The following is a 57,671-nucleotide window of genomic DNA, read 5'->3' as shown; positions in this document are numbered from 1 at the left end:
TAGCTCGATCACCCGCCGATAAAACAACCACTCCTGCTCCAGCGCATGGGCCTGATTCCCGGCCTTGCGAAAGCCATGACGTTCGTCCGCGTAGTAATGCGCGTCAACCAGAATGCCGTTGTCCTGTAGCGCCTTGACCATGTCGCGAGTCTGTTGCGGCACCACCACGGCATCCAGCTCGCCCTGAAAGAAAATCACCGGAACGCTAATGTTGCTCGCATGCAGCAACGGTGTGCGCGCGGCGTAGCGATCGGCGTCCTGTAGCGGATCGCCAATCAGCCAATCCAGATAATCGCCTTCGAACTTATGGGTCGCCCGGCCCAGTGCAACGGGATCGCTGACACCGTAAAGGCTGGCGCCGGCGCGGAAGACTTGGTGAAAGGCCAACGCACAAAGGGTGGTGTAACCACCGGCACTGCCGCCGCGAATAAACGCCTTGTCGCCGTCGATCAAGCCTCGTTCTGTGAGATGCGCGACTACGGCGCAGGCGTCCTCCACGTCGAACTCGCCCCAACTTAAATGCAGCGCCTGGCGATAAGCCCGGCCATAACCACTGCTGCCGCGGTAGTTGAGATCGGCCACGGCGAAGCCGCGTTGCGCCCAGTACTGAATACGCGGATCAAGCATCGGGTAGCAGGCGGAGGTCGGGCCGCCGTGGATGAACACCACCAGCGGTGGTTTCGCATTGCCGGTCATAGCCGGATAGAAGAAGCCATGGGCCTCGGCCGTACCACTGGGATAACGCAGGGTTTGCGGAACGCTGATCTGCCCGGCGGGTAACGGTGCAATCCCGCCAGCCAATACCTTGACCTGCCGGGTATCGCGGTCGATGGCAATGACCGCCGAAGAACTGACCGGCGATGCCGCGATGCAGTAAATGTATTGTTCATCAAGCGCGAGATGGCGAAAGCGGCTGTAATCGCCGGTGAAATCTTCAGCGTCGTCACCGCAAAGTGCCAATTTGCCAAACCCGCCTTCGGTCCAACTGGCCAGGTAGCTGCCTTTACCAAGCGGCAACCACGTGCAGCCACCCAACTGCCACGGCGCTGGCCCATGATCAGCGGCGGCACTCGTCAATGGGCTCAGGCCCTCTGCGGATTCCACCCAAGGCTGCCAGTAGCCGCCGCGATCCGTCAGGCAAAACAGTTGGCCGCCGCCATCGAAACGAGGTTGCTGCAGCGACTCCTGAATCCCCTCGCCAGCCACACAACGCGGCCGAGCAAAGCCTCCACCGTTCTGGTGTTCGGCAACCATCAGGCGAGTCGCGGTCCATGGCTGATCCGGGCGGCTCCATTCGATCCACGCCAGTCGTTGCGAGTCAGGACTCAACGTCGGCGCGGCATAGAAATCGGCGCCTTCAGCCAGCAGATGACGCCTGCCATCAGCCACATCGATCGCGACCAGACGATGCCGGTCACGGTTCTCTTCAACGGCGAGTACCTGGCCATTGGAAAACTGCAGATCGCCGTAGCGGCATTCCCCTGAAGTCATCACCTCAGGCGTCTCGCCCGCCAGCGATTGCCGATAGAGTTGTTGATCTGCTTCGTTGACGAAAACAATCCCGTCATCGGTCAGACAAAACGCGCCACCGCCATATTCGTACACTCGACTGCGCACGCTGAAGCCTGTTGGCGTCAGACAGCGGGTCTGGCCGTCGCGCCAATGCCAGATCCTGCAGGCAGCATCCTCGGGTCGGTATTCGTTCCAGAACAGGCCATGCTTGCCGACCAGCAATTCGGCGAAGTCGATACCGGCCGCGACGGCCCGGGAGGCGCTGAAGGGTTCAGCTTTTAGCGATGAGTCGTGAATTTCGTTCATTGCGAAAGGCCAGTTGTTCGATGGTCTGGGTCGCGTGCTCGGCTTCTTCGCGGGCCTTGAGAATCACGCCGTGATGTTCCGACTTGCTGCACACCGGGTCGGCATTGCTCGCGTCACCCGTGAGCATGAACGCCTGGCAACGGCAGCCGCCGAAGTCTTTTTCTTTCTCATCGCAGGAACGGCACGGCTCGGGCATCCAGTCGTAACCGCGAAAACGGTTGAAGCCAAACGAGTCGTACCAGATGTGCTGCATGCTGTGGTCGCGCACGTTGGGAAACTGCACCGGCATCTGTCGTGCACCGTGACACGGCAGGGCGGTTCCGTCCGGCGTCACTGTCAGAAAGATGCTGCCCCAGCCGTTCATACAGGCTTTCGGGCGTTCTTCGTAATAGTCCGGGGTGACGAAAATCAGTTTGCACGGGTGCCCTTCGGCTTCGAGTTTGGCGCGGTATTCGTTGGTGATGCGTTCGGCGCGGACCAGTTGTTCCTGGGTCGGCAACAGACCGACCCGATTGAGCTGCGCCCAACCGTAAAACTGGCAAGTGGCGAGTTCCACAAAGTCCGCCTCAAGGGCGATGCACAGCTCGATGATCCGGTCGATCTTGTCGATGTTGTGCCGATGGGTCACGAAATTCAGCACCATCGGATAGCCGTGGGCTTTCACTGCACGAGCCATTTCCAGCTTCTGCGCGAAGGCTTTTTTCGAGCCGGCCAGCAAGTTATTCACTTGCTCGTCGCTGGCCTGAAAACTGATTTGGATGTGGTCCAGGCCGGCCTTCTTGAAGTCGCTGATTTTCTGCTCGGTCAGGCCGATGCCCGAGGTGATCAGGTTGGTGTAGAAACCCAGCTTGCGCGCCTCGGCGATCAGCTCGGCGAGGTCCTGGCGCACCAGCGGTTCACCACCGGAAAAGCCCAGCTGGGCGGCGCCCATCTCCCGCGCTTCGCGGAACACCTTGATCCACTGTTCGGTGCTCAGTTCTTTACCTTGCTCGGCAAAGTCCAGCGGGTTGGAGCAGTACGGGCATTGCAGCGGGCAGCGATACGTCAGCTCGGCCAGCAGCCACAAGGGCAGGCCGATTTCCGGTTTTGGCGGTAACTTGTCTGACGCGAAATCAGGCAAGTTCGATCCAGTGCTGAGCACGGGCGACCTCCATGAATTGCTCGATGTCTTCACCGAGCTCGGGCACGCCGGGGAACTGCGCGTCCAGTTCGGCGATGATCGCCGCGACATCGCGTTCTCCGTCGATCAAACCGCCGATCAGCGCGGCGCTTTCATTGAGTTTGATCATGCCTTCCGGGTAGAGCAGCACATGGCCTTTCTGCGCCGGTTCGTACTGGTAGCGGTAGCCCTGACGCCAGGTCGGGGTCTTGCTGCGATCAAAACTCATAAGGTGATTCCTTTATGCCAGACCCGCTGCTCGGTCACGCTGTGATAGGGCGGGCGTTTCAGTTCGTAGGCCATGCTCATGGCATCGAGCATGCTCCAAAGGATGTCCAGTTTGAACTGGAGAATTTCCAGCATGCGCTCCTGGCCTTCACGCGTCGTGTAATGCTGCAACGTGATCGCCAGACCGTGCTCCACATCCCGGCGTGCCTGGCCGAGGCGCGTGCGGAAATACTCGTAACCGGTGGGGTCGATCCACGGGTAATGCTGCGGCCAGCTGTCCAGGCGCGATTGGTGGATCTGCGGCGCGAACAACTCGGTCAGCGAGCTGCTGGCGGCTTCCTGCCAACTGGCCCGACGGGCGAAGTTGACGTAGGCGTCCACGGCAAAACGCACGCCGGGCAGTACCAATTCCTGCGAGCGCAGCTGATCCGGGTCGAGGCCGACGGCCTGGCCCAGACGTAGCCAGGCTTCAATGCCGCCGTCTTCGCCGGGGGCGCCGTCATGGTCGAGCAAGCGCTGAATCCACTCGCGACGGATTTCTCGATCAGGGCAGTTCGCTAGAATCGCGGCGTCTTTCAGGGGAATGTTCACCTGATAATAGAAACGGTTGGCGACCCAGCCCTGGATCTGTTCGCGCGTCGCCCGGCCTTCATACATCGCCACGTGATACGGGTGATGGATATGGTAGTAGGCGCCCTTGGCGCGCAGGGCGGCTTCGAATTCGGCGGGGGACATTGCTGTGTCAGTCATTTCGGTTCTCCGGGAACAACCGGTTGATTCTGAGGTGTCAGTTCGGACGCCTTCGCGGGTAAGCCTTGCTCCTACATTTGGAAGGCATTCCCCTGTAGGAGCGAGGCTTGCCCGCGAAGGGGCCATCCGCTACAGCACAAGACTCATGCCGTCATAAGCCACTTCAACATTGCGCCGAGCCAACTCAGCACGCTCCGGCGAATCCTCATCAAGAATCGGGTTGGTGTTGTTGATGTGGATAAGCACCTTGCGCTGCTTGGGCAACTGTTCCAGCACTTCGAGCATGCCGCCGGGGCCGTTTTGCGCCAGATGGCCCATTTCCCGTCCGGTACGCGTGCCGACGCCTCGGCGCTGCATTTCGTCGTCATCCCACATCGTGCCGTCCACCAGCAGGCAATCGCTGCCGGCCATGATGTCCAGCAGCGGCGCATCGACTTTGCCCAAGCCCGGCGCATAGAACAGTTTGCCGCCCGTGTTCAGGTCTTCGACGATCAGGCCGATGTTGTCGCCCGGGTGCGGGTCGAAGCGGTGCGGCGAGTATGGTGGCGCGGCGCTGCGCAGGGGCAGCGGGGTGAAGCGCAGACTCGGGCAGGCCGGGATGGTGAAGCTGCGGTCGAGTTCAATGCGGTTCCAGGTCAGCCCGCCGTTCCAGTGGGTCAGCATTTTGAACAGCGGAAAACCGGTGCTCAGGTCTTCGTGGACCATGTCGGTGCACCAGACCTGATGCGGGCAACCTTCGCGCAGGCTGAGCAGGCCAGTGGTGTGATCGATCTGGCTGTCCATCAGGATGATCGCGCTGATGCCGGTATCGCGCAGGGCGCGGCCCGGTTGCATCGGGGTGTAGCTCTGGAGTTGGGCTCGGATGTCCGGCGACGCGTTGCACAGAATCCAGTTCACGCCGTCATCGGAAATTGCGATGGACGACTGGGTCCGCGCCTTGGCGTTCAGGCTGCCGTTGCGAAAACCTGCGCAGTTCACGCAGTTGCAGTTCCACTGGGGGAAACCGCCGCCGGCGGCGGAACCTAGAATCTGGACAAACATGGGCGCTCCATCATTTCAACGCTGAAAATAAAAACGCCCCGGTAAACCGAGGCGTTGCACATCATTACAACGGCAGACCTTAGCGGCTTGCGAAGTACATGGTGACTTCAAAGCCGATACGCAGGTCGGTGTAAGCAGGTTTGGACCAGGACATGGGAGCGCTCCTTCAGGTGATGAGACAGTAGAGATCTATACATATAGTCCACCTCCAGCCGGAGATGTTCAGATAGTTAGGTGGCTATGTTACTCAAAATTTCCGAGCGATTGGCCGCGAATCTTTGAGAAAGCTAATTGCAGCGTCGGTAATGATCATTTTGCCACTTGCCAAGGCGCCTTTGTGCAAGCACTGCTGGCCAGACAGCGCCAGCCACCTTCGGCTTGATTCAGTCTGTGGGCGGCGGCAAGCAAGGCTTTGCGGTCGATCATCAGAATCGCTGGCGGCAGACGCTCCAGATAATCCGACAAGTGGCCGGCCATTTTGCCCTGCCAAAGCAGTTCCGCTGCCTGTGCGTGGGGCAGAGCGTTGCTGTGGAATTGATCGGCCAGGGCCTCGCGCTGGGCGATGAAGGTCGCGTCATCGATGCCTTCAATCATTGCAGGCATTTCGCTCAAGAAGCGTTCTATGTGTTCCAGCAGATCCTGCGGGGCGACGCTCGGTGATTGAACGCCGAACAGCAGCCCGGTCTGCCCATGGATCTGCCGCAGGCCGCTGAACACGGCATAACCCAATTGCAACTCAACCCGCAGGCGCTGATAAAACGGCGTCTGGCCCAGGTGGGCGAGCAAGCGCCAGGCGGCGTCGTCCGTGATGTCCCGCGTGGCCGTCGGACAAAACAGCAACAGCGCGTGTTCGCTTGAGCCGGTGTCGAGAGCGCTCCACAGATGCAGCGAGTTTATCGAGGTGGGCGGCGGCGGCTGATCGTCCGCAACTCCGGGCACGCGGCTCAGTGCCAGGCCCATCGCTGCTTGAGTCTGCGCCGACAAGCCCGTCGCCAGACCTTGCCAGCGCGCGCTCGCCCACAACTGCTGCACGTCATCGGTGTCAGCGGTGCGCTCGAGACATTGCTCGGGCAGCGTCTTCAGCAGCTGTTTTATCGGCATCAACGGCAAGCTGGTCGTTTCTTCCTGTGGGAAACCTGCATCAGGTTTTGTCAGTTCTTTCAGCGCATGTTCGAGGACGGTCGGCATCGGCTCCTGCAGTCCAGTCATCTTCAGCAGCCACTCATTGCCTGATGCGCTGAAGGAAAAGTCGACGCCCGCCTGACGGGCGTCTTCACGCAGAAGCTGCAGGCGATTTTCCAGGCTCGACTGAAGACGGCGGTGAGGTTTGGATAACAGTCGCCAGCGCAGATAAATCGCACCTTCATCCGTGTTGTCCGGCAACGCCTGGCTGAACTGCATCGGGGAGTTTTCGCGACGGCTGCGCGAGCGATCCTGGGCAAACGTCCGCAGGCCCCGGTGTTTGCTGGTCTGGCCGCGAATCAGCCCGGCATTGGCCGCAGGTGTTTCAGCACGTAAAAACGGGTTGGGCGTCGGCAATTGCCATTCACCGGTGAAGTTATCCACAGCACCGATTTTCTTGAGGATGTCCATGAGCGCTACGACGCCCTGTTCGGATAAGCCGGCTTCAAGCTGCTCGCTGTCCTGGCGGGCCCGTTGCAGGGCGCCGCTGACTTGTTCCTGACGGTCGAGCAGGGCGGCGTATTCTTTGCGCAACTCGGTCCAGTTTTGGTGAGAAGCAAAAAAGCCCAGCCAATCCACCAGTCGCTCGCGGATCGCGTGCGCCGGTTGGGCCGTGGTGAATTCAATGTGTAGCAAGGCTTGCCCGGCGAACTGATACAACGGTGCAGCTTTCAGGCTTTCTGCCAGCCCGCGTGTGCGCAATTCAGCCAGCAGACCGCCAGGTTTCGCGGCGTTCAGCCAATGGCACAGAAACGCTAATGCTTCGCGCGATGAGTCGGGTAACGCTTCGAACGCGAATAGAAGATCGAGCCGACGCTCGCCAACCTGTTGATAACTTTTGTCGGAAGAATCCATCAGCGGTGCAGGCGCTTCTTGCTGGACCTTTTCCCCGACGCTAATAGCAGCGTCGAAACGCTGGGCCATTGCCCTCAACTCATCGAGACTTTGCGGGCCGGCCAGGCTCAACGTCATCTGCCCGGTCTGATAAAACTGCTGATGGAAATCCTGCAACGCTTGCTGAAACTCCGGCTGTGGCACCGGCAGGCTGTACCGGTTGCCAGCATGAAACGCCCGAAGCGGGTGAGCGGCCGAAAGCCCATCGAACAACGCGAACTGCTGCTGGGCCTTGGCATCCCGGGACCAAGTGACAAATTCAGCGTGTAGCACTTCCCGTTCCCGCCGCTGATCGTTCGGATTCATACGTGGATGAGCGAGCATGTCTGACAGACGCGCCAACCCATCGGTGAATGCTTGGGGCGGCAGTTCAAAAAAGAAGTCGGTCGTGCGTTCACTGGTGCGCGCATTGACCTGGCCGCCGTGACCTTGCACGTAGGCCATCAGCCCTTGCCCTGCGGGAAAGCGCTCCGTGTCCAGGAACAGCAAATGCTCAAGAAAATGCGCGAGGCCGGGCCACGCCAGCGGCACGTCGTGACTGCCCGCGAAAACCCGCAACGCAGCAGCGCAGCGCTTCAAACCGGGAGCATGACGCAGCGTCACCCGCAAGCCGTTGGCCAGGGTTTCAGTGTGGGGGCGAGGGTGATTCAGCGCAGGCATGAGCACTTCCAGAACAGAGAAGCGCCAATGCTAGCGGATAACGGTGGATCAGCGCTTGTTAAGGTCGCCGTAAAGCTCCGGGCGGCGATCAATCAAGTAGCGGTTGGCGGCGCGGGAATCGACCATCAACTGGCGATCCAGCTCGCCGACAATCAGCGCTTCATCCAGGCCCGCCTGGGCGATGCGGCTGCCATCCGGTGCGGCGATGCTGCTCTGGCCGCAGTAATTGATCTCGCCTTCATGCCCGCAGTAGTTGGCATAAGCCACGTAACACTGGTTTTCGAAGGCCCGGGCGCGGACGGTGACGTCGGCGACGAAGTCGAAGGGAATCATGTTCGCCGTCGGCACCAGGATCAACTCGGCACCGGCCAGGGCCAGGCGCCGGGCGTTTTCCGGGAACTCCAAGTCGTAGCAGATCAAAAAGCCGAGTTTCCAGCCATTGAGTTCCACCAACGGAAACTCACCCTGCCCGGCGCTGAACATCGAGTGATCGAGGTCGCCGAACAGGTGAGTCTTGCGGTAGTTGCACAGGCGCTCACCGTTGGCGTCGATCAATTGCACGGCGTTGTAGATCTGCCCGTCCTCGGTACGCTCGGGGTAGCCATACAAAATGGCGATCCCCGCCGTCTTGGCAATGCGTGCGATCTGCTGCGCCGATTCACCGTTGTGCACCTCTGCCAGCACGCTGACGGCATCGATGCCGATGTTGTAGCCGGTCAGGAACATCTCAGGCAGCACCAGCAAGTCTGCGCCCTTGGCCTCCAGCGCCAATTGATGCAGGCGTTGCAGGTTACCTGCGACGTCCAGGGGCAGCGGCGGACATTGGTAAAGGGCTACGCGCATTTGGGATTCCTCTTACTCGGGCAGGGCGATCGGACCGATCTCGTTGAACACATCACCTGGACCCGGGTTCTCGGCGTGAGTTTCACCGCCGAAGTGTTTCATGATGCCCCACACCGCGTTGAGCGAGGTCTGTACCGCGCCTTCAACCCACGCCGGCGTCCACGAAACGTCGTCGCCGGCGATGAAGATCCCTCGTTGCTCGGCCGGCATGTCGTCCTGCATGAAGTGCGCATACATGCGCTGGTTGTAGCGATAGTGACCGGGCAGGGCGCCTTTGAAAGCACCGAGGAAATGCGGGTCGGCTTCCCACGATACGGTGATCGGATCGCCGATGATCCGCGCGGCGATGTCGACTTTCGGGTAGATCTTTTTCAACGCGTTCAACGCTAGTTCTACGCGTTTTTCCACAGGGTGCGGAAGCATTTTCAACGCATCGCTCATCCACGAGTACGACAGGCAAATCACGCCCGGCTTGTCGTCGCCGTTGTCGAACAGATAGGTGCCACGGGTCAGGCGATCGGTGAGGGTCATGCTCATCAGGTCGCGGCCGGTTTCCGGGTCCTTGTCCTTCCAGAATGGCCGGTCGACCATCACGAAGGTTTTCGATGATTGCATGTAGCGGGTGCGGTCCAGGGCCATCCACATCTTTTGCGAGAACAGGGTTTCGTCGCATTCGATCTGGGTAGTAAGCAGCCAGCTCTGGCAGGTGGTCAGTACTGCTGCGTACTCGCGGGTATCGCCATTGTTATCGGTGACCGCAAAACGGCCGTCCGGGGCGTGAGCGATTTTTTTAACCCCAGAGCGTGGCGCGCCTCTGTGCAGCGACTTGAGGCTGGTGCCTTCGGGCCAGTGCACGCAACGTTCCGGCACATGGCGCCAGATGCCTTGCGGCACTTGTTCGACGCCGCCGACGACCAGATGTTGGTGATCGTCGCAGTTGGTCATCACGACGCGGAAGATTTCCAGCATCGAGTTCGGGAAGTCCGAGTCCCAGCCGCCCGTGCCGAAACCGACCTGGCCGAACACTTCGCGGTGATGGAACGAGAGCTTGGCGAATGCTTTGGAGGTGGCGACAAAGTCGTAGAAGGTGCGGTCGTCCCACAGCGGAACCAGAGTGTTCCAGAGCTCTTTGAGACGCGGCACGTCACGGTCGCGGATCGCTTGCTGGATATCGGAGAACTGCGAGCCTGCCTCCAGCGCATCCGCCCACGCGTCAGCCACTTCCTGGAACAGTGCAGGAAGATCCGCCAGTTTTTGTGCGTAGTGGGTTTTGCCTTCCAGGTCGATCACGGTGCTGCCAGAGGCCGGCGTCAGCGGATTGGGAAAAGGTTTGGTCTCGAGACCGAGCTTGTCGACATAGTGGTAAAACGCTGTGGACGACACCGGGAAGCGCATGCCGCCCAGCTCGGCGACGATGCCATCGGTCCCGTTGAACGCCTGGGAGCGCAGACGGCCACCCATTTTCGAGGCTTCATAGACGACGGGTTTGAGGCCCAGTTTCATCAACTCGTAAGCCGCCACCAGACCGGCGATACCCGCGCCGACAATCGCCACTTCAGCACCATGATTGTGCGCAGGAATGCTGCCCAGGCCGGCCGGGTGCTCGATCCAGTCGTCAAAGCCGAAAGGAAAGTCCGGGCCGAAAATGGTGACTGGTTTTTTACCGTCTGCAGGGTGGCGATTATTCTTGTTCATGGCTGACCTTACTGGCGACCCGACGCGGAATGCGCATCTGAGTATAGGAAAAGATGGCAGCCATTCTAGAGAGCGTAGAACACGTTAATAAGACGCAATGTGTCGTCGTTTTGCCAATTAACCAATCAATATGACGAGCTAGCGCTACATACCGTCAGTGTAGGAGCGAGGCTTGCCCGCGAAGAGGCCCTCAAGAACACTGCCAATCAAACCGGCTGCCCCCGATCAATCTTGCTACTCAAGATGATCGACGTCGTGGTCTTCTCCACCCCATCCACACTGCCAATCTGATCCAGCAACTGATCCAGCTGCTCCGGCGATTCCGTACGCAACCACGCCACATAATCAAATTCGCCACTCACCGCACACAACTGCTGCACCTGGGCCATGGCGCTGAGCCGACGCAGCACTTCCTTGCCCGATCGTGGTTGCACCGTGATCCCGACATACGCCTGCAATCCACCGTCCACCACCCGTTGACCCAAACGCACGCCGTAACCAGTGATGACTTTTGCTTTTTCCAGTCGCGCCAGACGTGAAGTCACCGTGGTCCGTGCGATCCCCAATTGCCGAGCAAGCATGGCCACGCTTTCACGGGCGTTGATCTGCAAGGCCGCGATCAATTGGCGGTCGATTTCGTCAAGAACGGGTGGGCGGGTGTCAGGCAAGGGTCGTCTCCAGCAGCACAAATCAGTGGCTTGGCATGTTACAGCACGGCTGGCACCGCGGATGTCTGATCTGTTTTCAGAACGTCAGATGGCGCGCGGAAGACAGGATGGACACCAGCAGTCAGTCGTAGTCGAATGAGAAATCGAGGGATGCGAGGTGATAAAAATGACGCAGAAGATGCCGCCCGCTGTACGGGATCACGCAGTGCAGATTGCCAATCACGAAATGGGGCACTACGTCGTTGCCCGAGCCCTGGGGTTTGAAACGGGTGATGTGAGCCTGACAGTGACCATGGACTTGAGGCATCAAGCGGGCGCTTCCATTACCTTGGCGCGTTCAATTACGACGATTGAGGCAATGAAGGAGCATCTGCAAGCCCGAATGATGGTCCTCTTTGCGGGCGCCATGGCGCAGTCATTGGCTTCAAAGCGTTCGTCCGGCAAACGCGTCGATAAGCCGAAAGCGGCTGCCATCCTGAGGGGAGAGCTTGGGGCGGAACAGGACTACGCAAAAATAAGGGAATTACGGCACTTGCTGCGCAACATCACCTACCCCGATACGGATCCGGCTTCGCCTGATCGCATAACGGCCGAGCTGAAAGCGATTACGGATTGCCTGTGGGGCCGGACTCAAACAATCGTGGAGGCATTGGCCGATACGATTACCGGATTGAGTGAGGCGTTGGTAGATGGCATGGTCATCGTGGAGCAATGGGGCAGGGCGGCGGATACGTATGAGGGGGTGTTGACGGGGGAGGTGCTGGAGCGGATGGGGTTAGTGCGGGCGATTCCGGCGTTGTGCGTCTGGGCTGGCAGCTGTAGTGATGCCGATCCATTTGGGAAATAACGACATTGCGGGCGCGCATTGCACGCCCGATCACGATTTAGAAGCCCCGAATAATCGGGGCGTCTTTCAAGGGGATAAGCCGCGCTATTACTCGGACTCCGTTGCTGTCCGGGGAGGCCTTGGTGTCAGCACTTTAACCACATCATCAATCACCGCCTTACCCATCGCCGTCAGATAGTGCGCGGCCCAGGCGTGTCGGTCGGTGTCTCTTGCGTAGGCTGCGTCCTCGGCAAATGATTTGGCGAGGAACAGCAGATCGGAGGCTTGTGACAATGCATCAACGATGGGAACGCCGGCACGGACGTTGAACAACGCCTGATCCGAGCAGTAGATGAGTGGGGTGAAACCGATGGTTTTCAGGTCTGAGAATGCGGATGGATTTGTTTTGTTCAAGATAAAACTCCTGGGTTCGAGGAGCTGCCACTTTCGTTACCACACGAAAGGGTGGCAGCTGTACGCAGGGTGGTAAACCGGGAACCAAGGAAACCGGCACGCCCGAAGGCGTCCCACGCACAGCCGCCATATCGAGATTACAGGCATAAAAAACTGCCTATCTTCGGAATGAGTGCACTGTTGCGCTGGTTTCACCGGGTTACCACACCCGATCGCTGCATTTGCAGCGACGTCCGGAGAGTATCCCGTCGAAGAGAACGCCAACAAGGCGGCAAAGTGCCCAAACGCACCCATTACGTAATTCTCGGAGTTTGCCTACAACCTTGACGGACGTCATCCGATAACCGGACGTCAGCGCAAAATATAACTTAGACAGCAGACAGGAAAAAAACGCATGTCCCGCCGCGGAGCAGCGCACAGGACGCGCCCCGAGCCCCGACAGGATGACTAATGCTGCAAAATGACCGCGATAATCTGGAACTCGACAAGCTTCAAGTCGAAATCCGGAGATTCATTGCCGAAACCCGCAAGTTTATGGCCGAAGAAAGCAAGCTTAGACAGGAGGCTTTTTGGTATCCGTTTGCGGTGGGCGCCGGTCTGGTGACTGCTGTTGTCGCCGCCGTCGGACTGTGGTCCAAGCTTTAAAATCCCTAACACACGGAAGCGACCAATGATCGGAGGTGCTTGAGTTTTACCGCATAGCAGCCCACCTTATCTAACAAGGGTTAGCGCATTAGGCGTGACCCGTGATCCCAGCAGGAAGACGCAGTATGTCGACACCTCCTACGATTCAAGCCAGCATTGAACAGTTACACCGTGACATGGCCGCCTTGGCCGAAGACATGCGTAGCCCATCCCCCATCGCGACCCGAGCAATCCTACTGCCGTTTGGACTCGGTGCCGCGCTGGCGCTCGTGACTATTGTTGCTGTTGCCTTGGTGGTTCGGCTGGTCTGATCTCTTAGGCCAAACGTTAGTCGCAGAAAAAAAGCCGCGCATTTGCGCGGCTTTCGTGTTTGGTGGGTCCACACGGAGGAATCGTGGACCAAAGGATTATGAGCAGGGCTGTATTGCTAGGCCAGAAAGGAAAAAAGACGCCATAGGCGTCTTCTTCGATTTGGTAAAGCAGATCCGGACACCACTTGCGAACCGCCTTGCGCGGTTACGGCTTTCGCCCCTGGGAAGCGCTCAATCTCATCCGGTCAGTCGCTTCGATAGCACTATTTACGTGATTCGTTAAATCAAAAGAAAGTCGCGCATCAGCGCGGCTTTCTTGTTTGGTGGGCCCACACGGATTTGAACCGTGGACCAAAGGATTATGAGTCCTCTGCTCTAACCAACTGAGCTATAGGCCCTCAGTAGGCCGCGGATTATAGCGATGGTTTCTCGGCTGTGCTATCCGAAAAATCCGATACGGCTATACGAAGAAACGTCGCAGCGAATTCGTCGGGGGGAAGAGGCAGGCTGACGATGTAGCCCTGGATCTGTTCGCAGCCTTCTTCGGCAAGGAATTGTTGCTGCGCCAGGGTCTCGACGCCCTCCGCAATAATGGTGAATTGCATGCTGCTTCCCAACGCGATGATGGCGCGAACAATGGCCACATCGTGGGGATCGTCAGGCAGGCCGCGGACGAAAGACTGATCGATCTTGAGGATATCCAGCGGCAGACGCTTGAGGTAACTCAGGGACGAGTAGCCGGTACCGAAGTCGTCAATCGCCAATTGCACGCCCAGGTGTTTGAGTTGGTGCAGCACCGCCAACGCTTCTTCCGCCTGGCTCATGATGAAGTTTTCGGTAATTTCCAGTTGCAGAAAACCGGGTTCCAGGCCGTTGTCCTTGAGCAGTTGTTCGATCCGCCCGAGCAGGTTCGGCTGCCGCAGTTGAGCGCCCGCGAGGTTGACCGACAGTGGGCCGAGGCACTCGTAGACCTGATTCCACTCGTACATCTGCCGGCAGGCGGTCTCGAGCACCCAGTCGCCGATTTGCAGGATCATGCCGTTTTCTTCTGCCAGGGGAATGAAGTGTTCCGGCGGTACCGCACCGAAGGTCGGGTGATGCCAGCGAATGAGCGCTTCGGCGCCGACCAGTCGGTGGTCGGCGAGGCTGATTTTCGGTTGGTAGTAGAGAAACAACTCATTGCGCTCGATGGCGCGCCGCAATTCATGTTCCAGCGCAACCCGCTCGCTGGCCTGAGCGGTGAGGTCGCGGGTGTAGCTTTCCACCCGGTTGCGGCCCTTGGCCTTGGAGCGATACATCGCGGCATCGGCGTTCTTGACCAGCGTGGCGACGTCGCAGCCGTCCTTGGGATACAGGCTGGTGCCGATGCTGGCGCTGATGAAAAACTCGTGCTCGCCGGCCTGGAAGGGTGCGGCGAAGCAATTGAGCAGCTTGGTGGCAATGTTGTCCGCGTCGCTGGATTGTTGCAGGCCGGGCAGCAGGATGATGAATTCGTCGCCGCCCAGGCGCGCAACGGTATCGATATCGCGCAACTGCTCCTTGAGGCGCACGGCGATGCCTTTGAGCAGCAGGTCGCCCACCGGGTGGCCAAGGCTGTCATTGATGTGTTTGAAGCGGTCCAGGTCGAGGAACAGCACCGCGCCCTGGCCACCGTTTTCCTGTTGCGTGTTGAGCGCGGTCTGCAGTCGGCTCTCGAACAGCGTGCGGTTTGGCAGGCCGGTCAGCGGATCGTGGTGCGCCTGGTAGTCAAGTTTGGCCTGCGCGTGCTTGAGGCTGGAAATGTCCGCGAACACCGCCACGAAGTGTGTGATGAACTTCTCCCGGTTACGCACGGCGCTGATGGTCAGCCAACTCGGGTAGAGCTCGCCATTCTTGCGTCGGTTGGAAATCTCGCCTTGCCAGTGACCTTCGTCCGTCAGCTGATGCCACATCGCCGCATAGAACGCGCTGTCGTGGAGGCCCGAGGCGAGTAGGCGAGGGGTGTGGCCCAGTGCTTCGCTCTCGCTGTAGCCGGTGATCTCGGTGAACGCACGGTTGACCGCGCTGATGTGCTGTTGGGTGTCGGTGATCAACACCCCCTCGGCGGTACTCTCGAACACCGTGGCGGCCTGTTGCAGTTTCTCCTGCATCAGGTGCCGCTCAGTAATGTCCCGGGCAATGGTCAGCATGCAGTCCTCATCGCCGATGGGCAGCGGACGGCTTGAAACCTCGCAGAGACGGATCTGCCCGTCACTGCGGCGGATGTGGCAGCTGAAGTCGCGAACGAACCCGTCACGGCGCAGCAAATCGAGCATTTGCTTACGTTCGTTGAGATTGACCCATATCCCCAGTTCCAGGGCTGAACGGTCCACGGACATCGCGCTGTTGAAGCCCGTGATTCGGCTGAAACCCTCGTTGACCTCCAGCAGCAACCCGTCGCTCTGCCGCGACAGCAACAAGCCGTCCGGGGAGGCGTGAAAGGCCTTGGCGAATTTTTCTTCGGAGGTTTGCAGTTGTTGCTGGGTTTCCTTGAGCTGGCTGATATCGCGCACGACGACGACCAGGGCAGGGGTCTTATCGAGGTCGAAGGGCTCGGCGGAAATCAGGCCGGTAAACACTTGGCCATTGTTGCGGCGAAAGGGCATCTCCAGGTTGCGGATGCTGCCGGCCTGCAGGCGCTGCAGCAAACCCGGCCCCACGCCCGGGATACCCCAGATGTTCAGGTCGGTGGCGGTCTGGCCAATGACGTCTTCGGCCTTGAGACCAATTTGTTCTTCGAACGCCTTGTTGACTTCCATCAGGCAGCCGTCGGAAAGCCGCGCGATCACCAGGATGTCCGGGCATTGCTGAAACACGGAGGCGAATTTCTGCTCGGAGAGGCTCAGCGCCTCTTCAGTACGCTTGGCATCGCTGATGTCGATCATCAATCCGCGCATCACCGGCTCATGACCATGCTCAATCAGGCTGACGATATCGCGCACCCACAGACAGCGGCCATCGGCGGTGATCACCCGGTAATCGACGCTGTGATCGCGCCCGGCCAGTACTTCGTGGTCGCAGAAAGTCTGTGCCCGGGTCAGGTCCGCAGGGTGGATGATGTTGCGCCAGAAGCCCGGAATCAGCCAGTGGGACAGGGGATAGCCAAGGAGCTCTTCGGCATGCGGTGACACATAGCTGTAGGTGAAATCGCTGATCCGCGCTTCCCAGGCAATCGCGGAAAGGCTCTCCACCAGCCCGCGGTAATGGTATTCGCTGCTGCGTAGCTCTTGTTCCAGATCGACTCGCCGGGCAATTTCCGAACTCAAACGGCGGTTAATCCGGATGACCACCGCCAGCATGATCATCAGAAACAGCAGACCGGGCAGACCGTAAAACAGCAAATCCGACCAGAAGGTTCGATGATCCAGGACATTACCGACCCAGTGTTCCTGAATGGCGTTGATCTCACTTGTGGTCATGTCCGCCAGGACTTTGTCCAGGATACCGACCAGCATCTTATTGTTGGGGGGCACTGCCATCGCCAATTGATAGCGGTAGGGCGTTTCACCGCTGACATACAGGCCGTCGAGCTTGAGCTGGCGCAGGCTCCAGACGCTGGAGGCGAGATCGCCCACGACCGCGTCCACTTCATCGGTGGCCAGTGCCTGCAAGGCCGAGCTGACATTGGGCATCGCCACCAGATTCAGATCAGGGTGGTGCGTGCGCAGCAGTTCGTGGGGCGCATAGTTTTCCACCACGGCGATCTTCAGCCCGTAGAGGTCTTCGATTTTGTGCGGCTGGGGGCCTCCGACATGGGCGAGGATGACAATCGGAAAGTCCAGGTAGGGACGAGTGAACGACAGGTACGACTGGCGCTCCGGGGTCGACATGATGCCCGGCAGGATGTCCAGTTTGCCTTGCTTGGCCTGCTGCAGGACTTCGGTCCAACTGACCGGTTCGATAGGCGTCAGCTTGGTGCCCAGTCGTTGACGGATCACGTTGATATAGTCCGCCGCCAGGCCCTGATAACGACCCTGATCATCACGAAATTCAAACGGCGGCCAGGAAGCGTCGACACCCAGACGCAAGTCCGGGTGAGTCGCCAGCCAGCTACGTTCTTCGTCGGTCAGAGTCAGCGCGCCAGCCGTTGCGGTCCAGGTCATCAGCGACAGCAAAAAAAGCACGGTCGGCAGTCTGGGCATAACGGTCTCGTTATGGCTCGGGGAATGTTTCGAGTGTAGACGGGCAATTCGGCGGGAGCGAAGTGCGGGGGGGATATTATCTGCATAAAGCAAAACCCCCGGCCTGGGCCGGGGGTTTAGTTGTTACTCGTCGAGGAAGGAGCGCAAATGCTCGCTTCTCGTCGGGTGGCGCAGCTTGCGCAACGCCTTGGCTTCGATCTGACGAATCCGTTCACGGGTCACGTCGAACTGCTTACCAACCTCCTCGAGGGTGTGGTCGGTATTCATGTCGATACCGAAGCGCATGCGCAGAACCTTGGCTTCACGGGCAGTGAGGCCGGACAGAACTTCGCGAGTCGCTTCTTTAAGGCTCTCAACGGTAGCGACATCGATTGGCGACTGCATGGTCGAGTCTTCGATGAAGTCACCCAGGTGGGAGTCTTCGTCATCACCGATCGGGGTTTCCATGGAGATCGGCTCTTTAGCGATCTTCAATACCTTGCGGATTTTGTCCTCAGGCATTTCCATGCGTTCGCCCAGCTCTTCCGGGGTCGGTTCGCGACCCATTTCCTGCAGCATCTGGCGGGAAATGCGGTTGAGCTTGTTGATCGTCTCGATCATGTGCACCGGAATACGGATGGTGCGGGCCTGGTCGGCGATCGAGCGAGTGATCGCCTGACGGATCCACCAGGTGGCATAAGTCGAGAATTTGTAGCCGCGGCGGTATTCGAACTTGTCTACCGCTTTCATCAAACCGATGTTGCCTTCCTGGATCAGATCGAGGAATTGCAGACCACGGTTGGTGTACTTCTTGGCGATGGAGATCACCAGACGCAAGTTCGCTTCTACCATCTCTTTCTTCGCGCGGCGGGCCTTGGCCTCACCGATCGACATGCGACGGTTGATGTCCTTGATCTCGGCGATCGTCAAACCGGTTTCGGTTTGCAGTGCGGTCAGCTTCTGCTGGCAACGAACGATGTCCGGTTGCAGGCGACCAATGGCTTCAGCGTATTTGCTTTTGCCTTTGGCCAGTGCATCGGTCCAGCTTTCGTCGACTTCATGGCCCGGGAACTGGCGCAGGAAGTCGGCACGCGGCATACGCGCATCACGAACGCACAGTTGCATGATCGCGCGCTCTTGCTGACGCAGACGATCCAAGGCACTTCGAACACGCTCGACCAGACCTTCGAATTGCTTCGGAACCAGTTTGATCGGCATGAACAGCTCAGCCAGAAGCACCAGCTCGGCAATTGCCAGCTTGTTGCCACGACCGTGCTTTTTCAGCGCCTTGCGGGTGATTTCCATCTGATCGGAGACAGCGCCAAAGCGCTGAGCTGCGATGACCGGATCCGGACCGCTTTCGGCTTCTTCTTCGTCATCAGTCGTCGCTTCGGCGTCATCGTCGTCGGTATCGTCGTCCGCTTTCACGGCTTTCGGATCGACAGGCGGTGGCACTTCTGCAGCAGGCGGCGCAATGCCGTCGTCCGGGTCGATATAACCGCTCAGGACGTCGGACAGGCGGCCACCTTCGGTGGTGACGCGAGTGTACTCGGACAGAATGTGGTCAACCGTGCCAGGGAAGTGCGCGATTGCGCCCATCACTTCACGGATACCCTCTTCAATACGTTTGGCGATTTCGATTTCGCCTTCACGCGTGAGGAGCTCTACCGTACCCATTTCACGCATGTACATGCGCACTGGGTCGGTGGTGCGACCAATGTCGGTCTCGACCGCTGCCAACGCTGCTGCTGCCTCTTCGGCCGCGGCTTCGTCGGTATCGGCGTCGGCCAGCATAAGGGAATCCTTATCTGGCGCAACCTCGAATACGTTGATCCCCATGTCATTGATCATGCGGATGATGTCTTCCACCTGTTCCGGATCTGAAATATCCTCCGGCAGGTGGTCGTTGACCTCCGCGTAAGTCAGGTAACCCTGCTCACGACCAAGTGTGATCAACTCTTTGATACGAGACTGCTGTTGCGCTTTTCCGGACATAACACCCTATCCACTGAAGGTCTTGGCGGGCAAAAAACAAGCCGAGGATTATACCTGAGCTATGACCTCACGCGCCAGTTGAGGTCGGGGTTGATACAGCCATATTGCGTTTTAATAGGTCGCGCATCTGATTTGCGATCTGATTTGCTTCCTCCGCAGTCAATCCTGGCTGCCTTGCTTTCCTGATAAGTACTTCCAGGCTATCCGTGTGTTGACTTGCCGATAACCTAGTAATGGTGTCTAAAAACTGTTGTTCAAGGTTGTCGCCGTCAATCAGCCATTCCTTTTCCGCCAAAGCCCTGAGCAATCGGCCCTGTTCAGTCCCGTGCCAGCGTGCCATCAACTGAATAGAGTTTAGCTTAGGATTTTTCTGCACTGCCCCGATGAGGGCTACCAGCAGTTGCGCGTACGTGTTGCTCTCATTCGCGAAGTGATCGGCGGTTTCTACCTTGCCCGCCAGTTCCGGGTGATGAATGAGAGTGCGCAGTGCTATCAGCGTTGGCGCTTCGACAGCGATCGGTGTGCGTGGTGCGCTATGTTGGTCGCGATCACCACCGCGTTTGCCGTTCTTGTCCCACGGCTTCTTGTCCCATTTCTTGCCGCCGGCCCCGGGTTTCTTCGGCGTCCATTCCTGCTGCGGCACATACATCTCTTGTGCCTGCGGCTGATGGTAGTCGCTGTAATCCGGCATGGCGTCGTAATCGATGCCCGGGTCGTAGGCGGGTGGCGCATCCTGAGGAGCGCTTTGCACCAGATGGCTCACGGCTTCGCCGCTAAGCCCGGTAATTTCGGTCAGGCGTTGGCGCATCAGGATGCGCAGGTTCGCGCCCGGGACCTTGTCGATCAGCGGCGCGGCGAGGGTGGCCATGTGGGCCTTGCCTTCGAGAGAGCGCGGGTCCGATTCCTCGGTCAACTGCTGGAAGAAATAATCCGCCAATGGCTGGGCGTGCTGGTTGATTCGCGCGCGGAACGCGTCAGTGCCTTCGGAGCGGACCAGCGTGTCCGGGTCTTCGCCTTCGGGCAGGAACAGAAAGCGCGCGCGCCGTCCGTCCTGCAGGCATGGCAGCGCCGCTTCCAGTGCGCGCCACGCCGCGTTGCGGCCGGCCTGGTCGCCGTCGAAGCAGAACAGCACGTTGGGCACGACGCGAAACAGCCGCTTCAAATGCTCTTCGCTGGTGGCGGTGCCCAGGGTCGCGACGGCATTGCGCAAGCCTTGCTGGGCAAGGGCGATGACGTCCATGTAGCCTTCAACGACAATGATTTCGTCGAGGTTGCGGTTATTCTTGCGTGCTTCATAAAGGCCGTAGAGTTCCTGGCCTTTATGGAATACCGGGGTTTCCGGTGAGTTCAGATATTTCGGTTTGTCATCGCCCAGTACCCGGCCGCCAAAAGCAATGATTCGCCCGCGACTGTCACGGATCGGGAACATCACGCGATCGCGAAAGCGGTCATAGCGCTTGCCGGTTTCGGCGTTCTCGATCAGCAGGCCGGCATCAACCATGGCTTTCTGTTGCAGGGTGTCGCTGCTCAAGTGCTTGAACAGATTATCCCAGCCGGGTGGGGCGAAGCCGAGGCCGAAATCCCGGGCAATTTCGCCGGTCAGCCCGCGACCTTTCAAGTAATCCACAGCCGCTTTGCGTGATGGATGACTTTTCAGGGCTTGTCGGTAAAAGTCGGCGGCCGCAGTCAGTAGCGGGTACAGCGGTGAATCGGTCGGCTGCCGCGGTTTGTGCGGTCGGCCGCTTTCTTCGCGGGGGATTTCCATGCCGGCGGCTTTGGCCAGTTCTTCGACAGCCTGGACGAAATCCAGGTTGTCGTGGTCCATCATGAAGCCGAGGGCGTTGCCGCCAGCGCCGCAGCCGAAGCAGTAATAGAACTGCTTGTCGGGGCTGACGCTGAAGGACGGGGTTTTCTCTTTATGAAAAGGGCAGCAGGCGGTGTAGTTCTTGCCAGCCTTTTTCATTTGCAGGCGCGAGCTGACCACATCGACGATGTCGGTGCGGTTCAGAAGGTCGTCAATGAAGCTCTGGGGAATTAGCCCGGCCATGGCGTTCTCGTCATCTGCGCTTAAATGGACCCAAAACGAAGAGCGGCCGAACGCGGGTCGTTGTTTGAGGCGCGCAAAATGTGCGGCTCGACCGGTGTCGTCTGCGTAATCGCTGTCGGGAAGTGTATCTGCCGAAAATCCACTGACGTTAGTACCAATCAGTATTCGACTATATGAAAGTGTTTCGCTGAATCCGGCTGCGGCCAGTCGAGGGCCTCGGATAGCTCATAAGCGGGCACGCAAGAAGGTGCCTTGGGCTGATCGTCGTGAGAGGAATCAGTGGGTGTGCTCGTCAGTAGCCTTGGAAGGCTCGTCAGAAAAGACGTGCACCGCTGGCAAAAGAGCCAGGTCTGACGCTGTGAAGCAGGTTTGTCTCTGTCGCGTCTGCGGCTTTGACGGTGAAGCATCAAGCGTTTTCTGCAAATGCCATTAGCCCGGCTGAGGGCCGGGCTTGGCAGAAGCTTGCTACGAACGTCTGTGTATTAGTACAGACGAACGGCGCGGCGCTGTTCGCGCTGTACTTTCTTGGCGTGACGCTTAACAGCGGCTGCTGCTTTACGCTTACGCTCAGAAGTAGGCTTCTCGTAGAATTCGCGGCTACGAACTTCAGCCAGTACACCGGCTTTTTCGCAGGAGCGCTTGAAACGACGCAGAGCTACGTCGAAGGGTTCGTTCTCTTTTACTTTGACGGCTGGCATCCAGAGCTACCTTCATTCATTACCGGGGTCAACATCCTCGTGGCAAAAGAGCACTTGAAGACGTCGGTTTTTAAGGGTTGCGGATGTTAACCCCTCATCGACCGGAATGCAAAGCCTCTGATCGAAAACCGCTAGTCGGGGCATCCCATGGCGACTATTATGCGCGCCTTCGAATTCAGCCTAAACAAGGCGCAAACCCATGCTAGTACTGGGATTAGAAACCTCCTGCGACGAAACCGGTGTCGCATTATATGACAGTGAACGCGGCCTGCTCGCCGACGCGCTGTTCAGCCAGATCGACCTGCATCGCGCCTATGGCGGCGTGGTGCCGGAGCTGGCCTCACGCGACCACGTCAAACGCATGCTGCCCTTGATCCGTCAGGTGTTGGCCGAAGCTGACTGTGTGCCGACCGAGATCGACGCCATCGCTTTTACCGCGGGTCCTGGCCTGGTCGGTGCCTTGCTGGTGGGCGCCTCCTGCGCTCAGGCCCTGGCCTTCGCCTGGGGCATTCCGGCGCTGGGTGTGCACCACATGGAAGGTCACTTGCTGGCGCCAATGTTGGAGTCGCAACCACCGGAATTCCCGTTCGTCGCTTTGTTGGTGTCGGGCGGTCATACGCAGCTGGTTCAGGTCGACGGGATCGGTCATTACACGCTCTTGGGCGAGACCCTCGACGATGCCGCCGGTGAAGCGTTCGACAAGACGGCGAAGATGATGGGGCTGAATTATCCGGGTGGTCCGGAAATCGCGAAACTCGCAGAGCGGGGCGTTGCAGGACGTTTCACCTTTCCGCGTCCGATGTGCGACCGCCCGGGCCTGGCCTTCAGCTTCAGTGGCTTGAAAACCTTCGCCCTGAACACCTGGCAACAGAGCGTCAGCACCGGGGACGACAGCGAGCAAGCCCGTTGCGACATCTCGCTGGCGTTCCAGCAGGCCGTGGTGGAGACTTTAACCATCAAGTGCAAGCGAGCCCTGAACCAGGCGGGCATGAAGCGTCTGGTGATCGCTGGAGGCGTCAGCGCCAACAAGGCGCTGCGCACTTCTCTGGAAAAAATGCTCGGCGACATGAAAGGCGATGTGTTTTATGCCCGTCCTGAGTTCTGCACCGATAATGGCGCGATGATTGCATTTGCCGGTTGCCAGCGCTTGCAAGCCGGTCAGCACGAAAGCCTGGCAATCAGCGTGCAGGCGCGTTGGCCAATGGAGCAACTGTCGGCGCTGTGATGAGCGGTGCTCATGTCCGGTATTTAAAAATGCCGTTCGCGCCCGGCAAACAGGTCGCGTAGATTGCCGCGATGACGCCAGACGATCAGCCCCGTGAGTGCGCTCATGGGCAGCAGTGCCGCCGGTTCTTGCCAGGCCAGCAGCGGCAGGGTCAGCGGCGTGGCGATAAGCGCGGCGAGAGAGCTGGTGCGGGTCAGGTAGAACGTCAGCAGCCAGGCGCAGACCGCCAATAGTGCGGCGGGCGGGTACAGGCCCAAGAGCATGCCGGCTGCGGTGGCGACACCCTTGCCGCCGCGAAAACGGAAGTACAGCGGGAACAGGTGGCCGATGACGGCACAGACGCCGATCCAGGCCTGTTCTTGCAGCGAAAGCCCCGCAAGGCCTGCGATCAGCACCGGCAGCAGGCCTTTGCAGAGGTCGCCGATCAAGGTCAGGATGGCGAGTTTCTTGCCGGCCAGGCGCAACATGTTGGTGGCACCGGCATTGCCCGAGCCACTCATTCGCGGATCGGGGTTACCGGTCAGACGGCTGAGCAAAATGGCGAAGGACAGCGAGCCGAGCAGGTAGGCGATAGTCGCCAGTAACCAAAACATGCTAACTATTCCGGGCGAGGACGCCCTGATTCTAACGGCGCATTGCGCCCTTGTCGTGCAGCGGAGAAAAGTGCTTGGACAGAGTGTTTATCGAGGGCCTGGAAGTCGACACCGTGATTGGTGCCTACGACTGGGAGCGAGGCATCCGACAGTGCCTGCGACTTGATCTGAGCTTCGCCTGGGACAACCGCCCGGCCGCTGCCGGGGATGACCTGACACTGGCGCTCGACTACGCGAGCGTTTCGTCACGCATCCAGGCGTTTGCCGAGCATTCCCAGTACAAGCTGGTCGAGACGTTCGCCGAGCGTCTGGTCGAAGTGTTGATGAGCGAATTCAAGATCACTTGGGTGCGCCTCAAGCTGACCAAGCCTGGTGCCGTCCCGGCGGCCACCGGTGGTGTGGGCGTGGAGATCGAGCGCGGATGTCGCTGACTCAGGTGTATCTCGGACTCGGTAGTAATATCGAGCGCGAAACCCATTTGCAGGCTGGCCTCGAAGCCCTGGCGGGTTTCTTGGTGGATATTCATTGCTCGGCGGTGTTCGAAAGCCAGCCAGTGGGGATCAAGAGCGGCCCGTTCTTCAATTTCGTGGTCTCGGCTTACACCGATCTGACGCTGATGGAGCTGGACCGCCGATTGAAATTCATTGAGGCGGACAACGGCCGCTATGCGCCCGACCGCAAGGGCTTGCCGCTGGATATCGACGTGCTGCTGTTTGGCGACCTGGTGGGCAATTTCGACGGATTGATCCTGCCTCGGGCAGAAATTCTGAAAAATGCCTTTGTGCTGTGGCCGCTGTCGCTGATTGCGCCGGACAGAGTGCATCCGGGCGTAGGCAAAAGCTTTGCGACGTTGTGGGATGAAGCAAAGATTGATCAGGTGTTGGCGCCAGTGGCGTTCGAGTGGCGTGGAGAGCAGCTGACACCTTCGAATTTGCTGTGATCTTGCTGACGTCTCCGCGGGCAAGTCGGATCGCCGCCCGCTCGCTCCTACAAGGTCCAAGTCGTTTGCCGACCGGGAGAATGACGCAAAACTTGTAGGAGCGAGCGGGCGGCGATCCGACTTGCCCGCGAAGCTTTTCAGCTAGACGCCGCCTCTTTGTAAGCCTTCAGCGCCTTGAGCCGCTCACGCTTGATCGCCTCGCCCAGCTCCGGCCCCTTGAATCCCTTCTCCAGCAACGGCTGTACCGCCACGCTTTGGGCCGCAGTCGCCGCCCCGCGCAAATATTCCGCCTGTGGATAACTTCTCTGCTCCAGACCTTTGCGTCCGCGGGCGTCCATTTCACACGCCGCAATGAACTCTTCAAATCGCTGAGGCCGACGGTAAACGTCAAAACTCTGCAACAACTCCAGCAACGTCGAGGGTTTCAGCTCAAGGGCGCGGTGGCCATGGGTGTGATATTGGCCCGCCAGCAATGCCAGTTCCTGACAATCCTTCGGAGCCTTGAAGCGTTCGTTGACCGCTTTGATCAGCTTCAAACCCTTGTGTTCATGAGCAATGTGGCGTGGCCACTCTTCTTTGGGCGTCAATCCTTTGCCCAGATCATGCAGCAGGCACGCCCAGCGCACGGTCAGCGGTTGTTTGTGCAGCGCTGCTTGTTCGAGCACGCTCAGGGTGTGCACGCCAGTGTCGATCTCCGGATGATGGGCTTCGGGTTGGGGCACGCCAAACAGGGCGTCGACTTCCGGCATCAACACCTTGAGCGCGCCGCATTCACGCAGCACCTCGATGAACACCTGTGGCTGATCTTCCATGAGAGCACGGGAAATCTCTTTCCAGCTGCGCTCGGCAGTCAACGCCTCCAGTTCGCCTGACTCGCTGAGTTGACGCATGAGCTCCAATGTTTCAGGCGCGACGATGAAACCCAGCCCGGCATAACGGGCGGCAAAGCGGGCAACGCGTAACACACGGAGCGGATCTTCGGCGAACGCGGGGGAAACGTGGCGAAGTACACGAGCTTCGAGATCTCGCTGGCCGTGATAAGGATCGGTCAGGTTCTGCTGATCGTCTTCGGCCATGGCGTTGATTGTCAGGTCACGACGGATCAGGTCTTCTTCGAGGGTGACGTCGGGGCTGGCGTGAAAGGTGAAGCCGCCGTAACCACGTCCGCTTTTGCGTTCGGTACGGGCAAGGGCGTACTCCTCACCGCTCTTGGGGTGAAGGAATACCGGGAAGTCAGCGCCAACCGGGCGATAGCCCTGGGCGAGCATTTCTTCGGTGGTGGAGCCGACCACGACCCAGTCGATATCGGTGACAGGCCTGCCCAGCAAGCGATCGCGTACCGCGCCGCCGACTTTATAAATCCGCATAAAAAACCTCCGTTAGCCCGACAGAATAACCGTTGCGTCGAACTTCCGGAGGCAGAAACAGGATCAAAGATGAATGACGGCCAGATCCAGTCTTCCGTAATCCCCCTCAGCGTGTTCACTTCTGGGTGGAACGTGCTGAACTTTCATGACCTGGTCGCCTTGCAGGGTTTCCAGGTGAATGTCGAAGCCCCAGAGGCGATGCAGGTGTTTGAGCACTTCCTCGGTGGACTCACCCAGCGGTTTGCGGTCGTGCTGCTGGTGACGCAAGGTCAGGGAGCGGTCGCCGCGGCGGTCGATGCTGTAGATCTGTACGTTGGGTTCGCGATTGCCGAGGTTGTACTGGGCCGCCAGGGTTTCACGGATGATCCGGTAGCCCGGCTCATCGTGAATGGCTGGCACCAGCAGATCGTCCTTCTGGTCGTCATCGAGAATGCTGAACAGTTTCAGGTCGCGGATCACTTGGGGTGACAGGTATTGGAGGATGAAACTCTCATCCTTGAAACTGCTCATGGCGAACTTGATGCTAGACAACCAGTCAGTGCCAGCAATTTCCGGGAACCAGCGGTAGTCCTCTTCGGTTGGGTGTTCACACATGCGCCGGATGTCCCGGTACATGGCAAAACCCAGAGTGTAGGGGTTGATGCCGTTGTAGTAGGGGCTGTCGAAGCCGGGTTGATAGACCACGCTGGTGTGGGACGTCAGAAACTCCATCATGAAGCCGTCGGTGACCAGTCCTTCGTCGTACAAATCGTTCATCAGCGTGTAGTGCCAGAACGTGGCCCAGCCTTCGTTCATCACCTGGGTCTGGCGTTGCGGGTAGAAATACTGGGCGATCTTGCGCACGATCCGCACGATTTCCCGCTGCCAGGGCTCCAGTAGCGGGGCGTGTTTTTCGATGAAGTACAGGATATTTTCCTGAGGTTCGGCGGGGAAGCGTGCGTTGTCCTTGTCGCTGTACTTGTCCGCACCTTTTGGAATGGTCCGCCACAGATCGTTGATCTGCTTCTGCAAATGCTCTTCCCGATCCTTCTGCCGACGGCGTTCTTCTTCAGCCGATATCGGATACGGGCGTTTGTAGCGATCGACCCCGTAGTTCATCAGCGCGTGACAGGAATCCAGCAGGTCCTCGACCGCGTCGATGCCGTGGCGTTCTTCGCATTGCATGATGTACTGCTTGGCGAAGACCAGGTAATCGATGATCGAACTGGCGTCGGTCCAGGTGCGGAAAAGGTAATTGCCCTTGAAAAAGCTGTTGTGGCCATAGCAGGCGTGAGCAACCACCAGGGCCTGCATGCAGATGGTGTTTTCTTCCATCAGGTACGCGATGCACGGGTCGGAGTTGATCACGATCTCGTAGGCTAGCCCCATCTGCCCACGGCTGTAGGACTTCTCGGTGCTGAGGAAGTGTTTGCCGTAGGACCAATGGTGATAACCCAGCGGCATGCCGACGGAGGCGTAGGCATCCATCATCTGCTCGGCGGTGATCACTTCAATCTGGTTGGGGTAGGTATCCAGGGCATAACGAGCCGCCAGACGACTGATTTCTTTGTCGTAGGCCTGGATCAGCTCGAACGTCCATTCGGAGCCGGTGGAAATGGGTTGGCGCTTCTGCTCTTTGGCGGTCATGTCACTAACCTGCGCTGGAAGAGTTCACGGAAGACCGGATAGATATCCCCGGCCGAGACCAGTTGCTGCTGGGCAAAATTGTCAGAGAAGGCTTCAGCAATACGTTCGTACTCAAACCACAAAGCCTGATGTTCGCGCGGGGTAATCTCAACGTAAGTGTAGTACTGCACGAACGGCATGATCTGGTTGATCAGAATGTCGCGGCAAATCGGCGAGTCGTCGTTCCAGTTATCGCCGTCGGAGGCCTGGGCGGCATAGATGTTCCACTCGTTACTCGGATAGCGTTCGGCCATGATCTCCTGCATCAGTTTCAAGGCGCTGGAGACGATGGTGCCGCCGGTTTCCCGGGAGTAGAAGAACTCTTCCTCATCCACTTCGCGGGCGCTGGTGTGGTGGCGGATGAACACAACGTCGATCTTGTCGTAGTTACGCTTGAGAAATAGGTACAGCAGGATGAAGAACCGCTTGGCGATGTCCTTGGTCGCCTGGGTCATAGAGCCGGACACGTCCATCAGGCAGAACATCACCGCTTTGGAGCTTGGGTTCGGCTGCTTGATGAGCAGGTTGTACTTGAGGTCAAAGGTGTCGAGAAACGGCACGCGGTGGATGCGCGCACTAAGTTTTTCGATTTCTGCTTCGATTTCCTGAATATCGCCGAAGTTGTCCGGTTCATCCCGCTTGAGTCGCAGCAGTTCGTCTTTGGCTTCGCGCAATTTTGCCCGACTGCTGCCAGACAGGGCGATTCGCCGGGCATGGGCCGAGCGCAAGGTTCGGATGATGTTGATTCGCGACGGGTTACCTTCGTTGCTGATACCTGCGCGCACGGTCTTGAAGGTGTCGGTGCCGGTCAGGTTGCGCTTGACCAGATTCGGCAGCTCAAGGTCCTCGAACATGAATTCGAGGAATTCCTCCTGGGTGATCTGGAAGACGAATTCGTCCATCCCTTCGCCCGAGTTACCGGCCCTGCCGGGGCCTCTGCCACCGCCACCTCCAGGCGGGCGGGCAATGTGCTCGCCGCTGGTGAACTCCTTGTTGCCCGGATGCACGACGGTCTGCTTGCCACCCCGACCGTGGTGAAGCACCGGCTCGTCAATGTCGCGGCCGGGGATGCTGATCTGTTCGCCGTGTTCCATATCGGTAATGGAGCGCCGGCTGACCGCCTCTTCGACAGCCTTTTTGATGTGATCACGGTAACGCCGCAGAAACCGCTGACGGTTCACCGTGCTCTTGTTCTTGCCATTGAGACGTCGGTCGATCACATAGCTCATGACTGCTCCTTAGAAGCTGTCCTGAAAGGGGCGAGCGGTTATGCAGCATCGTGCCGAGTGCCAAGGGATGTTCACGCTCCCCCAAGCGCTTTGGATGCTGCCTGAACTTCGCTTCCAACTTTCGAACACCTTCCAGAGGTCTGTGTAACAGAAAAAGCGCACACAGGTCTCTGGCTGACGACAACCGGTCTGACCGGCAGCGGATTACTGTGATTTTCTGACCCGCAGGTACCACTCGGACAGCAGTCGTACCTGTTTGTCGGTGTAGCCCCGCTCGACCATCCGTGTGACGAAGTCGTTGTGCTTCTGCTGGTCCTCTTTGCTGGCCTTGGCATTGAAGCTGATGACTGGCAGGAGGTCCTCGGTGTTGGAGAACATTTTCTTCTCGATGACCACCCGCAGTTTTTCGTAGCTGAGCCAGGTCGGGTTCTTGCCGTTGTTATTGGCCCGGGCGCGCAGTACGAAGTTGACGATTTCGTTGCGGAAATCCTTCGGATTGCTGATGCCGGCCGGTTTTTCAATTTTCTCAAGCTCTTCGTTCAGCGCGACGCGGTTGAGGATTTCGCCGGTCTCCGGATCGCGGTACTCCTGATCCTGAATCCAGAAGTCGGCGTACAGCACGTAGCGATCGAAGATGTTCTGGCCGTATTCGCTGTAAGACTCGAGGTACGCAGTCTGGATCTCCTTGCCGATGAATTCGATATAACGCGGTGCCAGGTACTCCTTGAGGAAGCGCAGGTACCGTTCGCGGGTCTCGGCCTGGAATTGTTCCTGTTCGATCTGTTGTTCCAGCACATACAGCAAGTGCACCGGGTTGGCGGCGATTTCGTGCGGATCAAAGTTGAAGACCTTGGACAGGATCTTGAACGCAAACCGGGTCGACAGACCGTTCATGCCTTCGTCTACACCGGCGTTGTCGCGGTATTCCTGGATCGACTTGGCTTTCGGGTCGGTATCCTTGAGGTTCTCGCCGTCATACACACGCATCTTGGAGTAGATGTTGGAGTTTTCCGGCTCCTTGAGGCGTGAGAGCACGGTGAACTGGGCGAGCATTTTCAGGGTGTCGGGCGCGCAATGGGCCTTGGCCAGGGAACTGTTGAACAGAAGCTTGTCGTAGATCTTCACTTCGTCGCTGACCCGCAGGCAGTACGGCACTTTGACGATGTAGATCCGGTCGATGAAGGCTTCGTTGTTCTTGTTGTTGCGGAAGGTGTGCCATTCCGATTCGTTGGAGTGAGCCAGCAGGATCCCGGTAAACGGAATCGCACCGAGGCCTTCGGTACTGTTGTAGTTACCTTCCTGTGTGGCGGTCAGCAATGGGTGCAGGACCTTGATCGGCGCCTTGAACATTTCGACGAATTCCATCAGGCCCTGGTTGGCCCGGCACAGAGCGCCCGAGTAGCTGTAGGCATCGGCGTCGTTCTGTGGGTATTCCTCCAGTTTGCGGATATCGACCTTGCCCACCAGCGCCGAGATGTCCTGGTTGTTTTCATCGCCCGGTTCGGTCTTGGCCACCGCGATCTGATTGAGGATCGACGGATACAGTTTCACCACACGGAACTGGCTGATGTCGCCGCCGAATTCGGCCAGGCGCTTGGTAGCCCATGGCGACATGATGGTATTGAGGTAGCGCCGCGGAATGCCGAAGTCTTCTTCGAGGATCGCGCCATCTTCAGTGGCGTTGAACAGACCCAGCGGCGACTCGAATACCGGCGAGCCCTTGATGGCGTAGAAGGGCACTTTCTCGATCAGCTGTTTCAGCTTCTCGGCCAGGGACGATTTACCACCACCGACGGGGCCGAGCAGATAGAGGATTTGTTTCTTCTCTTCCAGGCCCTGAGCGGCATGGCGGAAATACGACACGATCTGGTCAATGCATTCTTCCATCCCGTGGAAGTCTTCAAAGGCCGGATAGCGGCGGATCACCTTGTTGGAGAAGATTCGCGACAGTCTCGAGTTGGTCGAGGTGTCGAGCAGCTCCGGTTCTCCGATGGCCAGCAACAGACGCTCGGCGGCGGAGGCGTAGGCGCTGCGGTCCTGTTTGCACAGCTCAAGATACTCTTGCAGCGAGAGTTCTTCCTGGCGTGTGGACTCGAAGCGTTGTTGGAAGTGGCTAAAGATACTCATGACGTCACCTCGCTCGATACGTGGAGCCGACGCCGGATCATTCAGTCGATGCTGGCAGCAACCGGATATGCAGTTGCTGTTTACCCCCCAGAACTCTTTCGGAGCTGACTACCCCGAAAGCTACTCCCGATGACCCGCGCGCCGGTGTACCGGCTCTCCCCTGTTTTGGATGGCCTGCGCTTAAGGATAGTTGGGAATTCGGGAGGTAAAGGCGAGATACGTAATTAGTTGTGGCAGACCGTTCGTCTGCCACCGCGCGAGCCCGCAGGGGCCGGGGCTTGCACGTTACAAAAAAATTATTCGGACGTGCCTTGCGCCGTTTCCGCAGGATAAGTCGTACGCCACAGCTCAAAACCGCCATCCATGCTGTACACGTCGGAGAAGCCCTGGCTGATCAGGTAAGCGGCGGCACTCTGGCTGGAGTTGCCGTGATAGCAGACCACTACCGTAGGGGCATCAAGATCGGCGGCGCGGATGAAGTCGGAAATGGAAACATTGTCCAGATGCTTTGAGCCGGCGATGTGCAGCGCGGCATAAGTAGCAGGATCACGGACATCGACCACCACTGCGCCTTGTTCGCGCAGGGCTTGTGCCTGTTCTGGGGGGATGCGTTTGAATTCGCTCATGGCGGGCTCCTGTGGCTCGGCTGAAAGCGCAGTCTAGCGCTAGGCGCTGGCTGACGTTTGTTCGGGGGTAGGGGGTGCGACTGGCGGTAAGGTGTGGCCATGTTCGTCGCATTTGCACAGCAGGCGTTCACCGGTGTCGACGTTCATCAGGGTCATGGAGCCGCCCCAGACACACCCGGTGTCGAGTGCGAAGACGTCTGGCTCGTCACACTGGCCTTCGAGCGCCGCCCAGTGGCCGAAGATGATCTTCAGGCCCTTGGTTTTGCGATCCTTGTGCTTGAACCACGGCGCATAACCCGGCGGCGCGGTATCGATGCCTTCCTTGCCCTTGAGGTCGAGTTTGCCCTCGCTGGTACAGAAGCGCATGCGGGTGAAATAGTTGGTGATCACGCGCAGGCGGGTTACGCCTTTGAGGTCGTTGTCCCATCTCACTGGTTCGTTGCCGTACATGCCGTCAAGGTAGGCCGGGAAGCGGTTGTCGTCGCGCAGGGCTTCTTCGACTTCAGCGGCGCATTTCAAGGCTTTGCGCAGCGACCACTGTGGCGGGATGCCGGCATGGACCAGGGCAATGTTGCGCTGCTCGTCGTAGTGCATGAACTTTTGCTGACGCATCCACTCCAGCAGTTCCGCAGCATCTGGCGCCTGGAGGATCTCGCGCAGGGTGTCGGCTTTCTTCAGGCGTTCAATGTTCTGCCCGGCCGCCAGCAAGTGCAGGTCATGGTTGCCGAGCACGCACACCAGCGATTCGCGAATGCTATAGAGGAAGCGCAAGGTTGCCAGCGACTGCGGGCCACGGTTGACCAGATCGCCCACCAGCCACAGACGATCCTTTACAGGGTCGAAAGCGACTTGTTTGAGCAGGCATTGCAGCGGCTCAAGGCAGCCTTGAAGGTCTCCGACGGCATACGTCGTCATCAGTGCAGGGCTCCGGGTACCGCCAGGCGGAAGGGAACGATGATGGCGTCAAAATGTTTGCCGTCGTCGGCAACCATCTCATAAGTGCCTTGCATCGTGCCGACCTTGGTGGTCATGACGGTGCCGCTGCTGTAGGTGTGGTTTTCACCGGCCTGGATTAAAGGCTGCAAACCCACGACACCCGCACCCTTGACCTCCTCCACATGCCCGTCGCCATCGGTGATCACCCAGTGCCGCGACAGCAGTTTGGCCGGTAGCTCGCCATTGTTGTGCACGGTAATGGTGTAGGCGAAGGCAAAGCGGTTTTGCTCGGGTTGCGATTGTTCTGCCAGATAGCGGGTGACGACGCTGACGTCGACCTGATAACGAGGATCGGACATGCAAGAGGCCTTAAAAACGAAGCGAGACGCGGGGCTTAGATGATTGAACTCAGTCTAGGCCAAGTATCGGGTAGTAAACCAGACATGGGCGCTGGTGTCCTACCCGATCACACTCGTCGCCTGTCAGTCGACGGTGGGTGTGTGTGGGGCTTGTTCGCTGAGCTTGTCGGCCAGGCGCACGAAGGCGGCGAGGTCGAGCTGCTCTGGACGAAGGCTCCCGTCGACACCGGCGGCGGTGATTTCGTCATTGCTTAGCAGCAATTTGAGGGTGTTGCGCAGGGTCTTGCGGCGCTGGTTGAAGGCTTCGCGCACCACGCGCTCCAGCAGCTTGTGATCCTTGGCCGGGTGCGGCAGCACTGTATGAGGCACCAGGCGCACAATGGCCGAATCGACTTTTGGAGGCGGGTTGAACGCGCCCGGACCAACGTTGAACAGATGCTCGACGCGGCAGTGGTACTGAACCATGATCGACAGGCGACCCCAGTCACCGCCGCCAGGACCTGCCGCCATGCGCTCGACCACTTCCTTTTGCAGCATGAAGTGCATGTCGCGAATCAGGCTGGCGTTATGCAGCAAGTGAAAAATAAGCGGCGTAGAGATGTTGTACGGCAAGTTGCCTACAACCCGAAGGCTGCCGGGAGCTGCGTTCAGGCTGTTGAAGTCGAACTTCAGCGCGTCACCCTGATGCAGGTTGAAGTTGCTCTTCCCGGCGAACTGCTGATTGAGGATCGGGATCAGGTCTTTGTCCAGCTCCACCACGTCCAGTTGCGCGCCACTGCCCAGCAGGCCTTGGGTCAATGCACCTTGGCCCGGGCCGATTTCCAGCAGGCGGTCTTCGGGTTTGGCGTGGATGGAGCGCAGGATGCGGTCGATAACACCGGCATCGTGCAGGAAGTTCTGGCCGAAACGCTTGCGCGCCCGGTGTTGGTAATGTTCGGTCATAAACGGGTCTCGGCCATCTGGTAGGCGGTTTCCAGGGCGACTTGCAGGCTGCCGGTGTCGATTTTGCCGCTGCCGGCCAGATCCAGGGCAGTGCCGTGGTCGACCGACGTGCGGATGATCGGCAAGCCCAGGGTCACGTTGACTGCCGCGCCGAAGCCTTTGTACTTCAGTACCGGCAGGCCCTGGTCGTGGTACATCGCCAGCACTGCATCGCAGTGCTCCAGATATTTGGGGGTAAACAGAGTGTCGGCGGGCAGGGGGCCGCGAAGGTCCATGCCCTCGCCGCGCAGGCGCTCTAATGTAGGTTCGATGATGTCGATTTCTTCATGGCCCAGGTGTCCGCCTTCACCGGCGTGCGGGTTTAGCCCGCAGACCAGGATACGTGGCTGGGCGATGCCGAATTTTTGTTGCAGGTCTGTGTGCAGAATGCGCGTGACCCGTTCCAGACGCTCCGGCGTGATTGCGTCGGCAATCTCTCGAAGGGGCAGGTGTGTAGTGACCAGCGCCACGCGCAAGCCGCGGGTGGCAAGCATCATCACCACTTGCGCGGTATGGGTCAGGTCAGCGAGAAATTCGGTGTGCCCGGAGAAGGCAATTCCGGATTCATTGATCACGCCCTTGTGCACAGGGGCCGTGATCATGCCGGCAAAATGCCCGTCCAGGCAGCCTTGGCCAGCTCGGGTCAGGGTTTCCAGGACGAAAGCCGCGTTGGCCTTGTCCAGTTGCCCGGCGGTGACCTTGGCGTTGAGCGGTGTATCCCAGACATACAGGCTGTTGGCTGGCGCGGGTACATCCGGCCAGCTGTCCGGGGTTACCGGCAGCAAATCGACAACCACGCCCAGTTGCGCGGCCCGCTCAAGGAGCAGGTCGCGGCTGGTAATGGCAATCAGGGGGTGTGGCTGGGCTTGCGAGGCGAGCAGCAGGCACAGGTCAGGACCTATGCCGGCCGGCTCGCCGGGTGTCAGCGCGAAACGTTTGGGTTTCACTGCGTTGCCTGGTCTGCACCAGTGAGTTTGATCTCTACGTACGCTTCGTCACGGATCTGACGCAGCCAGGTTTGCAGCTCTTCGTCGTATTTGCGGTTACGCAGTACGGTCATCGCTTGCTGCTCACGGGCCTGGGTGGTGCTGTCAGTGGCGCGACGGCCAAGGACTTCCAGAACGTGCCAGCCGTATTGGGTCTGGAACGGCTTGGACAGCTGACCTTGCGGGGTCTTGGCCATCACTTCGCGGAATTCAGGCACCAATGCGTTCGGGTCGATCCAGTTCAGGTCGCCACCGTTGAGGGCGGAACCCGGATCTTCCGAGAAGCTTTTCGCCAGTTCGCCGAAATCTTCGCCCGCTTCGATTCGGGTGTAGAGCGATTCAGCCAGGGCTTTGGTTTTTGCTTCGTCACGGATCGGGCTAGGTTTGACCAGGATATGACGCACGTGCACTTCGTCACGTGTCTGGGTTTCACCGCCACGCTTGTCGAGGATCTTGAGGATGATGAAGCCGCCCGGCGTACGCATTGGCTGGGTAATGTCGCCAACCGTCATGGTGCTCAGCATGCGATCGAACGGAGGTGGCAATTGAGCAGCTTTACGCCAGCCCATGTCGCCGCCTTCCAGTGCGGTTTCGCTGGCGGATTTGGCGATTGCCAACTGACCGAAGTCGGCGCCTTGCTTGAGTTGCTGGTAGACCGCGTCCGCTTGCTTGGCAGCATTCTGAATCGCATCGGAGTTGGCGCTTTCCGGTGTAGGAATCAGGATGTTGGCCAGACGGAATTCTTCCGACAGCTGCATTTTGCCGAGGTCGGAAGCCAGGAAGTTCTTCACTTCCTGTTCAGACACCTGGATACGCTCTGCCACGCGACGCTGGCGCACACGGCTGATGATCATTTCGCGACGGATCTGTTCGCGGGCGTCGTCGTAAGACAGACCGTCGCGAGTCAGGGCGGCGCGGAATTGATCAATCGACATGTTATTGCGCTGGGCAATGGTGCCGACGGCCTGGTTCAGTTCTTCATCGGTGATGCGGATGCCGGAACGCTCGCCGATCTGCAATTGCAGGTTTTCAACGATCAGGCGCTCAAGCACCTGCTGGTCCAGCACGCCGGCCGGCGGCACCGCAGCACCGCGTTTGGCGATGGTTTGCTGAACTTCATGAATACGCTGGTCCAGTTGGCTCTGCATGACCACGTCGTTGTCGACAATGGCCACCACTTTATCGATGGACTGTACTGCGGCGTTCGCCGCAGTACCCAGGAACAGCGCGCCCAACACTAGCGGGCGCAGACAATCAGAAAGCTTGGTCTTCACGTGCACGATAACCTTGAATGCCTTTGTCGAGGAAACTCTCTACTTTGGCGCCGGTAAGGCCGCCGAGTCCCTTCAGAACAATTTGTAGGAAGATGCCGTGGTCGCCTTTTTCGTTTTCTGGGGCTTCCTGACTGAATTCGTCATAGTCGACCCAGTAACGGTTGATCAAGCGCAGTTTCCAGCAGCAGTTGTCGTACTCGAAACCACCGAAGGCTTCCAGGGTACGGTTGCGGTTGTAGTCGTACTGCCAGCGGCTGATGGCGTTCCATTGCGGCACGATCGGCCAGATCACCGAGAAGTCGTGCTGCTGGATCTTGTAGTAATCCTTCACGTAGCCAGGAGTGCCCGGGGTGCCATAGTCACCACCACCCACCGACCATTGGCCGGTGGTCTGGTCATAACGGACCTGGTCATTGCGATAGCGATAACCGGCGTTGATGACCTTGTTCGGGTTGTCTTCAGGCTGGTAGTGGAACATAGCGCTGCCCGAGCGAGGGCTGCGGCTGTCCGGGTCCCAGTTGTAGTCTGCGGTGGCGCGCCAGTCGCGGTTGAAGCGGAATTCGTATTCCAGTGCATACGGGGAAACGTCGGACTGCGCGTCGGTGCGGGTATTTGCATCGATACCCGGCAGCTGGACCTTGCGATCCTTGAAATACAAGGCCTGGCCGACGCTGATGCGTTGGCGCTCGAACCCGTTGTCTTCGATCCAGCGGTTGGTGACGCCCAATGACAGCTTGTTCTCGTCGCCGATACGGTCGGACCCATAGAAACGGTTCTCCCGGAATAGCGACGAGTAATTGAAGGTGGATTCACTTGTATCGAATATCGGGATATCGGACTGGTCTTTCTCAGGTACATAGAGATAGAAGAGACGCGGTTCCAAAGTCTGGCGATAGTTCTTTCCGAACCATGTGGTACTACGATCGAAATACAGACCGCTATCGATACTGGCGATTGGAACGCCACGGCTTTGGTTGCGGCTGTAGGTACCGTTGAGTCGGTCGGTCTCAGCTGTTTGCGCGGCAATCTGATCTTTGCCAGAGCTGTCTAGATCCAGGTCGTACTGTGTGTATTGGTACTTGAGCGAAGGCTTCAGGAAGCCATAGGTCCAATCCAGGGGCAGGCTAACGCCCGGCTTCAAATTCAGCCGATTACCGTTGGCGCGAGCCAGACCTGTAACGTTGCTGTCCAGGCGCGCGCTAACGTTGCCGTCTTCATCGGAAAACGTGCCATCGCGCAGGTCACGTTCAAAGCGAACAGCTTCGGTTTCGTAATCGAAACGCAAGCCATTCGGCTGATAAGGCAGTTGACCATTAAAGGTGATTTGAGGCAGTCGATCGTATGGCGTGATATTAGAAATGGTAGCGAGTTGGTAAGCTTGAACGTTGAGTTGCGCAGTGTAACTGTCGCCACGATAGCTGACAGAGCCTTGCTGGTTGACGTAATCGGCACTCTTTACACCGATTTGATCGGATTGCAGATCCTGGAAGTAATACGGATCGCTGATCTTGGTGTAATCGACTTGCGTCAAGACCCGCGAATCCAGACCACCCTTGTGCTGCCAGTTATACATGTAGCGGTTTTTCTGGTAATCGGTCTGCTTGCTGCGTTCGGTGTCTTCGTCGTTGAGGTACGCGGCGCCGAACTGACCTTCACTGGACTTGGTCAGGTAGCGGAACTCGCCTTCCATCAACAGGCCGCGCTTGCTCATGTAGCGTGGGTACAACGTGGCGTCGTAGTTCGGTGCCAGGTTGAAGTAGTACGGAGTCACCAGCATGAAGCCGGTATCGGTGCCCGTGCCGATGGTTGGCGGCAGGAAGCCGGACTGGCGACGGTCATCGATCGGGAAATAGATGTACGGCGTGTACAGGACAGGAATGTCCTTGACCCGCAGTGTCACGTTGGTCGCGGTGCCGAAGCCGGTCGCCGGGTTCAAGGTGATGTTGTTGCCTTTGAGCTGCCAGGCGTTGCTGTTCGGTTCGCACGTGGTGTACGTACCATCCTTGAGGCGGATGATCGCGTTTTCGGCACGTTTGGCGTACAGCGCGTTACCGCGGATACGGGATTTGTGCATCACGTATTCGGCGTTATCGACCTTGGCTTCACCGGTATCGAGCTGCACGTCGGCGTGGTCGCCCACGATCAGCGCGCCGTTGTCGCGAATGCGCACGTTGCCGCTCAGTTCGCCACGGCTTTCAGCCTGGTAAAGGTTCGCTTCGTCGGCTTCGACCTGCATGCTGCCCTGACGCATGACGACGTCACCGGCCAGGGTCGCAATTTGCTCATCCTGCTTGTAGCGAGAGGCCTTGGCGCCGATAAAGGTCGGGGCGTCACTTTTATTCGTCTTGTCATTCATGCCAGGACGAATCGGTTCGATATAGGAACCAGAGCAGTAAGGACCGGTCTCGGCCAGTTGCGCCGCCGTGAGGTTCTCGCGCGGAACCCAGTCGAGGTGACTGTAGTCTGCACTACGCGACTTCAGGCCGCGGCCTTTGGACTCGGTAACCAGCACAGGCTTGGCGCCGGTGTCTTCACTGGTGCCATTCTCGGTCGCAGGTTCGCCGGTGGCGGAAACTGCGCTGCCGTCATGGACGGGACGCGGAGGCAATGCCGCCGCTGGCGCTTTTGGCGCACAGTCCCAGGCACCCGAAGCAGAGACTGAGCAGTCATACTGTTCCGCGGCGACCACGAATGAAGTGGCTAGGGGTTGCAGGGCCAGCAGACTGCCGGTAACCAACAACGGAAATTTTTTACGAAACGCGGGGGATTTCAATGCCATCTTATTAGTCCGGGCTTCCTGCGTGCCATCTGCCCGCGGTGTGGGCCGCACGCCTCTCGATGGTCTGAAAAAGATGCTGGATAATAAAGCATGACCCGCTTGACGGCTAGCGCCGTCGGAGACCCTTGCAATGCCTGACCAAGATGTACGTTTGCAACACCTGAAAGTTTGGCTCGATGAGCAGTTGGCAACCCTCTTTGCAGAACAAGGTTGGGGCGCCGTACCCCCGGCCACATTGACTGCGGCCAGTAGCGATGCGAGTTTTCGGCGCTATTTCCGATGGGAAGGCGAGGGCCGGAGTTTCGTCGTGATGGACGCGCCTCCGCCCCAGGAAAACTGCAAACCCTTCGTGGATATCGCTTTTTTGCTGGCGAAATCCGGAATAAATGTGCCGAAAATTTACGCCGAAGACCTCGAGCGCGGTTTTCTTTTGCTCAATGACCTCGGCAACAAGACTTATCTGGACGTGATCGACAGCGAAAACGCCGACGATTTGTTCAATGATGCCCTGCAAGCACTGCTGGCTTTTCAGCAATTGCCGATGGTTGCACCGCTACCAAGTTATGACGTGGCATTGCTGCGTCGCGAGCTGGAGCTGTTCCCTGAGTGGTACGTGAAACGGGAGCTGGGCATCGAGTTCGACTCGGCGCAGCAGATGCTCTGGCAGAACGTGACCGAGCTGCTGATCGACAGCGCCCTGGCCCAGCCAAAAGTGCTGGTGCATCGCGACTACATGCCACGCAACCTGATGCTCAGCGTACCGAACCCGGGCGTGCTGGATTTCCAGGATGCGGTCTATGGCCCGGTGACCTATGACGTGACCTGCCTGTTCAAGGACGCGTTCCTCAGTTGGCCCGAGGAACGTGTGCGCGGCTGGCTGGAAAATTACTGGCAGCAAGCCAGCGATCTCGGCATTCCCGTGCAACCCGATTTTGAAGACTTCCTGCGGGCCAGCGACCTGATGGGCGTGCAGCGTCATCTGAAAGTGATCGGCATCTTCGCCCGTATCTGCCACCGCGACGGCAAGCCGCGTTACCTGGCCGATGTGCCGCGCTTCTTTGCCTATATAGAAGCGGTGGTCGCCCGCCGTCCTGAACTGGCTGAGCTGGATGTGTTGCTGCTGAGTCTGCGTGCTGGAGCCCATGCATGAAGGCGATGATTCTGGCGGCCGGCAAAGGCGAGCGCATGCGCCCGCTGACCCTGACCACACCAAAACCGTTGGTCCGTGCCGGCGGCGTGCCTCTGATCGAGTACCACTTGAAAGCCCTGGCGATCGCCGGGTTTACCGAGATCGTGATCAATCACGCCTGGCTCGGCCAGCAGATCGAAAGTTACCTGGGTGACGGTTCGCAATACGGCCTGCGTATTCAGTACTCAGCAGAAGGTGAGCCACTGGAAACCGGTGGCGGGATCTTCCGTGCGTTGCCGTTGCTGGGCGATGAGGCTTTCCTGGTGGTCAATGGTGACATCTGGACTGACTACGACTTCAGTGTGCTGCATCAACCCATCGCCGGGTTGGCGCATCTGGTGCTGACGAAAAACCCGGCCCATCACCCGACCGGCGATTTCACGCTGGTCGATGGGCAAGTGCACGACGGTCAACTGGACACCGCCACCCTGACCTACAGCGGCATTGCCGTGCTGCATCCGCAGTTGTTCGACGGTTGCTCGGCCGGTGCCTTCAAACTGGCACCGTTGCTGCGCAAAGCCATGGCTGATGGACAAGTAACCGGCGAACGCCTGAATGGACACTGGGTGGATGTCGGCACGCACGAACGCCTGGCTGAAGTTGAAACTCTGATAGAAGCGAGACGCTGACATGTTGTGGCCAGGGACTCTGATTGGAGCCGGAGCGGGCTTTGCCATAGCCAGCATTCCGGGGGCCATGCTCGGCGCTTTGTTGGGACAGGCGCTGGATCGGCGCTTGCACTTGCAAAGCTGGGGGCATTTGCGGGAAAAGCTTGGCGGTCGTCCGATGCTGCGTAACGATGAACTGTTGTTTGTGTTGCTGGGACGCTTGGCCAAGAGCGATGGGCGAGTGGGGGAGGGACATATCCTGCAGGCGCGTCAGGAAATGCATTCGCTGGAAATGACCGAGCCTGCAAAGCGGCGGGCGATTGCTGCATTCAATCGCGGCAAGTCAGGCAACGACCGGTTACGCGGATATCTGCGGCGCTTGAGCGTTCAGCCTCATGCAGCGGAAGGCGTGTTGCGCGCGTGTTGGCGGATGGTCTGGGCCGATGGCCGTGCGGGCAATGCCGAGCGCGAGCTGATTGCGCAATGGGGCAAGTGGCTGGGCTGGACGCGGCATCAGGTGCAGGCGCTGGCGGCGGACTATGAGCCGCATCTGCGACCGCAAGTCAGCAGTGCTTTGACTTATCAAGAGGCCTTGCGGCTTTTGGGGGTCTCGGCGACCAGCGAGCCGGCGCAGATCAAGCGTGCCTATCGACGCCTGCTCAGTCGTCATCATCCGGACAAGATTGCCGGCAGCGGGGCGACGGCGTTGCAGGTGCGGGAGGCGACTGACAAGACTCGTGAACTGCATACGGCATACACGTTGATTCGTGAGCGGCGGGATTTTCGGTAGCCGGAAAGAGATGTGTCGCCAGTAATTCCGTCTTCGCGGGCAAGCCTCGCTCCTACAGGGTCCGCGTCATACGACACAGAATCTGTAGGAGCGAGGCTTGCCGCGAACGGGGCGACGCGGTCTGTCAGTCCGCCGCCTTCTGCGGATTCAACCACCCGCGAACCCGGCGCACCAGCTGCTCTTGCTCAGCCTTGGCATTACCGGGCAACGCTTTGAGCGATACCTGGCTGAACGCCGGAGTCTTCAATCGCTTGCTGGCCTGCATCCGCTCAAGTGCAGCGTTGCGATCCAGCGGCTTGTCCATATAGAAAATATCGACGGTCGGCAGCTTCAACGTTGGCGTCAATTGCGCCAGTTCGGGTTTCGCCGCGGCGGGCGTCTGCACCGCCACCATCGCAAACTTCTCCACTTGCGACGGCTGCTTCTCGCTCAGATAACGCGCCGCCCAATAAGCGCCGGTGCCATGCCCCAGCACGACGATGCTGCGAGCGCTTTGCTGCTCGGCGTAGGCAATGGCTGCATCAATGCGAGCAAAGATACGTTCGGCATCGGCCTTGGCTTGCTCCTCGGTGGTTTCAGCGATGGCCTTGTCGGCAACTTCCGCTTCACCACCGGCGGCTTGCTCGATGGGTGCCGCCGTGGTCGAGTCCTTGCTACCGGTTTCCGGCGCCTTGAGCGTTGGCGGCATTTCCACGACGCGGGGCGCAATGGCATCGCTTTGCAGGTCGGGCAAGGTGATACTCAGGCTGCTCCACTTCGCGTCGGGCAATTTGTTACGCAACGGGCCGATAGCTTGCGGCCAGTCAACGGTTTCACCGGCGCCCGGGATGATAATCACCGCGCCTTTGGGCTCGGCGGTGTTGGCCGGTTTCCACAAAGCAAGAAAAGTGTCGGCACCGGCTTGCAGTTGTTGCTGTTCCTGCGCCGGGATTTTTCGCTCAAGGGCTGTCGCTTCTTCCTGACTACGCTCAAGCAGTGGCTGGCGTTCGACCGGTTTTTCTTCCGCGGGTTTTTCCGCAGATGCAGGTGCCGGGTCGGCCGCCTCGACGGAAAAGGCGCAAGGCAGGATCAGCGACAGGCACAATGCTGGCAGTGCCAGGCGGTAGACAGGGGGCATCGGATATTCCAGGCCAGAAGTTATTCCGGCAGCCTAATGGGTTGGTCAGTATTTGTCAGTGTGTGAGACTTCGATGATGCGTTTTCGCTGCCTGTGGGTTATCGGCTGTTTGTGGTTTCCCTTGATGAGTTGGGCGGCGTCCGCGCCACCGGCGCACGTCGCACCCTTGTCGCCCAAGCAACAACAGTGGCTGGCAACGCACGGTGAATTGCGCGTGGGGTTGGTGTTGCAGGCGCCTTACGCGCAATACGATCGCCGCTTACAGCGCCTGTCCGGGGTTAACGTCGAGTTGATGAAATGGCTGGCCAAGGCCCTTAAGGTCGAGCTGAGCTGGCGTAATTTCCCCGACCTTGCGCAACTGGAAACTGCTGCGCGCGACGGTGAAATCGACATCGCCCCCGGGCTGACCCAAACCCCCGCCGGCCTGCGGCTCTGGCAATTCTCCGACCCCTACATGCGGGTGCCGCAACTGGTGGTCAGCGACCAGAAAAGCACCGTTGCCGTGGAACTGGAAAAACTCGACAGCCAGACCCGCGTCGCTGTGCGCATGCCCAGCGCGACGGCCGACTATCTGCGCGGCAACTATCCCCATCTGAACCTGCAAGGCGTGCCCATCGAGCGTCAGGCATTGCAGCTGTTGCTGAGTCAGCAGGCCGGTTACGCCGTGGTCGATGAAGCGCAGTTGGGGCGTCTGTCCGTGGAGCCTGAGTTTGCCGGGCTGGTCGTGGTGGGTGACATCGGCCTGCCGCAATTGCTGCGTGTGGCCACGCGTCGGGACCAGCCGGAACTGGCCGGCATCGTTGAAAGCGCGCTGCGGGCGATCCCTGCCAAGGACCTGGAGCTCCTGCACAACCAATGGCTGCAACCCAAGTACCCGCGCCTGACCGAGTCCCCGGGCTTCTGGCAAAACCTCTGCCTGCTGATGGCGGTGTTGATGCTAAGCAGCATGGCCATCGTGTTCTGGCAACGCCGCCAGCAACACAGTCTGGAGCAGCGGTTATTGGCGGCGCGCGAGGACATTGCCCTGCGCGAGGCCAGCGAAGAGGCATTGCGCCTGACGCAGTTTTCCATCGATCAGAGCACCGTCGGCATCCTCTGGGTCAACTGGGACAGTCACGTGCGCTACGCCAACCGCGCGGCTGAAGCCATGCTCGGTTATCCGGCCGGTGGAATCATGGATCGGCCGTTGATCGACTTCGAGCCGGGCCTGCACATGGACCGCTGGCTGAACCTGTGGAAGCGCGCCCGGGCCAGCGAAGAGGGGCCGCAAAGTTTCGAAACCAATTGCGTGCGAGCGGATGGCAGCATCCTGCCGACCGATGTTTCGTTGAGTTTTATGCGTTTTCGCGGTGGCGAATACCTGGTGGTCTACCTCAACGACGTCACTGAACGTCGTCGCGCCCTGGCTGCGTTGCAGGAAAGCGAAGCGCGGTTGCAGGGGATTGCCGCCAACGTTCCGGGATTGGTCTTTCGCCTGGAACGGGCGCCGGTGACAGGGCAGATCGACTTTGCCTACATCAGTGAAGGCAGCGAGAGTCTGGTGGGCTACTCCCCGGCGACCCTGGCCCACCGCGACAAAGGCCTGCGCAGCCTGGTGCATCCGGACGACAAGGCCAGTTATCACCAGACTCAGGACCATGCGCTGGACACGGACAGTGACTGGTCGTGGCAAGGGCGGATTCTCACGCGTTCGGGCGAGCAACGCTGGGCCGAGATCAAGGCCATCACCCGACGGCTCGAAGACGGTGCGTATGTCTGGGACGGGATTGTCTGGGACATCAGCGAGAGCAAGCGCATCGAACTTGAACTGGCCAGTTCCCGTGAGCAACTGCGTGAGCTGTCCGCTCACCTGGAGAGTGTGCGGGAAGAGGAAAAAGCGCGCATCGCCCGGGAAGTTCACGACGAGTTGGGTCAGATGTTGACCGTGCTCAAGCTGGAAACCTCCATGTGCGAATTGGCCTACGCTCAACTCGACCCTGGTCTGAATGAGCGCTTGAACAGCATGAAGCGCTTGATTGCGCAGCTGTTCCAGCTGGTGCGCGATGTGGCGACCGCGTTGCGACCGCCGATTCTCGATGCCGGGATCGCCTCGGCCATCGAGTGGCAGGCCCGGCGTTTCGAGGCGCGCACGCAGATTCCGTGTCTGGTGCAGGTGCCCGAGAATCTGCCGGTGCTCAGTGATGCCAAGGCCATAGGACTGTTCCGAATCCTTCAGGAAGCCCTGACCAATGTCATGCGGCATGCCCAGGCGCATACTGTTGAACTGACATTGGAGCTGGAAGGTGACGAGTTGTGTCTGACCGTCAGCGATGATGGCGTAGGATTTGTTCCCGCCACCGGTCGGCCGACGTCGTTTGGCGTGGTCGGTATGCGCGAGCGGGTGTTGATCATGGGCGGGCGGTTGTCGCTTGAGAGTGAGCCGGGGGAGGGCACGACGTTGAGTGTGCGGGTGCCGGTGAATGAAGCCTGAGGTATTTGTGGTGTCTGAACTGACGCCTTCGCGAGCAGGCTCACTCCTACAGTGGATTGGGATGTGTCAGCTATCTATGCCCCTACACGAATCCCTGTAGGAGCGAGCCTGCTCCGGGCGGCGTTCCGACGATAGATTTTGGCTCTGATATAAAAAGAATGGAGAAAAACGTGATCCGTGTACTGGTAGCCGAAGACCACACCATCGTCCGTGAAGGCATCAAACAACTGATCGGCCTAGCCAAGGACTTGCTAGTGGTAGGGGAGGCGAGCAATGGCGAGCAGTTGCTCGAAACCCTGCGGCATGTGCCCTGCGAAGTGGTGTTGCTGGATATCTCCATGCCGGGCGTCAATGGCCTGGAAGCGATCCCGCGGATTCGCGCGCTGAACAATCCGCCGGCCATCCTGGTGTTGTCGATGCACGACGAAGCACAAATGGCCGCCCGGGCGTTGAAGGTCGGCGCTGCGGGTTACGCAACCAAGGACAGCGATCCGGCACTGCTGCTGACGGCGATCCGCAAAGTCGCGGCGGGCGGTCGTTACATCGACCCGGACCTGGCCGACCGCATGGTCTTCGAAGTCGGCCTGACCGATTCGCGGCCGTTGCACTCGTTGCTGTCGGAGCGTGAGTTCTCGGTGTTCGAACGCCTGGCCCAGGGCGCCAACGTCAATGACATCGCCCAGCAACTGGCCCTGAGCAGCAAAACCATCAGCACCCACAAGGCGCGGCTGATGCAGAAACTCAACATCACCTCCCTGGCTGAGCTGGTGAAGTACGCCATGGAACACAAACTCCTATAAAAATCGCATGCATTCCCTGTAGGAGCGAGGCTTGCCCGCGAAGGCGATTTCACTGACGCCAAAAGCTTCGCGGGCAAGCCTCGCTCCTACAGGGATGGGCGGTGCATATCCATTTGCGACATCCCTGCGAATCGCTTTTGCCTTTACTTGTGGCTTGCAGCTGACCGTTTGACGCTGTGTTGGTCAAAACGCGCCATCCTTGTAGGGCAATCCCTACCCCCAACCTTCCATCCGGCTGAGGCGATTCTCTCCTGCGCCCCGATTTGCGTGGTCGGCAGCGTCCACTAGGCTTAGTCCACAGCAGTCATCAACAAAAAAGGTGTGGGTATGAGCCAGGTCGATTCAAACGCAGGGGCCAGCGATATTCTGGTCAGCTTTCGTGGAGTGCAAAAAAGCTACGACGGCGAGAACCTGATCGTCAAAGACCTCAACCTGGAGATTCGCAAAGGCGAGTTCCTCACCTTGCTGGGGCCATCGGGCTCCGGCAAGACCACCAGTCTGATGATGCTCGCCGGTTTCGAAACGCCGACCGCTGGCGAAATCCAGCTGGCCGGGCGCTCCATCAACAACGTGCCGCCGCACAAGCGTGACATCGGCATGGTGTTCCAGAACTACGCACTGTTCCCGCACATGACCGTGGCCGAAAACCTGGCGTTCCCGCTGACCGTGCGCGGCTTGAACAAGAGCGACGTCAGTGATCGGGTCAAACGGGTGCTGAGCATGGTTCAGCTCGACGCCTTCGCCCAGCGCTACCCGGCGCAACTGTCCGGCGGTCAGCAACAGCGTGTGGCCCTGGCCCGCGCGTTGGTGTTCGAACCGCAACTGGTGCTGATGGACGAACCCCTCGGTGCACTGGACAAACAACTGCGTGAACACATGCAGATGGAAATCAAACACCTGCACCAGCGCCTCGGCGTGACCGTGGTCTACGTGACCCACGACCAGGGCGAAGCCCTGACCATGTCCGACCGTGTGGCGGTGTTCCACCAAGGCGAGATCCAGCAGATCGCCGCGCCGCGCACCCTCTATGAAGAGCCGAAAAACACCTTCGTCGCCAATTTCATCGGCGAGAACAACCGCCTCAATGGCCGCTTGCACAGTCAGACCGGCGACCGTTGCATCGTCGAACTCGGTCGCGGTGAAAAGGTTGAAGCCCTGGCGGTCAATGTCGGCAAGACCGGCGAACCCGTCACGCTGTCGATTCGCCCGGAACGCGTGAGCCTCAACGGCTCCAGCGAGTCCTGCGTCAACCGCTTCTCAGGGCGGGTGGCGGAATTCATCTATCTGGGCGACCACGTCCGGGTGCGCCTGGAAGTCTGCGGCAAGACCGACTTCTTCGTGAAGCAACCGATTGCCGAGCTCGATCCCGAGCTGGCGGTTGGCGACGTGGTACCGCTTGGCTGGCAGGTCGAACACGTTCGCGCGCTCGACCCACTTTTAGAGGCGCATTGATCGCCCCCTGCTTCAACAACACCAACCCTGCACGTGGAGAGAACAATAAATGTTGAGATCCCTGAAATTCACCGCTTTGGTCATGGGCATGATCGGTGCGGCACACGCGATGGCGGCGGGCCCGGATTTGACCGTGGTGTCCTTTGGCGGGGCGAACAAGGCGGCGCAGGTCAAAGCCTTCTACGCACCGTGGGAAGCGGCAGGCAACGGCAAGATCGTGGCGGGCGAATACAACGGTGAGATGGCCAAGGTCAAAGCCATGGTCGACACCAAAAGCGTTTCCTGGGACCTGGTGGAAGTTGAATCCCCGGAACTGTCTCGCGGCTGCGACGAAGACATGTTCGAGCAACTTGACCCTGCGCTGTTCGGCAAATCCGAAGATTACGTCAAAGGCGCGATCCAGCCCTGCGGCGTAGGTTTCTTCGTGTGGTCGACCGTGTTGGCCTACAACGCCGACAAGCTGGCCTCCGCACCGACCAGTTGGGTGGATTTCTGGGACACCAAGAAATTCCCGGGCAAGCGCGGCCTGCGCAAAGGCGCCAAGTACACCCTGGAATTCGCACTGATGGCCGACGGCGTTGCGCCGAAAGACGTCTACAAAGTGCTGGCCGGCAAGGACGGTCAGGACCGTGCGTTCAAGAAGCTTGATGAACTCAAGCCAAGCATTCAGTGGTGGGAAGCCGGCGCACAACCGCCGCAATACCTCGCTTCCGGTGACGTGGTCATGAGCTCGGCCTACAACGGCCGGATCGCTGCCGTGCAGAAAGAAAGCAACCTGAAAGTCGTGTGGAATGGCGGTATCTACGACTTCGACGCATGGGCCATTCCAAAAGGTCTGGATAAGGCGCGTGCTGAAGCGGCGAAGAAATTCATCGCGTTCTCGGTGCAGCCACAACAGCAGAAGACTTACTCGGAAAACATCGCCTACGGCCCGGCCAACATCCAGGCCGTACCGTTGCTGGCCAAGGATGTCCTGAAAGACATGCCGACCACCCCGGAAAACATCGCCAATCAGGTGCAGATCGACGTCAGCTTCTGGGCTGACAACGGCGAGCAACTGGAACAGCGCTTCAATTCCTGGGCTGCCAAATAAGACCACCCCGTGGGCTTATCCACTCCTGTAGGAGCGAGGCTTGCCCGCGAAGACGTCAGCACTTTCAACATCAATGTTGACTGACACGCCGCCTTCGCGAGCAAGCTTCGCTCCTACGGGGGAATGTGTAGTTATCAAGAACAGAGGTGGCCTTGCGGTCACGGAATGCCGCCTCTGTAACGATCAAAGATTTCCGGAGTACGCCATGGCCACCGCCATTCCCCTGAACGCGGGCACTGACCCCACCTTGAAGCAGCGACTCAAGCACGCCGAGCGGATCAACCGCTGGAAGGCTCAGGCCTTGATCGCGCCCCTGGTGCTGTTTCTGTTGCTGGTGTTCCTGGTGCCAATCGTGGCGCTGCTCTACAAAAGCGTTGGTAACCCGGAAGTGGTCGGCGGCATGCCGCGCACCGTGGCGGCCATCGCCAGTTGGGACGGCCGAGGCCTGCCCGCAGAACCGGTTTACAAGGCGGCCAGCGAAGACCTCGCTGAAGCCCGCAAGAATCAGACCCTGGGCGATCTGTCCAAGCGCTTGAACATGGAGTTGGCCGGCTACCGCAGCCTGCTGACCAAAACCGCCCGCGCCTTGCCGTTCGCCACCGAACCGGCCTCCTATAAAGAAGCACTGGAAGGCCTCGACGAGCGCTGGGGCGACCCGGCCTATTGGCAAGCGGTGCGCCGCAACACCAGCAACATCACGCCGTACTACTTGCTGGCGGCCGTCGATCACCGCATCGACGACCTCGGCGAAATCGCCCCGGCCACTCCTGACCAGGCGATCTACCTCGATATCTTCGCCCGTACCTTCTGGATGGGGCTGATCATCACCGTGATCTGCCTGCTGCTGGCTTATCCGTTGGCCTATCTGTTGGCGAACCTGCCGTCACGGCAAAGCAACTTGCTGATGATCCTGGTGCTGCTGCCGTTCTGGACGTCGATCCTGGTGCGGGTCGCCGCGTGGATCGTGTTGCTGCAATCGGGCGGGCTTATAAACAGTGGCCTGATGGCGATGGGCATCATTGATAAACCGCTGGAGCTGGTGTTCAACCGCACCGGGGTTTACATCTCGATGGTGCACATCCTGCTGCCGTTCATGATTCTGCCGATCTACAGCGTGATGAAAGGCATCTCGCCGACTTACATGCGCGCCGCGATTTCCCTGGGCTGCCACCCGTTCGCCAGTTTCTGGCGGGTGTACTTCCCGCAGACCTATGCCGGTGTCGGCGCCGGTTGCCTGTTGGTGTTCATCCTCGCCATCGGCTACTACATCACCCCGGCCTTGCTGGGCAGCCCGAACGATCAGATGGTCAGTTATTTCGTTGCCTTCTACACGAACACCAGCATCAACTGGGGCATGGCGACCGCACTCGGTGGGCTGCTGCTGTTGGCGACCGTGGTGCTTTATCTGATTTACAGCTGGCTGGTGGGCGCCAGTCGCCTGCGCCTGAGCTAAGGGGAGAACGAAATGCTGAGTCCTTATATGTCGCCCATTGAGCGGGTGTGGTTCTACAGCTTGCGGATTCTCTGCGGCTTGATTTTGTTGTTCCTGATTCTGCCGGTGCTGGTAATCATCCCGCTGTCGTTCAACTCGGGCAGTTTCCTGGTGTACCCGCTGCAGGGCTTCTCGCTGCAGTGGTATCACGACTTTTTCGCCTCGGCGGAATGGATGCGCGCGTTGAGGAACAGCATCATCGTTGCCCCAGCGGCGACGGTGCTGGCAATGATCTTCGGTACGCTGGCGGCGATTGGCCTGACTCGAGGTGATTTTCCGGGCAAGGCGCTGGTGATGGCGCTGGTGATTTCGCCGATGGTGGTGCCAGTGGTGATCATCGGTGTGGCGAGTTATCTGTTCTTCGCGCCACTGGGATTGGGCAACAGCTTCTTCTCGCTGATCGTAGTACATGCGGTGTTGGGTGTGCCGTTTGTGATCATCACGGTGTCGGCGACGTTGCAGGGGTTCAATCAAAATCTGGTACGGGCCGCAGCAAGTTTGGGCGCTTCGCCGCTGACGGCGTTCCGTCGGGTGACCTTGCCGTTGATTGCGCCTGGCGTGATTTCCGGTGCGTTGTTCGCCTTTGCGACCTCGTTTGATGAAGTGGTGGTGACGCTGTTCCTCGCCGGCCCTGAACAAGCGACCTTGCCACGGCAGATGTTCAGCGGCATCCGCGAAAACCTCAGCCCGACCATTGCTGCCGCCGCGACGCTGCTGATCGCCTTCTCGGTGATCCTGTTGCTGACCCTTGAGTGGCTGCGAGGCCGCAGCGAAAAACTGCGCACCGCTCAGGTCTGATTAGCTTTTGATTTTGTAGGAGCGAAGCTTGCTCGCGAAGAGGCCATCACATTCAGCATCAATGTTGACTGACATGGCCCCTTCGCGAGCAAGCTTCGCTCCTACATTAGATTTGTGATATCCCCATGTTTGGTCATTCACAACCTGAATAGCAGACAAACCCCAATCCCCAGCTACTATTGTGCCCAGCTCCCCTACTTATAAGAGGCTGCGCACGATGAGTCTTTCCTCTTTCAAAATCGCTCACAAACTGATCACCGGCGCAGGTGCCATCGAGCAACTGGCCGCCGAGCTTACCCGCCTGGATGTCGACAACCCGCTGATCGTCACCGACGCAGCACTGGTCAAGTCCGGCACGGTCGAGCTGGCGCTGGCGCAACTGGGCGATCGGACCTACGAGATTTTCGACCGTGTGCTGCCCGACCCGGAAATTGCCATCGTCGAAGACTGCATGCGGGTCTACCGCGAGGGAGGGCACGACGGCCTGATTGGCCTCGGCGGCGGCAGCGCCATCGACATCGCCAAAAGCGTTGCGGCCTACGCCGGTTACCACGGTGCGCTGGAGGATTTGTTCGGCGTCGATCAGGTGCCACGCAAAGGCCCGCCGCTGATCGCCATTCCGACCACGGCCGGCACCGGTTCGGAGGTGACCAACGTGGCGATCCTCTCCGACAAGGTTGCGCAGCTGAAGAAAGGCATTGTCAGCGACTATCTATTGCCGGACGTGGCGCTGGTCAGTCCGCAGATGACCCTGACGTGCCCGCGCAGTGTCACCGCCGCCAGTGGCGTCGACGCGCTGGTGCATGCCATCGAATCCTACCTGTCGCTGAACGCCTCACCGATTACCGACGCCCTGGCCATCGGCGCCATCAAGCTGATCGCCAATGCACTGCCCAAGGCCTACGCCAACCCGTCCAACCTGCAAGCCCGGGAAGACATGGCCACCGCCAGCCTGATGGCCGGCATGGCCTTCGGTAATGCTGGGGTCGGCGCGGTGCATGCGCTGGCGTATCCGCTGGGAGGGCGTTTCAACATCGCCCATGGCGTCAGCAACGCCTTGCTGCTGCCGTATGTCATGACTTGGAACAAGATGGCCTGCGTTGAGCGCATGCAGGATATTGCCGAAGCCATGGGAGTGAAGACCGCGCACCTGAGCGCCAACGAAGCGGCGGACAAAGCCGTGGAGGCGATGACCGCGTTGTGTGCGGCGGTTGAGATCCCGCCAGGCTTGCGCAGCTTCGGCGTTCCCGAGGACGCGATCCCGTCCATGGCGGTAGAAGCTGCGGGGATTGAGCGTTTGATGCGTAACAATCCGCGCAAATTGAGTGCCGGCGATATCGAGAAGATCTACCGCGCGGCCTACTGATTATCGCGTCACGGTGCGCGCTTCAAAGCATGCGGTATACAATGCGCGCCATCGTGATTCTGCTCAAAAAAGGTGCGTCATGCAGCCCTTCGTCATTGCTCCGTCGATTCTCTCCGCCGACTTCGCCCGCCTGGGTGAAGAAGTGGACAACGTCCTGGCCGCCGGCGCCGACTTCGTGCACTTCGATGTCATGGACAACCACTATGTGCCAAACCTGACCATCGGCCCGATGGTCTGCGCCGCGTTGCGCAAGTACGGCGTGACCGCGCCGATTGACGCGCACCTGATGGTCAGCCCGGTGGACCGCATCGTCGGTGACTTCATCGAGGCCGGCGCGACCTACATCACGTTCCACCCGGAAGCCACGCAGCACGTCGACCGTTCCCTGCAACTGATCCGCGAGGGCGGCTGCAAGTCGGGCCTGGTGTTCAACCCGGCGACGCCGCTGGACGTGCTCAAGTACGTGATGGACAAGGTCGACATGATCTTGCTGATGAGCGTCAACCCGGGCTTCGGCGGGCAGAAGTTCATCCCCGGCACCCTCGACAAGCTGCGTGAAGCGCGCGCGCTGATCGATGCCTCCGGCCGGGACATCCGCCTGGAAATCGATGGCGGCGTCAACGTGAACAACATTCGTGAAATCGCTGCGGCTGGCGCCGACACCTTCGTCGCCGGCTCGGCGATCTTCAATGCACCGAACTACCAAGAGGTGATTGAAAAGATGCGTTCCGAACTGGCGTTGGCTCGTCCATGAGTGGCTTTGAGCAGCTGTTCCCGGGGCGTCTGCCGCGGCTGGTGATGTTCGATCTGGATGGCACGCTGATCGATTCGGTCCCCGACCTCGCCCTGGCTGTGGATAACATGCTGCTCAAACTCGGGCGTCAACCTGCAGGTCTCGAGTCGGTGCGTGAGTGGGTCGGCAATGGCGCGCCGGTGCTGGTTCGCCGCGCGCTGGCCGGTGGCATCGACCATTCGACGGTCGACGACGGTGAAGCCGAAGGCGCACTGGAGATTTTCATGGAGGCTTACAGCGAGAGCCATGATCTGACCGTGGTTTATCCCGGTGTGCGTGACACCCTGAGATGGCTGCACAAGCAGGGTGTCGAGATGGCGCTGATCACCAACAAGCCGGAGCGCTTCGTCGCGCCGCTGCTGGATCAGATGAAGATCGGTCGCTACTTCAAGTGGATCATCGGTGGCGACACCCTGCCGCAGAAGAAGCCCGACCCGGCGGCGCTGTTTTTCGTGATGAAAATGGCCAACATCCCGGCCTCGCAATCGCTGTTTGTCGGCGATTCGCGCAGTGATGTGCTGGCGGCGAAAGCGGCGGGGGTCAAGTGCGTGGCCCTCAGCTATGGCTACAACCATGGCCGGCCGATTTCGGAAGAGTCGCCGGCGCTGGTGATCGACGACCTGCGCAAGCTAATTCCCGGTTGCCTGGATCCGGCCGCTGAGATAACGTTGCCCGACGCTGTTCAACCCCCTTCTGGAAACGCCATCGTGGTGGTCACTCGCAAACTCTGGATGAAAGTCATCAAGGCCCTGGCCCGCTGGCGTTGGCGCGCCTGACTCGATTCTGGCCGGCTTTCCGGCGCGTTTGCATACCTGACTGTTAGCACCTCAAGCCACGAGGCTACCCCATGATCCGCGAAGAATTCCTGCGTTTGGCCGCTGCCGGCTATAACCGTATCCCGTTGGCCTGCGAAACCCTGGCCGACTTTGACACGCCGCTGTCGATCTACCTGAAACTGGCTGACGAGCCGAACTCCTACCTGCTGGAATCGGTGCAGGGCGGGGAGAAGTGGGGCCGTTATTCGATCATCGGCCTGCCGTGCCGCACCGTGCTGCGGGTTCACGACCATCACGTCAGCGTGACCCACGACGGCGTCGAGATCGAAAGCCTTGAAGCCGAAGACCCGCTGGCCTTCGTCGAAGAATTCAAAGCCCGCTACAACGTGCCGACCATCCCTGGCCTGCCTCGTTTCAATGGCGGTCTGGTGGGTTATTTCGGTTACGACTGTGTGCGCTATGTGGAGAAGCGTCTGGGCAAGTGCCCGAACCCGGATCCGCTGGGCGTGCCGGACATTCTGCTGATGGTCTCCGACGCGGTGGTGGTGTTCGACAACCTCGCCGGAAAGATGCACGCCATCGTGCTGGCCGATCCATCGCAGGCAGATGCTTTCGAACAAGGTCAGGCACGCCTGGAAGAGCTGCTGGAAAAACTCCGTCAGCCGATCACCCCGCGCCGCGGCCTGGATTTCAGCAAGCAACAGTCGGCTGATCCGGTGTTCCGCTCGAGCTTCACCCAGGACGATTACGAAAAAGCCGTCGACACCATCAAGGAATACATCCTGGCCGGTGACTGCATGCAGGTCGTGCCGTCCCAGCGCATGTCGATCGACTTCAAGGCCGCGCCGATCGATCTGTACCGGGCGCTGCGCTGCTTCAATCCGACGCCTTATATGTACTTCTTCAACTTCGGCGACTTCCACGTCGTCGGCAGTTCGCCGGAAGTGCTGGTGCGGGTCGAAGACAACCTGATCACCGTGCGCCCGATTGCCGGCACTCGCCCACGCGGGGCCAGCGAAGAGGCGGATCTGGCGCTGGAAAAAGACCTGCTGTCGGACCACAAGGAAATCGCCGAGCACTTGATGCTGATCGACCTGGGCCGCAATGATACCGGTCGGGTTTCGGAGATCGGCTCGGTGAAGCTCACCGAGAAAATGGTCATCGAGCGTTATTCCAACGTGATGCACATCGTCTCCAACGTCACTGGCCAATTGAAGGCCGGGCTGACGGCGATGGACGCACTGCGGGCGATCTTGCCGGCGGGCACGTTATCGGGCGCACCGAAGATTCGTGCGATGGAGATCATCGACGAACTGGAGCCGGTCAAGCGCGGTGTCTACGGCGGGGCGGTGGGCTATTTCGCCTGGAACGGCAACATGGACACCGCGATTGCGATCCGCACCGCAGTGATCAAGAACGGCGAGCTGCATGTGCAGGCCGGTGGCGGCATCGTCGCCGACTCGGTGCCGGCGCTGGAATGGGAAGAAACCCTGAACAAGCGCCGCGCCATGTTCCGCGCCGTGGCCCTGGCCGAACAAACCCCGGACGCCTGAGTTCACACAAAACCCCCTGTGGGAGCGGGCTTGCTCGCGAATGCGGTGTGTCATTCAACATTGATGTCGACTGACACGGCCTATTCGCGAGCAAGCCCGCTCCCACAAAGACTCCACCAGCATAAAAAAACGCGGTGCCTGTGAGGGTGCCGCGTTTTTTGTTGCCTGCTATTTAGAAGTCCAGTGCCACCCCGACGTTAATGCCTTGCTGGGTAAAGTCATCATCCTTGCGAATGTCATAACTGGCCCGCAATGCCAAATCCTTGGTGAGGTTGTGGCTCACGCCCAGGTTCAAACGGTTCAGGTTGGTCTGCGGGGTATAGCCGGCCAAGGCGTAGCGGTTGTTCGGCAGGCTGTTGAGGTTCATGGTCACGTCCTGGGTGTCGTCGTTGTACTCGCGCTCGTGGGCCAGTTCGCCAAACACCTGGGTCTGCGCAGTGATTTGGTACTTGCCCTGGATCCCGAGACCCAGGCGCCGGGAGATGCGCGATTGGTCATCGAAGGTCAGCGCGGTGGAGTCGGCGCCATCTTCCGAGTAGCCGTCGACTTCAACCTTGGCGAAGTCAGCGCTGACGAACGGCGACAGGTGCCAAGGGCTGGTCGCTTCTGGCGCGATGTCGTAACCCACGCGGCCGCTGATAGCCATCAGGTAACCGTCGGTATCACCTTTCTCCCCGCGCTCGTTGACGCCCAACTGGAATTTACGCTTGAGGCTGTCGTAGTCCAGATGCCCGGCCGTCAACGCCGCATCAGCCCACCAGCGGTTTTGCTGGTACTGGGCGAAAGCGGTGCCCATATAAGTGTTCAGTTTGTAGTCCGAATCGTTGTCGCCGGCTTCAAGCTTCTGGTTGTAGAAGCCCGCCGCCAGGCCAACGCGCCATGCATCGTTGAGCCGGTAGCTGCCACCGATGTTCAGGTTGGCGCCATTGCCGTCAGCACTGGCGCCGCTGCGCTGACTGTCAAAGTCCTGATGCTGGCCGCCACCGGCAACAATCGCCCGCCATTGCCCCACGCCTTGCCAGTTTTGCCAATCCGCCAGCCACTGGTTACGCAATTCATCCTGATGGGAGCGCAAAGTTCCCTGGGCCATTTGCGGCAGCAGGGTCGCTTCCCATGGTGCAGACAGCAGCGAGTAGGCGTAATCGGCGATCAGGCGTTGCCCGGCCTCGGTCGGGTGCACCGAGTCGTTGTAGATCAGCTTGGTCGGGTCCGGCGTAGCACTGTTGATGCCGTAACGGGCGTTTTCGGTACAGCTGCTGCCGCTGAAGCACGTAGCGCTGAGGTTCTGGTCGGTAGCCAGACCGAACTGCCCCGGGTTGGCAAACGTCTCTTTGAGTAGAACCGGAATGTTCAACGGGATGACGTTGGCGTTGACGTTCTGCAGCTGGCTCACCAGTTCAGTGTTGAACTGGGTGCTGAGTTGGGAAGTGAACGCTTGCAGTGGTGTGCCGTTGAAGGCCGGGGTAAAGCCGATGTCTGGCAGCAACCAGACCATGATGTAGCGGGCACCGGCTTGTTGCAGGGTTTGCACGCTGTTGACCAGGCGATCGGCGGCGGCGCTGGCCTGGGGAAGGTTGGTCACGCGACCTTGCAGGAAATCGTTACCACCGCCCGACAGGTAATACAGCGCATTCGGGTCTGCGCGGAAGTTGTTCGACGGCAGGTAGCCCGCCCGGGTGCGATCGCCCGTGGCGGAGGTGCTGGTGATCGAATCGAGAATCTGGTCGGTGCGATAACCGCCGACGGCCCAGTTGTTGCCATCGGGCTGGCCATTGTTGGCGCGCACAGCCGAGGAAGATGAGGCTGTCTGATCCGCTGAGAACCCTAGTTTTCCACCCAGAATCTGCGTGGAGTTGAGCGAGCGGACTTCGCCGCTGCCATCCAGGTAAACCGGCCCCGTCCGGTTGGTAAAGCGTTGGGTCGAACCGGCCGGTCCGCCCGTGTCGGCAAAGGTCCCGGCATCGTTGAGACTGTCGCCGAAGACGACGAAATTGGTGTAAGGATTGGGCGCGGCCATCGCCTGGGCACAGGCCATGGCGAGCAAGCATCCTGCGAGCGGTACAAACAACGTCTGTTTGATCATGAGCAAGTCCGTTTATTTATTGTTGTAGTGAACGAAACGACAGTACCAAAAACTTCCGGCCTTTTGCCATCGGTCGCGAACCTTTCGATTGTTTCGCGGCCAGTGGCCCCGGCCATATTGCACGCTCTGCCCAGCTAAGTTACTGTGCCAAGACGTATGAATGAGACCTTCCCCGTGTTGATCATCAGCAA

The 57,671-nt window shown here is 59.3% G+C and carries 47 protein-coding genes and 1 tRNA gene (1 of these 48 running past the window's edge); 18 read left to right on the top strand and 30 right to left on the bottom strand.

The window, feature by feature from the left end:
* The 10 genes from ACYZTM_RS12580 to ACYZTM_RS12535 all read right to left on the bottom strand — a co-directional run.
* Window positions 1-1,818, bottom strand: the 5' portion of a protein-coding gene (locus ACYZTM_RS12580; RefSeq protein WP_461988865.1) for a S9 family peptidase. The gene continues 9 nt to the left of window position 1, outside the view; 1,818 of the gene's 1,827 nt are visible here — the first part of the coding sequence; its start codon is at window positions 1,816-1,818; its stop codon lies beyond the left edge, outside the window.
* Window positions 1,784-2,938: a pyrroloquinoline quinone biosynthesis protein PqqE gene (pqqE, locus tag ACYZTM_RS12575; RefSeq protein ID WP_461989133.1), complete on the bottom strand. Its 1,155-nt coding sequence runs from the start codon at window positions 2,936-2,938 to the stop codon at window positions 1,784-1,786. The genes ACYZTM_RS12580 and pqqE overlap by 35 nt, the downstream gene beginning before the upstream one ends.
* Window positions 2,931-3,206, bottom strand: a complete 276-nt coding sequence (gene pqqD / locus ACYZTM_RS12570; protein ID WP_131060972.1) for a pyrroloquinoline quinone biosynthesis peptide chaperone PqqD — start codon at window positions 3,204-3,206, stop codon at window positions 2,931-2,933. The genes pqqE and pqqD overlap by 8 nt, the downstream gene beginning before the upstream one ends.
* Entirely contained in the window at window positions 3,203-3,955 is a 753-nt protein-coding gene (pqqC, locus tag ACYZTM_RS12565; RefSeq protein WP_461988864.1) for a pyrroloquinoline-quinone synthase PqqC, read from the bottom strand. The genes pqqD and pqqC overlap by 4 nt, the downstream gene beginning before the upstream one ends.
* Window positions 3,956-4,084: 129 nt before the next feature.
* A complete protein-coding gene (gene pqqB, locus ACYZTM_RS12560) occupies window positions 4,085-4,996 on the bottom strand; it encodes a pyrroloquinoline quinone biosynthesis protein PqqB (protein ID WP_461988863.1) in 912 nt (303 codons plus the stop codon).
* 79 nt (window positions 4,997-5,075) lie between these two features.
* Window positions 5,076-5,150 carry a pyrroloquinoline quinone precursor peptide PqqA gene (pqqA, locus tag ACYZTM_RS12555; RefSeq protein ID WP_009045898.1) on the bottom strand — a complete coding sequence of 25 codons (75 nt, stop codon included), beginning with the start codon at window positions 5,148-5,150 and terminating at the stop codon, window positions 5,076-5,078.
* A gap of 155 nt (window positions 5,151-5,305) precedes the next feature.
* Window positions 5,306-7,732, bottom strand: a complete 2,427-nt coding sequence (pqqF, locus tag ACYZTM_RS12550; RefSeq protein ID WP_461988862.1) for a pyrroloquinoline quinone biosynthesis protein PqqF — start codon at window positions 7,730-7,732, stop codon at window positions 5,306-5,308.
* A gap of 48 nt (window positions 7,733-7,780) precedes the next feature.
* Window positions 7,781-8,575 (bottom strand): carbon-nitrogen hydrolase family protein, encoded by a 795-nt coding sequence (locus ACYZTM_RS12545; RefSeq protein WP_131060976.1) that lies wholly within the window; start codon window positions 8,573-8,575, stop codon window positions 7,781-7,783.
* Between the two features lie 12 nt (window positions 8,576-8,587).
* Window positions 8,588-10,270 carry a flavin monoamine oxidase family protein gene (locus ACYZTM_RS12540; protein WP_461988861.1) on the bottom strand — a complete coding sequence of 561 codons (1,683 nt, stop codon included), beginning with the start codon at window positions 10,268-10,270 and terminating at the stop codon, window positions 8,588-8,590.
* A 206-nt stretch (window positions 10,271-10,476) separates the two neighbouring features.
* The gene (locus ACYZTM_RS12535; RefSeq protein WP_109635345.1) at window positions 10,477-10,938 is read right to left on the bottom strand and encodes an Lrp/AsnC family transcriptional regulator; all 462 of its coding nucleotides are present in this window, start codon (window positions 10,936-10,938) and stop codon (window positions 10,477-10,479) included.
* Between the two features lie 166 nt (window positions 10,939-11,104).
* Between ACYZTM_RS12535 and ACYZTM_RS12530 the strand changes: the two genes are divergently transcribed.
* Window positions 11,105-11,785, top strand: coding sequence for a peptidase M41 (locus tag ACYZTM_RS12530; protein WP_461988860.1), 681 nt, complete (start codon window positions 11,105-11,107; stop codon window positions 11,783-11,785).
* A gap of 87 nt (window positions 11,786-11,872) precedes the next feature.
* On the opposite strand, the gene ACYZTM_RS12525 is transcribed toward ACYZTM_RS12530, so the two are convergent.
* Window positions 11,873-12,178, bottom strand: coding sequence for a DUF3077 domain-containing protein (locus ACYZTM_RS12525; protein WP_461988859.1), 306 nt, complete (start codon window positions 12,176-12,178; stop codon window positions 11,873-11,875).
* A gap of 450 nt (window positions 12,179-12,628) precedes the next feature.
* Here ACYZTM_RS12525 and ACYZTM_RS12520 point away from each other — a divergent pair, with 450 nt between their 5' ends.
* Entirely contained in the window at window positions 12,629-12,823 is a 195-nt protein-coding gene (locus ACYZTM_RS12520) for a hypothetical protein (RefSeq protein WP_131060980.1), read from the top strand.
* 632 nt (window positions 12,824-13,455) lie between these two features.
* Here ACYZTM_RS12520 and ACYZTM_RS12515 read toward each other — a convergent pair.
* From ACYZTM_RS12515 to rpsU, 5 genes are all read right to left on the bottom strand, one after another.
* A tRNA-Ile gene (locus ACYZTM_RS12515) sits at window positions 13,456-13,532 on the bottom strand.
* Window positions 13,533-13,547: 15 nt separating this feature from the next.
* A complete protein-coding gene (locus ACYZTM_RS12510; protein WP_131060982.1) occupies window positions 13,548-17,294 on the bottom strand; it encodes a bifunctional diguanylate cyclase/phosphodiesterase in 3,747 nt (1,248 codons plus the stop codon).
* 123 nt (window positions 17,295-17,417) lie between these two features.
* A complete protein-coding gene (rpoD, locus tag ACYZTM_RS12505) occupies window positions 17,418-19,268 on the bottom strand; it encodes an RNA polymerase sigma factor RpoD (RefSeq protein ID WP_131060983.1) in 1,851 nt (616 codons plus the stop codon).
* Between the two features lie 67 nt (window positions 19,269-19,335).
* Window positions 19,336-21,315, bottom strand: coding sequence for a DNA primase (gene dnaG / locus ACYZTM_RS12500; protein ID WP_461988858.1), 1,980 nt, complete (start codon window positions 21,313-21,315; stop codon window positions 19,336-19,338).
* Window positions 21,316-21,797: 482 nt separating this feature from the next.
* Entirely contained in the window at window positions 21,798-22,013 is a 216-nt protein-coding gene (rpsU, locus tag ACYZTM_RS12495; RefSeq protein WP_002551877.1) for a 30S ribosomal protein S21, read from the bottom strand.
* Window positions 22,014-22,212: 199 nt separating this feature from the next.
* On the opposite strand from rpsU, the gene tsaD reads away from it, so the two are divergent.
* Window positions 22,213-23,238, top strand: coding sequence for a tRNA (adenosine(37)-N6)-threonylcarbamoyltransferase complex transferase subunit TsaD (gene tsaD / locus ACYZTM_RS12490; RefSeq protein ID WP_461988857.1), 1,026 nt, complete (start codon window positions 22,213-22,215; stop codon window positions 23,236-23,238).
* Between the two features lie 23 nt (window positions 23,239-23,261).
* On the opposite strand, the gene plsY is transcribed toward tsaD, so the two are convergent.
* Entirely contained in the window at window positions 23,262-23,831 is a 570-nt protein-coding gene (gene plsY / locus ACYZTM_RS12485) for a glycerol-3-phosphate 1-O-acyltransferase PlsY (RefSeq protein ID WP_131060986.1), read from the bottom strand.
* A 74-nt stretch (window positions 23,832-23,905) separates the two neighbouring features.
* Between plsY and folB the strand changes: the two genes are divergently transcribed.
* The gene (gene folB, locus ACYZTM_RS12480) at window positions 23,906-24,262 is read left to right on the top strand and encodes a dihydroneopterin aldolase (protein WP_131060987.1); all 357 of its coding nucleotides are present in this window, start codon (window positions 23,906-23,908) and stop codon (window positions 24,260-24,262) included.
* Window positions 24,253-24,771, top strand: coding sequence for a 2-amino-4-hydroxy-6-hydroxymethyldihydropteridine diphosphokinase (gene folK, locus ACYZTM_RS12475; protein ID WP_461988856.1), 519 nt, complete (start codon window positions 24,253-24,255; stop codon window positions 24,769-24,771). Before folB ends, folK begins: the two co-directional genes overlap by 10 nt.
* Before the next feature lie 137 nt (window positions 24,772-24,908).
* On the opposite strand, the gene ACYZTM_RS12470 is transcribed toward folK, so the two are convergent.
* From ACYZTM_RS12470 to ACYZTM_RS12420, 11 genes are all read right to left on the bottom strand, one after another.
* Complete coding sequence (locus tag ACYZTM_RS12470) at window positions 24,909-26,138, bottom strand: multifunctional CCA addition/repair protein (RefSeq protein ID WP_461988855.1); 1,230 nt, start codon at window positions 26,136-26,138, stop codon at window positions 24,909-24,911.
* Between the two features lie 63 nt (window positions 26,139-26,201).
* The gene (locus ACYZTM_RS12465; protein WP_131060990.1) at window positions 26,202-27,764 is read right to left on the bottom strand and encodes a SpoVR family protein; all 1,563 of its coding nucleotides are present in this window, start codon (window positions 27,762-27,764) and stop codon (window positions 26,202-26,204) included.
* Window positions 27,761-29,032 (bottom strand): YeaH/YhbH family protein, encoded by a 1,272-nt coding sequence (locus ACYZTM_RS12460; RefSeq protein WP_131060991.1) that lies wholly within the window; start codon window positions 29,030-29,032, stop codon window positions 27,761-27,763. The genes ACYZTM_RS12465 and ACYZTM_RS12460 overlap by 4 nt, the downstream gene beginning before the upstream one ends.
* 204 nt (window positions 29,033-29,236) lie before the next feature.
* A complete protein-coding gene (locus tag ACYZTM_RS12455) occupies window positions 29,237-31,159 on the bottom strand; it encodes a PrkA family serine protein kinase (protein WP_010467160.1) in 1,923 nt (640 codons plus the stop codon).
* A 296-nt stretch (window positions 31,160-31,455) separates the two neighbouring features.
* Window positions 31,456-31,785: a thiosulfate sulfurtransferase GlpE gene (gene glpE / locus ACYZTM_RS12450; RefSeq protein WP_131060992.1), complete on the bottom strand. Its 330-nt coding sequence runs from the start codon at window positions 31,783-31,785 to the stop codon at window positions 31,456-31,458.
* A gap of 39 nt (window positions 31,786-31,824) precedes the next feature.
* The gene (locus tag ACYZTM_RS12445; RefSeq protein WP_461988854.1) at window positions 31,825-32,700 is read right to left on the bottom strand and encodes a symmetrical bis(5'-nucleosyl)-tetraphosphatase; all 876 of its coding nucleotides are present in this window, start codon (window positions 32,698-32,700) and stop codon (window positions 31,825-31,827) included.
* Complete coding sequence (gene apaG, locus ACYZTM_RS12440; protein ID WP_461988853.1) at window positions 32,700-33,080, bottom strand: Co2+/Mg2+ efflux protein ApaG; 381 nt, start codon at window positions 33,078-33,080, stop codon at window positions 32,700-32,702. The genes ACYZTM_RS12445 and apaG overlap by 1 nt, the downstream gene beginning before the upstream one ends.
* A 123-nt stretch (window positions 33,081-33,203) precedes the next feature.
* Window positions 33,204-34,022: a 16S rRNA (adenine(1518)-N(6)/adenine(1519)-N(6))-dimethyltransferase RsmA gene (gene rsmA, locus ACYZTM_RS12435; RefSeq protein ID WP_461988852.1), complete on the bottom strand. Its 819-nt coding sequence runs from the start codon at window positions 34,020-34,022 to the stop codon at window positions 33,204-33,206.
* Window positions 34,019-35,008, bottom strand: coding sequence for a 4-hydroxythreonine-4-phosphate dehydrogenase PdxA (gene pdxA, locus ACYZTM_RS12430; RefSeq protein WP_461988851.1), 990 nt, complete (start codon window positions 35,006-35,008; stop codon window positions 34,019-34,021). The genes rsmA and pdxA overlap by 4 nt, the downstream gene beginning before the upstream one ends.
* Entirely contained in the window at window positions 35,005-36,321 is a 1,317-nt protein-coding gene (gene surA, locus ACYZTM_RS12425; RefSeq protein ID WP_461988850.1) for a peptidylprolyl isomerase SurA, read from the bottom strand. Before surA ends, pdxA begins: the two co-directional genes overlap by 4 nt.
* Entirely contained in the window at window positions 36,302-39,100 is a 2,799-nt protein-coding gene (locus tag ACYZTM_RS12420; protein ID WP_461988849.1) for an LPS-assembly protein LptD, read from the bottom strand. Before ACYZTM_RS12420 ends, surA begins: the two co-directional genes overlap by 20 nt.
* Window positions 39,101-39,230: 130 nt before the next feature.
* On the opposite strand from ACYZTM_RS12420, the gene ACYZTM_RS12415 reads away from it, so the two are divergent.
* From ACYZTM_RS12415 to ACYZTM_RS12405, 3 genes are read left to right on the top strand one after another with little or no spacing between them, the layout of a single operon-like run.
* Complete coding sequence (locus tag ACYZTM_RS12415) at window positions 39,231-40,250, top strand: aminoglycoside phosphotransferase family protein (protein WP_131060999.1); 1,020 nt, start codon at window positions 39,231-39,233, stop codon at window positions 40,248-40,250.
* A complete protein-coding gene (gene murU, locus ACYZTM_RS12410; RefSeq protein ID WP_131061000.1) occupies window positions 40,247-40,918 on the top strand; it encodes an N-acetylmuramate alpha-1-phosphate uridylyltransferase MurU in 672 nt (223 codons plus the stop codon). Before ACYZTM_RS12415 ends, murU begins: the two co-directional genes overlap by 4 nt.
* 1 nt (window position 40,919) lies before the next feature.
* Window positions 40,920-41,687: a DnaJ domain-containing protein gene (locus ACYZTM_RS12405; RefSeq protein WP_131061001.1), complete on the top strand. Its 768-nt coding sequence runs from the start codon at window positions 40,920-40,922 to the stop codon at window positions 41,685-41,687.
* A gap of 124 nt (window positions 41,688-41,811) precedes the next feature.
* On the opposite strand, the gene ACYZTM_RS12400 is transcribed toward ACYZTM_RS12405, so the two are convergent.
* On the bottom strand, window positions 41,812-42,804 hold the full coding sequence (locus ACYZTM_RS12400; RefSeq protein WP_131061002.1) for an alpha/beta hydrolase family protein: 993 nt from the start codon (window positions 42,802-42,804) through the stop codon (window positions 41,812-41,814).
* A 73-nt stretch (window positions 42,805-42,877) separates the two neighbouring features.
* On the opposite strand from ACYZTM_RS12400, the gene ACYZTM_RS12395 reads away from it, so the two are divergent.
* The 10 genes from ACYZTM_RS12395 (at window position 42,878) to trpE (ending at window position 55,397) form a co-directional block, all read left to right on the top strand.
* The gene (locus tag ACYZTM_RS12395) at window positions 42,878-45,274 is read left to right on the top strand and encodes a PAS domain-containing sensor histidine kinase (protein WP_461988848.1); all 2,397 of its coding nucleotides are present in this window, start codon (window positions 42,878-42,880) and stop codon (window positions 45,272-45,274) included.
* Window positions 45,275-45,444: 170 nt separating this feature from the next.
* Window positions 45,445-46,074, top strand: coding sequence for a response regulator (locus ACYZTM_RS12390; RefSeq protein WP_003210977.1), 630 nt, complete (start codon window positions 45,445-45,447; stop codon window positions 46,072-46,074).
* 327 nt (window positions 46,075-46,401) lie between these two features.
* Window positions 46,402-47,526, top strand: coding sequence for an ABC transporter ATP-binding protein (locus ACYZTM_RS12385; RefSeq protein WP_461988847.1), 1,125 nt, complete (start codon window positions 46,402-46,404; stop codon window positions 47,524-47,526).
* A 49-nt stretch (window positions 47,527-47,575) separates the two neighbouring features.
* Complete coding sequence (locus tag ACYZTM_RS12380; protein WP_461966649.1) at window positions 47,576-48,619, top strand: ABC transporter substrate-binding protein; 1,044 nt, start codon at window positions 47,576-47,578, stop codon at window positions 48,617-48,619.
* 205 nt (window positions 48,620-48,824) lie between these two features.
* The gene (locus ACYZTM_RS12375) at window positions 48,825-50,072 is read left to right on the top strand and encodes an ABC transporter permease (RefSeq protein ID WP_095127227.1); all 1,248 of its coding nucleotides are present in this window, start codon (window positions 48,825-48,827) and stop codon (window positions 50,070-50,072) included.
* A gap of 12 nt (window positions 50,073-50,084) precedes the next feature.
* Complete coding sequence (locus tag ACYZTM_RS12370) at window positions 50,085-50,909, top strand: ABC transporter permease (RefSeq protein WP_461988846.1); 825 nt, start codon at window positions 50,085-50,087, stop codon at window positions 50,907-50,909.
* A 217-nt stretch (window positions 50,910-51,126) separates the two neighbouring features.
* Window positions 51,127-52,275, top strand: coding sequence for an iron-containing alcohol dehydrogenase (locus tag ACYZTM_RS12365; RefSeq protein WP_461988845.1), 1,149 nt, complete (start codon window positions 51,127-51,129; stop codon window positions 52,273-52,275).
* A 79-nt stretch (window positions 52,276-52,354) separates the two neighbouring features.
* Window positions 52,355-53,029 carry a ribulose-phosphate 3-epimerase gene (gene rpe / locus ACYZTM_RS12360; RefSeq protein ID WP_008035979.1) on the top strand — a complete coding sequence of 225 codons (675 nt, stop codon included), beginning with the start codon at window positions 52,355-52,357 and terminating at the stop codon, window positions 53,027-53,029.
* On the top strand, window positions 53,026-53,844 hold the full coding sequence (locus ACYZTM_RS12355) for a phosphoglycolate phosphatase (RefSeq protein WP_461988844.1): 819 nt from the start codon (window positions 53,026-53,028) through the stop codon (window positions 53,842-53,844). The genes rpe and ACYZTM_RS12355 overlap by 4 nt, the downstream gene beginning before the upstream one ends.
* 71 nt (window positions 53,845-53,915) lie before the next feature.
* A complete protein-coding gene (gene trpE / locus ACYZTM_RS12350) occupies window positions 53,916-55,397 on the top strand; it encodes an anthranilate synthase component I (protein WP_461988843.1) in 1,482 nt (493 codons plus the stop codon).
* Between the two features lie 172 nt (window positions 55,398-55,569).
* Here trpE and estP read toward each other — a convergent pair whose 3' ends face one another.
* On the bottom strand, window positions 55,570-57,480 hold the full coding sequence (gene estP, locus ACYZTM_RS12345) for an esterase EstP (protein ID WP_461988842.1): 1,911 nt from the start codon (window positions 57,478-57,480) through the stop codon (window positions 55,570-55,572).
* Between the last annotated feature and the right edge of the window lie 191 nt (window positions 57,481-57,671).

The sequence above is a fragment of the Pseudomonas sp. MDT2-39-1 genome (assembly GCF_054898085.1).
The sequence above is the reverse complement of the archived record's forward strand: the minus strand, read 5'-3'. Positions and strand labels throughout refer to the sequence as shown.

Excerpts from the sequence above, each read along its gene's own strand:
- ACYZTM_RS12530 (WP_461988860.1), top strand. The coding sequence starts at position 11,105 with ATGACGCAGAAGATGCCGCCCGCTGTACGGGATCACGCAGTGCAGATT.
- pqqB (WP_461988863.1), bottom strand. The coding sequence starts at position 4,996 with ATGTTTGTCCAGATTCTAGGTTCCGCCGCCGGCGGCGGTTTCCCCCAG.
- ACYZTM_RS12545 (WP_131060976.1), bottom strand. The coding sequence starts at position 8,575 with ATGCGCGTAGCCCTTTACCAATGTCCGCCGCTGCCCCTGGACGTCGCA.
- ACYZTM_RS12380 (WP_461966649.1), top strand. The coding sequence starts at position 47,576 with ATGTTGAGATCCCTGAAATTCACCGCTTTGGTCATGGGCATGATCGGT.
- ACYZTM_RS12405 (WP_131061001.1), top strand. The coding sequence starts at position 40,920 with ATGTTGTGGCCAGGGACTCTGATTGGAGCCGGAGCGGGCTTTGCCATA.
- rpe (WP_008035979.1), top strand. The coding sequence starts at position 52,355 with ATGCAGCCCTTCGTCATTGCTCCGTCGATTCTCTCCGCCGACTTCGCC.
- estP (WP_461988842.1), bottom strand. The coding sequence starts at position 57,480 with ATGATCAAACAGACGTTGTTTGTACCGCTCGCAGGATGCTTGCTCGCC.
- ACYZTM_RS12460 (WP_131060991.1), bottom strand. The coding sequence starts at position 29,032 with ATGAGCTATGTGATCGACCGACGTCTCAATGGCAAGAACAAGAGCACG.
- ACYZTM_RS12370 (WP_461988846.1), top strand. The coding sequence starts at position 50,085 with ATGCTGAGTCCTTATATGTCGCCCATTGAGCGGGTGTGGTTCTACAGC.
- rpsU (WP_002551877.1), bottom strand. The coding sequence starts at position 22,013 with ATGCCAGCCGTCAAAGTAAAAGAGAACGAACCCTTCGACGTAGCTCTG.
- ACYZTM_RS12420 (WP_461988849.1), bottom strand. The coding sequence starts at position 39,100 with ATGGCATTGAAATCCCCCGCGTTTCGTAAAAAATTTCCGTTGTTGGTT.
- rpoD (WP_131060983.1), bottom strand. The coding sequence starts at position 19,268 with ATGTCCGGAAAAGCGCAACAGCAGTCTCGTATCAAAGAGTTGATCACA.
- ACYZTM_RS12375 (WP_095127227.1), top strand. The coding sequence starts at position 48,825 with ATGGCCACCGCCATTCCCCTGAACGCGGGCACTGACCCCACCTTGAAG.
- ACYZTM_RS12470 (WP_461988855.1), bottom strand. The coding sequence starts at position 26,138 with ATGCGGATTTATAAAGTCGGCGGCGCGGTACGCGATCGCTTGCTGGGC.
- ACYZTM_RS12465 (WP_131060990.1), bottom strand. The coding sequence starts at position 27,764 with ATGACCGCCAAAGAGCAGAAGCGCCAACCCATTTCCACCGGCTCCGAA.
- pqqF (WP_461988862.1), bottom strand. The coding sequence starts at position 7,732 with ATGCCTGCGCTGAATCACCCTCGCCCCCACACTGAAACCCTGGCCAAC.
- pqqC (WP_461988864.1), bottom strand. The coding sequence starts at position 3,955 with ATGACTGACACAGCAATGTCCCCCGCCGAATTCGAAGCCGCCCTGCGC.
- trpE (WP_461988843.1), top strand. The coding sequence starts at position 53,916 with ATGATCCGCGAAGAATTCCTGCGTTTGGCCGCTGCCGGCTATAACCGT.
- rsmA (WP_461988852.1), bottom strand. The coding sequence starts at position 34,022 with ATGACCGAACATTACCAACACCGGGCGCGCAAGCGTTTCGGCCAGAAC.
- dnaG (WP_461988858.1), bottom strand. The coding sequence starts at position 21,315 with ATGGCCGGGCTAATTCCCCAGAGCTTCATTGACGACCTTCTGAACCGC.
- folK (WP_461988856.1), top strand. The coding sequence starts at position 24,253 with ATGTCGCTGACTCAGGTGTATCTCGGACTCGGTAGTAATATCGAGCGC.
- ACYZTM_RS12365 (WP_461988845.1), top strand. The coding sequence starts at position 51,127 with ATGAGTCTTTCCTCTTTCAAAATCGCTCACAAACTGATCACCGGCGCA.
- ACYZTM_RS12520 (WP_131060980.1), top strand. The coding sequence starts at position 12,629 with ATGCTGCAAAATGACCGCGATAATCTGGAACTCGACAAGCTTCAAGTC.
- ACYZTM_RS12395 (WP_461988848.1), top strand. The coding sequence starts at position 42,878 with ATGATGCGTTTTCGCTGCCTGTGGGTTATCGGCTGTTTGTGGTTTCCC.
- ACYZTM_RS12540 (WP_461988861.1), bottom strand. The coding sequence starts at position 10,270 with ATGAACAAGAATAATCGCCACCCTGCAGACGGTAAAAAACCAGTCACC.
- ACYZTM_RS12400 (WP_131061002.1), bottom strand. The coding sequence starts at position 42,804 with ATGCCCCCTGTCTACCGCCTGGCACTGCCAGCATTGTGCCTGTCGCTG.
- glpE (WP_131060992.1), bottom strand. The coding sequence starts at position 31,785 with ATGAGCGAATTCAAACGCATCCCCCCAGAACAGGCACAAGCCCTGCGC.
- ACYZTM_RS12385 (WP_461988847.1), top strand. The coding sequence starts at position 46,402 with ATGAGCCAGGTCGATTCAAACGCAGGGGCCAGCGATATTCTGGTCAGC.
- plsY (WP_131060986.1), bottom strand. The coding sequence starts at position 23,831 with ATGTTTTGGTTACTGGCGACTATCGCCTACCTGCTCGGCTCGCTGTCC.
- ACYZTM_RS12355 (WP_461988844.1), top strand. The coding sequence starts at position 53,026 with ATGAGTGGCTTTGAGCAGCTGTTCCCGGGGCGTCTGCCGCGGCTGGTG.
- apaG (WP_461988853.1), bottom strand. The coding sequence starts at position 33,080 with ATGTCCGATCCTCGTTATCAGGTCGACGTCAGCGTCGTCACCCGCTAT.
- pqqD (WP_131060972.1), bottom strand. The coding sequence starts at position 3,206 with ATGAGTTTTGATCGCAGCAAGACCCCGACCTGGCGTCAGGGCTACCGC.
- ACYZTM_RS12455 (WP_010467160.1), bottom strand. The coding sequence starts at position 31,159 with ATGAGTATCTTTAGCCACTTCCAACAACGCTTCGAGTCCACACGCCAG.
- tsaD (WP_461988857.1), top strand. The coding sequence starts at position 22,213 with ATGCTAGTACTGGGATTAGAAACCTCCTGCGACGAAACCGGTGTCGCA.
- ACYZTM_RS12510 (WP_131060982.1), bottom strand. The coding sequence starts at position 17,294 with ATGCCCAGACTGCCGACCGTGCTTTTTTTGCTGTCGCTGATGACCTGG.
- ACYZTM_RS12415 (WP_131060999.1), top strand. The coding sequence starts at position 39,231 with ATGCCTGACCAAGATGTACGTTTGCAACACCTGAAAGTTTGGCTCGAT.
- murU (WP_131061000.1), top strand. The coding sequence starts at position 40,247 with ATGAAGGCGATGATTCTGGCGGCCGGCAAAGGCGAGCGCATGCGCCCG.
- ACYZTM_RS12445 (WP_461988854.1), bottom strand. The coding sequence starts at position 32,700 with ATGACGACGTATGCCGTCGGAGACCTTCAAGGCTGCCTTGAGCCGCTG.